A 48,634-nucleotide genomic window follows, 5' to 3' on the forward strand; every position below is an offset into this window, starting at 1 on the left:
GCGCCGGATAGGAACCCGCAATCAGGGATAAAGTCACCGTTGCCAGCGCAATTCCCGCCAAAACGGGCATCGTGAGCAAGGCCTCAAACGTAATGTTTTTATCGGCTAATGAATTAAAAATAGGCAGAAAGGCCAATAGTAGGAGAATACCAAGTCCGATAGCGGCCGTTACCATCAAAAAGGCTTCGACATAAAACCGACGGATCAGAAAAAACTGACTGGCTCCCAGCACTTTATTCATCCCGACTTCTTTGCGTCTTTTTTGTGACTGAGCCGTGGCCAAATTCATGTAGTTGATGCAGGCAATGAGCAAAATACCTAACGCCAGTGCACTCAGGATTTTTACCTGCTGAATATCTCCCACACGCGTTGTGCTGGAATTGGTGATGTGCGTGGAGTACAAATGCACCTGCGTGAGCGGTTGGAGCCAAAACCGAAACCATTGGATGTCTTTTTCTACATGCTTGTCCAGCACGGCATTAATCTTCTTTTCAATGATTCGTGGGGAAGCATTGGGCACCAGCAAAAAGTACGTTTCGTAGCTGGCATTGCTCCAATATAGATTTTTGGAAGCCCACCCAACCGTAGTAAAAGACCCGATCAGATCCGCATCAAGGGTGGAGTTTTGGGGGAAATCCTGGTATACGCCCGAAACTGTAACGTTCAGGTCATGATCTACGGAAAGTAGTTTACCCACGGGGTTTTCATCCCCAAAATACTTCCGGGCCGTACTTTGGCTCAGGATAATCTTGTTGGGAGCGTCAAGCGCTGTTTTCGGATTTCCCTGCACCAGTGGAATATCAAAAATAGTAAACAGGCCGGGATCAGACCAGTAGAGTTTTTTCTCGGCAAATTTTACTTCCTGACTATTGACAAATGCCGTTTTTCCAAATGAGTGATACAACAAACGGGTAAATGCTTTTATCTCCGGAATTTCCTGGCTCATCGTAGGGCCCACAATATTGGGAACGGAGGCCCATTCTGAACTTTCACCATCGAAAGTTGCCGTGAGACCAACCCGGTAAATTTCATCCCGGTTTTGATGATACGTATCAAAAGAGAGTTCTTCTTTGGTGTACAGAAATAAGTACAAAAAAATGGCAATGCCCAGCGCCAGACCTACCAGGTTGAGTGTCGAAAAGAGTCCATTATTGATCAGACTCCGCCAGGCAACTTTTAGTTGATTTTTGATCATGAGTTCTTATTGGCCAACAGCCCTTAATTTGTTAGTAATCAGAATATATACTTACTTGAATGGTAGATTTTTAAATAAATTTTCCCAAACAAAAAACCTTACTCAGCTTTCTGTCTTTTCATGAAATTACTCCGACCGCAAACTTTTTACAGGATTCATCAGAGCGGCCCGGATGGATTGGTAGCTAACGGTAAGCAGTGCAATACTGACTGAGAGCAGCCCGGCCACGGCAAATACGCCCCAATGCAAATCAACCCGGTACACAAAATCGCTCAGCCAGGTATGCATGAGGTACCAGGCCACCGGCGAAGCCAGCAGAATGGCCAGGCCGACCAGTTTCAGAAAGTCAAATGAAAGCAGCGCCACGATGCCTGCAACCGAAGCGCCCAGTACTTTGCGAACACCGATTTCTTTGGTCCGAAGCTCCGCCGTAAACGTAGCCAAACCGAATAGACCCAGGCAGGCCACAAGAATAGTCAGGCCTGAAAAAAAGCCTAAAATGCGGCCAGTTTGCTGTTCGGCCTGATACACGGCGTTGAAGTTTTCTTCCAGAAACGAATAGTCCAGAGGCGTATCCACGGCAAACGTCTTCCAGACCTGATCAATGGTAGCGATGAGCCCGGGTAAATCTTCGGTTTTTACCTTCAAAATCACCTGACCGGAATTTTGGCCCAAAGTCATTACGAGCGGAGAAATACGTTCGTGCAAAGATTTGAAATGAAAATCTTCGACGACCCCAATGACCTGATACGACTTTTTGCGACCCTGATTATCGGGCCAGGTGATGGTATGCCCCACCGCATCTGCGCCCCAGCCGAAAGCCGTTGCGGCTGTTTGATTTAGAATAATACCAGAAGAATCGGTGCCGTATTCGGGCGAGAAATTTCGTCCGGCAGCCATTTGCATTCCCAGCGTAGGAATGTACTGCTCGTCCACATCGTAGCGTAGCGTTTTGACGAACTGCGTGGAATTGTCGTCGCCATAGATCAAAAAATTATTGTTGGAAGAAGGCCCGGCAGGCAAAAACCCGGAGACACTCGCAGCCAAAACCCGGGCATCCTGCATCAGCTGACGGCGAAAAGCCTGCTCTTTCTGACCGAGCCGCCAGGTTTCCTGCACCACCATCACCTGCTCTTTTTCGTAACCCAGCTTCGTATTTTGAATAAATTCTAACTGCTGATAAACAACCGTCGTGCCCACAATCAGAACAAACGAAATACAGAACTGCACCACCACCAGGCCGCTCCTCAACCCCAAACCCCGCGCGCCACCGCCCGAACTACTTCCGCCTTTGAGTACGTGCATGGGCTGAAAGGACGACAAAAAAAAGGCTGGGTAACTGCCTGCCAGAATCCCGACGAGCAAGCCAAACAAAAGCAAACCCGGCAACAGCCAGGGCGACGATAATGAAGCCAACGTCAGGTTTTTGTGCGAAAAATCATTAAAAAACGGCAAAGCTGCCAGTACAAGCCCGGCCGCCACTGCCAACGCCAGGGTGGTAAGCAGAATGGATTCGAGTAAAAATTGCGTAACCAAAGCGCTTTTATCAGAACCCATAACTTTACGAACACCCACTTCCCGTGCGCGCTTGGATGCTCCGGCCGTGCTCAGGTTCATGAAATTAATGCAGGCAATGAGCAGCATAAAAACTGCAATGGCACCAAAGAGATAGACGTAGCGAATATCGCCGGAGGTCCCAACATCGTAGGCAAAATCGGAGTGCAGGTGTACGTCCGTAAGCGGTTGCAGGTACAGCGCCACGTCATTTCCACGTTGCCGAAACTGCGTCAGCGACATGCCAAAAGCCTGTTCAAGCTGCGGAGCCATGTATTTCTCGACGACCTGCGGCAGTTTGGCTTCCAGTTTTTGGTAGTCATAGTTTTCGGGCAGCACGAGGTAGGTAAAAAATTCGGACTCCATCCAGGAATTTTCACGCGCTTCGGCAAGGCCTGCCATGGACAGGTAAAAATCAAACCGAAACTGTGTCTGAGTCGGCAGCGGGGCGAGCACACCCGTAATTTCAAAAACTTCGGTATCGCCTTTCAGCCTGAACGTTTGCCCGATAGCATCTGTGTTGCCAAAATGCCTGCGAGCCATTTCTGCGCTGATAATGGCCGTGTAGGGCCGCACCAAAGCAGTAGTCAGGTTGCCTTTTTGGAGCGGGAAGCTGAATATTTGAAAGAAATTGGAGTCAACAAACGCTACGGCATTCGCCTTGAAGGAATCATTTCCCCGCTGCACAACCGGCGATCCGGCTTGCCGCAGGCGAGTACTTTGGAGCACTTCGGGATACTCGCGCTGAAGCGTATGGGCGGTGGGCGGCATCACGTGCGCGTCCAGGATATTCCCGCCATTCATGGTTCCTTTGAAATATACCCGGACAATCTGACCAGCTTTTTCATGGAAGCGATCGTAAGCCAGCTCGTCGGCGACGTACAGGCCAATCAGCAGGCAGGTTGCAAGCCCGATAGACAGACCGATGGTGTTGATGGCCGAAAAGATTTTATTCCGCAGCAGATTCCGCCAGGCAATTTTCAGATAATTTTTAATCATGGCCAGGGTTATTTGTATTGAAAAAAACTACTCACTCCGCAGGCTTTTCACCGGATTCATGAGAGCGGCTTTAATGGATTGGTAGCTCACCGTAAGTAATGATATGAGAATCGAGAGCATACCCGCCAGCAAAAACATCCACCACTGAATGGTGATTTTGTAAGCAAAATCCTGCAACCATTGATCCATGATATACCAGGAAATAGGAGTTGCAATGAGAATAGCTATTAGAATTAGTTTAAGAAAATCGCCGGAAAGCATCGCTACAATAGTTGCAACCGAAGCCCCCAATACTTTACGCACACCGATTTCTTTGGTGCGGTGCTCAGCCGTAAAGGCAGCAAGGCCAAACAAACCCAAACAGGCAATTAAAATAGATAGCAGGGCAAACGTAATGAAGATGCGACCGATGCGTTGCTCAGCCCGGTACGTTTTGTCAAAATCCTGATCCATGAAACGATATTCAAAGGGTTGTCCTGGCGCCATACGCTTCCATAAAGCCTCTGCTTTTTTGATCGTAGCGCCTGATTCACTGGCATTTAGTCGGAAGGCAAATTTACCGGGACTATTTCCGAGTATCATATTGAGCGGTCCAATGGGACTATGGAGCGATTCAAAGTGAAAATCTTTGACCACACCAATGACCGTATAGGCTGGCTGAGAGCTGTCCTGAGGCCCGGTATTAGTCACCAGCTTTTTCCCAATAGGGTCGTCAAAACCAAACATTCGAACTGCTTCTTCATTGAGAACAATAGCCGACGAATCGGAGGGAAATTCTTTACTAAAAAACCGTCCTTCTACGACCTGAATCCCAAGAGTTTTTGCGTAATCTTCGTCTACTCTCCAATTCTGCATACTCATGCCTTTGTCCTGTATTGGCTGGCCTTCGGGGAAAATCATGTTATCACTTCGGGAAGACGGGGTTGGCAAATAGTCCGACATCGTGGCACTTTCGGCATAGCCCTGCGAGAGAATCTCCTGCTTAAAGACCTCCGTTTGGGTACCGAGTGCGTAGGCATTTTCAATAAGCACCACCTGATCTTTGGAATATCCCAGCGACTTTGCCTGAATAAAGTTGAGTTGTCGGTAAATAATGAGAGTACCAACAATGAGCATTACCGAAATCACAAATTGAAATACCACGAGAGAATTACGAAGAAATCCTCCTTTACCTTCCAAAACCAACCGTCCTTTCAGAACCTTAATTGCCTGAAATCCCGATAAAAAAAAGGCCGGATAGCTACCCGCCAATATGCCTACAATACCTCCTGTAAGCAGCAGCAGCAACCAGAAGCCAGGATTTTGAACAGGTAGGGTTATGTCTTTGCCTGCTAACTGATTGAATAAAGGCATAAGGGCAAATGCCGCAAGCAACGCCAGCACCAGCGAAAGATAACTTAGCAGTAAAGACTCTGTCAGAAACTGCGCTACCAAAGCGGAACGCTTAGAACCCAGCACTTTTCGGACACCCACTTCGCGGGCACGGCTAGCCGAGCGGGCCGTAGCCAGGTTCATGAAGTTGATGCAGGCTATGAGCAATAGAAAAATGGCAACAATTGAAAAAATGTATACGTATTGAATATTTCCATTCACGGATAGCTCCGCAACGCGGTCTGAATGTAGGTGAATCTTCGTAAGTGGAATAAGATGGTATTTCAAAAAATTTCCCGCTTTTTCGAGATCTTCCAGCGTTGTTCCGCCCATAGCGCCTTTGACATAGGGCCCCACGTAGTTGTCTAGAATTGTATCAAAATTTTTATCAAATTGCTGAGCATCCGTTTCCGGACTCAGCCTGATATAGGTGTTAAAGTTGTGCCCTCCCCAGTTGTTGCTCCGGCTTTCCTCGCGGGAAGCCATGGAAAGCAGCATATTCAGGCTACTCAAATGTGAATTAGCCGGAATGTTTTGCATTACACCGGTTACACGATAGATTTTATCATTATCCAGCAGCAGCGTTTGACCAACCGGATTTTCTTTTCCAAAGTATTTTTCTGCGTTACGTTCAGACAACACGAGGGTGTTGGGTTCGGTCAGAGCCTTTGCGGGATTTCCGCTAACCATCGGAATAGAAAAAACATCGAAAAAGGTCGAATCTGCAAATACTACCAACGCCTCCGTCAGGTTTTCGGTTGCCTCACTTTTCCGAACCAGATAGGAGCCATTTTCCCTTATTCGGGTGGCGGCTTCTACCTGAGGATAATCTTTTTTCAGGGTAAAGGCCATCGGGTCTGACGAAACAGCCAGCTTCATTTCCGGACCACCAAACTTAATATCGGCGTCAACCCGGTAAATACGCTCAGAGTTTTCGAAGAAGTGGTCGTAACTGAGTTCTTCAACCAAATAGAGTGTAATCAATAGGCAACTCGCCAGTCCCAGCGAAAGTCCAAAAATATTCAGGGATGAATAAAACAATTGCTTACGAACATTCCGCCAGGCAATTTTCAGATAATTTTTAATCATGACCAGGGTTATTTGTAATGAAAAGAACTACTCACTCCGCAGGCTTTTCACCGGATTCATGAGGGCAGCTTTGATACTTTGGTAACTGACCGTAATCAGCGCTACTGCGAATGTGGCTGCAATAGCCCACACAAAAAAGGACGGGCCCAGAGGAATATGGTACTTAAAATCCTGTAACCACTCGGACATGAGCATCCAGGCAACAGGCGCCGCTATCGTAAAAGCAATCAGCATCAGCAGGGAAATTTCCTTTCCAAAAATCCATAGAATCTGCTCGATGCTGCTTCCCAGTACTTTACGAATGCCAATTTCCTTGGTTTTTTGAGTGGCCATGAAGCGCACCAACCCGTACAATCCCAGGCAGCCAATGAGGATGGCAATGAGCGAAAAAGCCTGAATTAATTTCAACATCAGCGCCTCGGTGTCGTAGAAAGAAGCGATTTGATCATCCAGAAATTCGTGCTCATATAGCTGATCGGGATGCAGTCTGCTCCATGTTTGCTCAATCGATTTCAACGTAGTGGCAACATCACTTTTATTGATTTTTACAGCATAGGCATTGTAGCCGGAGATATCCGAAAAAACCGCAGCGGGGCTAATATCTTCGTGAAACGAATTGTCATGAAAATCTTTGATTACCCCAACGATCGTTCCATTTTTATCGCCATTAATACTCAGCGATTTCCCCAAAAGCTCTTCCGGAGAACTCAGGTTTAGCTTGCGGGCGGTCATTTCGTTGACCAGAAATTCGTTGGTCGTATCGGACGGAAAGATATTTCGCCCTGCGACCAGTTCCAGCCCAAAGGTTGACAGGTAGGCATCGTCAGCGGCTTTCAACGTCATCCGAAAAACCTCTTCTTCCTGTCGGTTGTCGTAGTAAGGCGTGGTGTTCCAGGAGTAACCGGCGGCCGGAGCGGCAAAGCAAAGGGAGACGCTTTCAACCCCCGACAGTTTCAGAAGCTCCTGCCTGACGGTCTTGGTACGCTCAGGCGCAGAAGCAATCGGAAGCATCACCACGGCCTCTTTGTCAAACCCCAAATCGGCTTCTTTGGAAAAGCGCATCTGCTCGGCAATGACAAAGAGCGCCACCATCAGCGCCTGCGAAATAGCAAACTGTACCACAATCAGCGCCCGACGGGTATTGAAACCGCCTATCGTCTGCTGCGACAGCTTCCCTTTTAAGGCTACAATCGGCTGAAAACCAGCAAGAATCAATCCCGGATATGCCCCGGCCAAAAAAGTAACGAGTAGTAATAGAGCGGGTACAAAGAGCAGCAGGGTGGCGTCTGACAGGAAATCAAGACGAACCTCTGCGCCAAACCATTGGTTGACGTAAGGCAACGCAAGCCAGGCTAGCATCAGCGCGAGCAGGCCCGCCAACAGAGTGATCAGGGCGGTTTGGGCTATAAATTGCCAGAAAATCTGACGTCGTAAACTTCCCAGGGCTTTACGTATACCCACCTCACCTGCCCGATTGAGCGCCTGCGCGGTGGCAAGATTTATGAAATTGACACTTGCCGTCAGGATCAGGAAAAGGCCAATTAAAGAAAGCACCCATAAGTTGCTTTTCTTCATGCTTCCCTGATACCGTTCGTTAAAATGCACATCGGCCAAAGGTTGTAATTTGTAATGATGTACGTTCTTGCTTTTTGCCCGATACTTTTCGACGTACGCAGGCAGTACGGCTTCCACCTGAGCAGCAGAGACTTGCGGACGGAGCCGGATGTAGCATTTCATGGCGCTCATGATTCCTCCCCACGAATCTTCACTCGCGAGCCATTCGTTGTAGGATTTCAGGGTTGGATAAGAAATAAAAATCTCTGCTTTTTGATCCGTATTGGGTGGCAGATTTTGTAGCAGTCCGGTTACGCGAATCTCAATACTGTCGTTGATCTGAAACGTTTGATTGATGGGATCAACTTCTCCAAACAGTTTTTTGGCGACCCGTTCAGTAACAAGAGCCGTCCGGGGTTCGGTAAGAGCCGTGGAGGCATTTCCTTGTAAAAGCGGAAAATTAAAAATTTCGAAATAGCCCGGTTCGGTAAATGCTATTCCGTTTTCTTCATTAAATTTTTTGGTTTCACCGGTCGTTTTTACCTTAATTAACTGTTCGTCGAAAGTCGCAATCCGGGCTATCTTTTCGCCAAAATCATGATCCATGCGCAGGGCATTTCCCAATGGGGCGGGCACACTCGAAACGTAGGTAATGTTATCCCGATGCTGCTCCGTTACGATGCGGTATATACGTTCTGAATTGGCATGAAATGTATCAAAACTCAGATGGTATTTTACCAACGCAAACACCAGAATGGCGCAGCAAATTCCTAAGCCAAGCCCCAGAATATTAATGGTAGCGTAGGAACTATTTCGTTTTAAAGAACGAAAAGCAACAAGAAAATAATTTTTTATCATGGCTAATTTTTGTTAGGATAAATAAGGAAATATCTGATTTATTTTAGAGATAATTTTCCTCCAAACCTTTGATAAATTGACTTATCAAAAACTGTTTTTAATTCAAATATGAATTTTTTCAGTCACTACTTTTCCATCAAAAAGATTTACGGTACGGTGGGCAAAACCAGCGTCATAGGGCGAGTGCGTTACCATGATGATTGTGGTGCCGGCTTCGTTGAGTTGTTTCAGTAAATTCATCACTTCTTCGCCATTTTTGGAGTCAAGATTTCCCGTAGGCTCATCTGCCAGAATGATCTTTGGCGTCGCAACTACCGCCCGTGCAATTGCCGTCCGTTGCTGCTGTCCGCCCGAAAGTTGTTGCGGAAAATGATTGCGGCGGTGCATCATGCTCATGCGTTCGAGGGCCGCTTCGACACGCTGTTTACGCTCTTCGTTGGGCGTTTTGAGATAAAGCAGCGGGAGCTCAATGTTTTCATATACCGTCAATTCGTCAATCAAATTAAAGCTCTGAAACACGAATCCGATGTTTCCTTTTCTAATTTGAGCACGCTGTCTTTCGGACATATTGCCTACTTCGGTCCCATAAAATTGGTACGACCCTTCGCTCGGATTATCCAGTAAACCGAGGATATTCAGGAGCGTGGATTTCCCACAGCCCGAAGGCCCCATAATGGCTACAAATTCTCCGTCCAGGATTTCCAGATCAATCCCGTTCAGGGCGGTAGTTTCTACTTCTTCGGTAGAAAACATTTTTTGAAGATTTGAAATTTTAAGCATTCGTCAGGAATTAGGTAGTTTGGCTATAAGTTGTTTATTTACCAGTAAGAAATTAAGAGAATTGAGAAAAACCTACTTAACTTCTTAATGGTTTACTATATTTTACAAAATCAAAATTCAAGAACCTCATTCTCACCAAAATTTTCGTACGAACTTGTGATCACTTTTTCGCCGGTTTTGAGTCCTTCCAGCACTTCATAAAACTCCGGATTTTTACGTCCCAGCGAAATCGTCCGCTTCACGGCCCGCTTGCCCGACTGATCTACCACATACACCCAATTGCCGCCGGTATCGGAGAAAAAGCCACCAACGGGCAGGAGCGTAGCCTGCGACGGCTGCCCCAATTGCAGGCGAATGGGCGCCGACTGCCCGCGCTTGATGCGCTCGGGTGCGCCACTAACAAAGCGCATGTCTACCTCAAACCGCCCGCTGCGTACTTCGGGATAAATCTTGACGATTTCGAGTGCATAAGGCTTTCCGTCAAAATCCATAGCGCCGGCTAATCCTACAAAAATTCGGGAAATGTAGTGTTCATCGACGCCCACGCGCATTTTAAACCCGTCGAGGTCGTCAATCTGACCGATGTTTTGTCCCTGATTAATATTTGACCCCACCTCCACATTCATGGACGAAAGCAAACCCGACACCGGAGCTTTTACCACGAGGTTGTCCAGCGTTTGTCGCCACAGGCTCACGTTCTTTTGCGTATTGGCCAGGGTACCTTCCAGCTGCTGAATCTGCATTTTGGCGTTTTCTTCCTGGTATTTTTGCGATTCTATCTCAATCGTTCGTTGCTGCGCCAGCCGGTCGTAGTCACGCTTGGTTTTGAGATAGTCGGCCTCCGGAATTACCTTGTCCCGAAACAGCTGCACGTTACGGTCGTGGGCATCTTTGGCCTGTGCAATTTGAAAATCCAGTTCACTGAGCGTTTTTTGCAACGTAAATCGCTCAACCCGAAGGCGTTGACGCGTATTTTGCAGATCGTTTACCAGCCGGCTTGCTTCGGTTTCTGACTGCAAAAAGTTTAGTTTCAGACTCTGATTTTCGAGTTTGAGCAGCACTTCGCCTTCTTTCACCATGTTGCCGCCTTCTACCATTTTCTGCGTTACGTATCCGCCCACGATGGCATCCAACTGAATCGTTTTGAGCGGCTGCACAACACCTGTTACCACAATAAATTCGTCGAATTGCCCCTGCTTTACGGTCGAAATCGTTACCTTATCCTGCTCAACGTTTAACTTACTACGGGTATCGGTAAAGAAAAATTGATAGATAAGCAGGCTCGCCACCAGAACGCCTCCTGCCAGATAACTCAGGCGGCGAGAGTTCCAAAAACGTTTGGGCTTTGCACGATCCATCCCCGATTGGCCCAGTGAATTTTTGGCGAGCGGCGTTCCCAGAGGAGATGATTTTAGGTCAGTTGGCATACTATAAATGGGTATTGTCTATATTTAAATGGTCTGTGACTCTATCTATTCAATCCTTGTGCCAGCGCTGAAAATTTACATTAACCTATTGAAAATCAACTATTAATTATCAATTCAAGTCTTTCAGGTTGTTCATTTTCGGACGTTATTGTTCGGCACCGGACAGTTTGTTTTCCTCATGGTTTTTCTAACTGTTTCTTTGTTAATACCTTAGCAATTGATCCTTCCTAAGGTACATTTTTTGTTAGTTGATCTTTGCTGTTTTTCCTGATTTTTAAAAAAAACGGGTACTCACTTTTACCTTTAACACCGTCTGGAAAAATGTTTTTATACCCATACTCACCCGACCAACCCTATGAATCTTGACCAGGCCAAATTATTAATTGTAGATGATGACGTTGACGTGCTCAGCGCCGCAAAGTTGCTGCTCAAACGGCACCTTCGGCTGGTTGATATTGAGAAAAATCCTGAAAAAATCCCATTTTTGATTACGAATGGTGCCTATGATCTGGTCCTGCTCGACATGAATTTTACCCGCGACGTCAGCAGCGGGCGTGAGGGGTTTCAATGGCTGGATCGAATTCTGGATATTTCGCCGTCCATGATCGTGGTGTTGGTTACGGCCTATGGCGATGTCGAAATGGCCGTGCGCGCCATCAAATCCGGAGCGACAGATTTTGTGCTCAAACCCTGGGAAAACGACAAACTTCTGGACACGCTGCAAAAGGCACTTTCCACCAAAACCGACGGCAAAACGGCCAAAGAAACAAGCGCTGCCAAAGCGCCTGCATCGTCGCTGATTGCAGCCGGACCGGCTATGCAGCAGGTCCTGAACACGGCGGAGCGAGTGGCGCCAACGGATGCCAATATTTTGATTTTGGGAGAAAATGGAACCGGAAAAACCCAATTGGCCCGGCATATTCATCAACATTCGCTTCGTGCGCAGTTGCCGTTTGTGGTCGTAGATTTGGGCGCTTTGAGTGAAAATTTATTTGAAAGCGAGCTTTTTGGACACGTCAAAGGTGCTTTTACCGATGCACGCGAAGACCGAGCCGGGCGGTTTGAAGAAGCCAAAGGAGGTACTATTTTCCTGGACGAAATAGGAAATCTTCCTATTTCCTTGCAGGCAAAACTTTTGACCGTCATTCAGGAAAGGCGGGTTACACGGGTGGGTTCCAATAAATCCATTGCGATTGACGTACGTCTGATTTGCGCCACCAACCGCCATCTCGACGGCATGGTGGCCGAGCGCAGTTTTCGGCAGGATTTACTCTACCGCATCAACACCATCGAGCTCGATTTGCCACCGCTACGCGAACGTCCCGAGGACATTGCGCCTTTGGCAGAGTACTATTTGAAGCAATTCCGAAAAAAATACAACCGGCCCGTTGCCTCCGTCAGTACGGCCTTGATCAAAAAAATGCAGCAGTATAACTGGCCCGGAAATATCCGGGAATTGCAACATGCGATTGAGCGGGCGGTCATTCTGACGCAGGAAAAAGTACTGCAACCCGAAGATCTTTTTCTGAAAAATGTGGGCTCCGAACCCGTTTCAGCCACAGCTTTTGACCTGGAAGACATGGAAAAAAACATGATCGTAAAAGCCCTGAAACGGTACAATGGCAACATTACGGACGCAGCCCGCGAATTGGGCCTGAGCCGCGCAGCGCTGTATCGACGGCTTGAAAAATATGGACTTTAAGAGATACTCCTGAATCATTTTACCTCACGCTCAAATTCCGATTCTGATGCATCATTTTTCCATGGGTATACTTTGGCGGGTGCTCGGCCTGATTGCCGCCGGGGTTGGGATGGGGCTTGTCCTCACCAAACCCGATCCCAACGGAATGCTGGCGCTTATTCTGCTCATGGTCACCGCTATACTTGGGCGGGGGCTGTATGTATACGTCACGTCGTTTAACCGCAAATTTGTCCGTTTCCTGGAATCAGTTCGGTATTCTGACTTTACCATTAAGTTTCGGGCAGACAACCAAATGGGGCCGACTTTTCAGGAGCTCAATCAGCAGTTTAATGAAGTACTCATGGCATTTCGGCAGGCACGAGCCGAAAAAGAAGCCAACCTGCAATACCTCAACGCCATTGTACAGCATATCAGCACGGGGCTCATTACGTTCGATTCTGACGGCAAAGTTAATCTGATCAATAATTCGGCCCTGCGGCTGCTCGACATGTACCGCATTCGGCAACTTTCTGACTTACAGGACACTCATCCTCAGCTCTATAAATTACTTTCTGAACTCGAAACCGGCGTTCGGGAATTGTACCACAGCCCGCAGGAACAACCGTTGGCGATTCAGGCAACGACCATTCAAATGCGGGGCAAATGGGTACGGATTGTGGCGCTGCAAAACATAGGCACGGAGCTTCAGCAGAAAGAAGTAGAAGCCTGGCAAAATCTGACCCGGGTGCTGCGCCATGAAATCATGAACTCAATGACGCCAATTGTATCACTCGTAGGCACCATGCAACTCATTGTAAATGAAGATATTGAAAAAAGTTCAACGAATCAGGAAGCGGTAGATGATCTGAAAGAAGCACTCCAAACTCTCGGCAAACGGAGTCAGGGCATGATGAAGTTTGTCAATGCCTACCGCGATTTCACGACTTTACCCAAACCAAACGTACGTCAGGTTGCTGTTCGTGAACTAATTCAGGAAGTTTTGCAGCTCTTGCAAACCGACATCACGTTGGGCGGTGTGGTGTGTCAGGTAGAAATTACGCCCGAAACGCTGAGTATACGGGCAGATGCGGATCAGATTCAGCAGGTATTAATTAATCTTATAAAAAATGCGCTCGAAGCGTTGAAAGAGCAACCCGCTCCCCGGCTCACGATTTTTGCGCGCCTGCTCGACAGTCAGAAAGTTTCTATCGAGATTCGGGATAATGGATTTGGGATTGAGCCGGAAGCCCTCGAACGAATTTTTATTCCTTTTTATACTACCAAAAAAACCGGCTCCGGCATTGGTCTGAGCCTTTCCCGGCAAATCTTACAGCAACATAACGGGCAGCTCACGGTGCAGTCGGAAGTGGGCACCGGAACATCTTTTTTCTTGTTGGTATAATATTGATTTTATTAAACCAACCATTTCATCCAAATCAGAATCTTATCCCTACGATTTAAAAGAAAAATTCTTATGAAACATGCAGCTTTTTTAGTCGTGCTAGTTGTTAGTATAATGGCTTGCTCAGCCGATTCCATAAAAGAACTATCCGCCGAAAAAGTGATTCGCTACAAAGAAACTGTGGCGCTTCCCGGCTCGGCAACCGGCACGTTGACCTTTGCCGAGGTAACCGACAGCCGCTGTGCCGATGGAGCCACCTGTATTTGGGCAGGCAATGCTACCGTAGACCTCGAACTCAAAAGTACTGCCACGACCGAAGGACAAAGCATTCGTTTGTGCCTGGGCGATTGCAAATCGCTTTATCCCAATGCCGCCTTTCGCAGCACAGATACGGTTCAGGTTCAGCTCGACAACCAACGTTACTCACTCATTCTGACCGACGTATCACCTTATCCGCGTCTGTCAGAAGTGGCATTTAAAAAAGAAGCCTACACCATTAAGCTCATCCTGAAAAGCCTGTAACAGCCTGCTTTGGCCGGATTTTCTATGGTTGAAACCAGTGGATTTTATACCTTCTGTTCGCATTGTTGAGATTTTTGATTATACTTGAAAACCCGTGCAAAAATGGTGTACGGCTCACGGCAACTTTTTGCTTAACTCAACCTTTCCCGAACGCGCATTTTCATGAAGAGGACTCAAATCTCGCTCCTTGAAGCCTTAATTCCCATCGTATTTTTGATGGCCCTGCTGGCAATCAACGTCTTTACCTTTGAAGATTCTCTGGGCGGCCCCAATCAATTTGCGCTGCTGCTCGCTGCTGCCGTTGCTACACTTGTAGGCTACACCAAAGGTGTTTCGTACAAAGATGTGATCGGGCAAATTTCACGGAACATCGAAAGTACTTCTGAGGCTATCATCATCTTACTTTTAGTTGGCTCTCTGGCCGGTACATGGCTGGTGAGTGGTGTGGTGCCGGCTATGGTATACTATGGCATTCAGATCTTGCATCCATCCTTTTTTCTGCCTGCCTGCGTGGTCATTTGCGCCATCGTCTCGGTAGCCACGGGTAGCTCGTGGACCACAAGTGCTACCATCGGAATCGCGCTCATGGGGATTGGCAACGCCCTCGGAATCTCGGAAGGAATTGTGGCCGGAGCGGTTATTTCCGGTGCCTATTTTGGGGATAAAATGTCGCCGCTTTCGGACACCACCAACCTTGCTCCGGCAATGGCAGGAACGGATCTTTACACGCACATTCGGTATATGGCTTTCACCACGGTTCCATCTATTGTGCTGGCACTCGTAATTTTTGTCATCATTACCTTTAATCTCGACACGGCGAGTGTGCAGAGTACTACGCAGATTCTGTCGGTTATTGAATCAAAATTTGTCATAACGCCCTGGCTATTTCTGGTTCCGATTACGGTTATTGGCCTCATTCTGCGACGGACTCCTCCTATTACTGCACTGCTGGCAGGAGCGCTGCTTGGCGGCGTTTTTGCGCTGATTTTCCAACCACAAATCCTGACGTCGATGGCCGGTGTCAATGCGCTGAACGCTACGGTTGCTTTCAAGAGCATCATGACGGCACTCACATCCAGTGTTTCCATCGAAACCACCGATGCTTCTCTCAACGACCTGTTTTCGTCGGGCGGAATGGCCGGTATGCTCAATACCATTTGGCTGATTCTTTGTGCAATGACCTTTGGTGGCGCCATGGAAGCAAGCGGTGCGCTGGAAAAACTTACCAAAAGTATTTTGAAAGTAGCTACCTCTCCTACCGGCTTGTTTACGAGTACGGTTTCTACCTGTATTCTATTCAATCTTACGGCTTCTGATCAGTATTTGGCCATTGTTGTGCCAGGCAAAATGTTTGCCAAAGCCTATAAAGCCAAGGGCTTAGCTCCCGAAAACCTGAGCCGTTCGCTGGAAGATTCCGGCACGGTAACGTCCGTTTTGGTGCCCTGGAACACCTGTGGAGCCTACCAAAGTGGTGTCCTCGGCGTGGCTACGCTCGACTATCTGCCGTACGCTTTCTTCAATATCATCAGCCCGATTATGACGCTGACTTTTGCGTGGTTTGGAATAAAAATTCGCCGGATTTCGCAAGAAGACCTCGATGCCGCCTCAGAACCGGTGGTACAGGCAAGCTGAAAATTTTAACTCAATTTTACACCAAATAAATCTTTGGAGCGCACATAAATCCAGCTGACAACGGCGATAGTTACCACACCGCCAATCAGCACCGACGGAACCGTGCCCAAAAACCGTGCAGCCACCCCTGACTCAAAAGCCCCCAACTCGTTGGACGAGCTCACGAAGATGCCGTTGACGGCCGCTACTCGCCCGCGCATTTCGTCGGGTGGATAAATTTGCAGAATCGTTTGCCGGATAATCACGCTGACGCTATCGCAGGAACCCGTCATAAACAGCGCAAAACACGACAGCCAGAAAAAGGGCGAAAGTGCGAAAATGATAGTAAAAACGCCAAAACCGGCGACCGCTAACAGCATGTTGCGCCAGGCGGTATGCGTGGGTGGATAGTACGCCATGAAGAACATCGTGAGCAATGCACCCACCGACGGCGACGCCCGCAACATCCCGAGCCCTTCCGGGCCGACGTGCAGAATGTCTTCGGCAAAAACGGGTAAAATGGCAACAACACCGCCGAAAAGTACCGAGAAAAGATCCAGCGAAATGGCATAAAAAACGATGCGGGTTTTGGTCACAAACTGCAATCCTTCCCGCAGATTTTGCCAGATTGTTCCCGGATTGGTCGCCACCGGAATCGGCTTTTTAGTAATCATTGAGATGAGCACGAGGCATACCACAAAGCAGCCAATAACAACCAGCAAGGTGTTGGCAAGACCTATAAATACATACAAAAAACCCGCAATGCCCGGCCCCATCACCGAGCCCGCCTGCCAGAAAGAACTGCTCCACGTAGACGAATTGTGGTAAATAGCCCGGGGAACGAGGAAAGGTTTTAGAGAAGAGGACGAAGGTGAATAAAATCCTTTGGCAGCACCAATCAGAAAAAAGACTGAGTAAATGGCCACCAACCGTTCGTTGAGGGTATATTTTGTATAAAATTCCGGTTGAAAAATTAAATATAAAATTACCGAAGCTACTATAATGATTGTCAGGCTGATACGCAGTATCCACCGCTTGTCGTAGCGATCGGCTACGTAGCCGCCAAAAAGCGACACCAGCACAAACGGGACTACCTCGGCCAGGCCAATGAGGCCCAAAGAAAGCGGATCGTGGGTAATTTTGTATAACTCATAACCGACAATTACTTCCTGCATCAGAAAGCCGACGGTAAACAAAAAGCTGTTCGCAATGAAGTAGCGAAATTCAGGGTATTTGAGCGCCGCGTAGGGATCGTTCGGGGAAATGCTTTGCAAAGGATTTGACAGGAAAATGAATTAAAATCAGGCCGAAAGTAAATAGATTTGTAACGTGCAGTCTACCTCACAAAGATACGGGCAATGTGTAAGATACGCTCAAAAAATCTGTGGCGTTATTTAGATTAAAAATACCAGCAGGACAACGCCTTCATTGGCAAATCAGCCTGAATCCGTGTACCTTTACCTCCAAAAAAACACCATCTCTTGAAAGCAAAAAAGGAAAAATCAAGCGAGAAAAAAGTAAAGGCGGTGTACTCCATTCCTGACATCGCCGCCATTCTAACCCTGCCCGAAGGACAGGTAAAACGCTGGCTTCGGGAATTTACGGCTACGGCGCCATCGTCTTCCTCCGAACTATCGTCCCGGAAAAGCGATACCGTCGATTTTCTCACCCTGATCGAATTTTACACCTACTTTCAGCTGAGGCAGCTTGGGGTTGGGCCAGCCAAAATCAATAATGCCCGGAGTATTTTGTCGGGCATGATGCATACAATCCACCCTTTTGCAACCGCCAATATTCTGACCGACGGAAAAAATATTTTTTATAATGCGGAGGTAGGTCAGCTGATTAAAGCCGATCAAACGCTGCAACTTTCTATTCAACAGGTAGTGGAGCCATTCTGCAAACGTATTGAGTTTGGCGACGACGCACTCCCCGTAAAACTTTACCCGCTCGGACGTGAATCGGCCATTCAGATTGACCCTAACCGGCAGGCCGGACGACCCGTGGTAGGCGATACGGAAATTCTTTCCCAAACCGTTTTTGACTTATTTCTGCACGGTAGCAGCGTATCACAGTTGGCCGAACAGTTTAGTCTCACCGAACGGCAGGTGGAAGATGTTATTCTTTTTCACGAAAAATAAAAAATCAACGCATGTCTGGCACCGACCGCAAAAATATTCACGCAGGCCTTGAAGTATCCATCGTTCTCAAACAGGATCAGCGCTCAGGCACGCTCACGGAGGGCGTGGTCAAAGACATTCTGACCAAAGCGCCTTTTCATCCGCACGGCATCAAAGTTCGCCTCGAAACGGGCGAAGTTGGCCGCGTAAAGGTCATTCACGATTAATCAGCTTTGGATGCTTTCAGGATGAGCTCTGCCCGGAAAAGCCCATCGGCTGATTGCAGCAACTTCCCTTTGAGCCGGGGATTATAAGCAGACCGTTCCGCCAGAAATGTTCGCACAACCTGCACAGCCTCCGTCGTTTGGTACGAACCCAGGGTTGAATTAAGCCACGCCTGAGGAAAAAATATGTCGCCTGTTTTTTGAATTTCTTCCAGCAATTCCAGGCTTTTTGGCAAATATTTTACGGATCGCTCCGCCCGCAGCGGATGATGCAAATATCCCAAAGCGGCCGATACCCAGGCTTCGCGTTCGCGGTTTTTATCGTCAGCAAGCGAGGCAAAAAAGGCATCCCGAACTTCGCCGTCAGACGCAAGCGCCGGGATCATAAACCGCAGCCTTTTCTGACGATCAGGGTTTTTGATTCGCTCGACCTGCTGCTCCAACAATGCCTTTTCAGGATAATCCCGCACGGCTAATGCCAGCGCCAGCGCTGTGTAGTCGTCTTCGGTCAGGGTGATTCCGTTCGGTGCTTTTTGCGTTTTCCAAATCGTATACAACTCATCCTGAGTAACTTTTGAAAGTGTAACGGATTGGTAAAATTTAAACAAAAGCTTTTTGATATTCGGATTTTCCTGTACCTGCATAGCCTTTCGGGTTTCTACTTCCAGTTTTGTAGCCAAAGCAGGCCGTTGACCAGACGGTATAAATTGCCAGAAAATCGAGCTCAACTGCCCGGTAAGCAAGCGTATGTTCAGCTCTTCTTTTTCGGCAATCAACAAAGGGATGTAGTTCGTGAGAAGATCCTCCGGCTTTACCATTTTTTGACTCAGCATATTCTCATACAACGAAATATAGGCCGACGCCCGCATGAGCGCATTGGGCAAGGTTGCAAGGTTTGGCAGCATCGCTGGATCAACCGAAAAAAGTCCGTAGCCCTGTCCCGAAGAATTAACCAGGACGAAGGTTGGTGCAGGCTTGCCGGCAGCTTCCGGCACTGCCACAGAAACAGCATTCATGCCTACGGCGATTTCCTCTACACGGTCGGGATACACCAGCGCAACCTCAACCGATTGGGGCCACAGCCGTGTAGAGCCATCTTCGGCTTGTTGAGTCAGTTTCAGTTCGGCAATTTTCCCATTTTCTTTTTTTAGGGAAAAATCAATCATCGGTCGCCCGGTTTCATTGACCCATACGTGGTTCCAGGCGGCCAGATCCAGCGGTGTGCGGGCATCCAGAATTGCGATCAGATCCGGCCAGGTGGCGTTACCAAAAGCGTATTTTTTGAGATATTCTCTTAGTCCGTCGCGCAGATTATCCTTGCCAATGAGGCGTTCGAGCTGCCGCATCATGATGGGCGCTTTGTGATAAATAATGGGTCCGTACATGCTACCCGCCTGATTTAGGTTTTCCAGCGATTGCCTGATCGGGTTCGGACCTTCGGTGCGGTCGACTTCGTAGGCCGCAGGCACGTGTGACACCAGAAATTCGAGCTCGTAGTTGCTGTTTGCTTCGGTCGTTTCGGTGATTTTGTCGGCCATAAAATTGGCAAAAACCTCCTTCATCCACACATCATTAAACCACCGCATCGTGACCAAATCGCCAAACCACATGTGAGCCGTTTCGTGAGCGAGCAATTTAGCACGGCTCAGTTTTTGATCTTTGGTGGCGCCTTTATCCAAAAAAAGGCTCGCAGATTTGTACTGAATAGCTCCCACATGCTCCATGCCACCGTACTGAAAATCAGGAATTGCCGCAAAGTCGAACTTCTGAAATGGGTACTTGATTTGGGTATAATCTTCCAAAAAAGCCAGCGCTTCGGCATGCGTATTAAAAATCGGGTCCAGGCTCAGGCTAAGCTTTGTCGTGTCGGTTTCGCGGTGCAGGAGCGTCATTTCCCGTCCATTTATTTGACGCGTCCAAGAGAAAAATTCACCTGCTACAAATGAAAAAAGGTAGGTAGGAATAAGGTCCGATAGCCTAAAATTGTAGGTTTTCTGACCGTCTGAACGTGTACTGTCGCGGAGCGGTGCGTTTCCCATCGCATTCCAGTGGGCGGGCACAGTTAGTGACAATTCAAAGCGGGCTTTCAAATCCGGCTGATCAAAGCAGGGGAAAACCGTCCGGGCACGATCCGGCACCAATAGGGTATACAGAAAATCTTCGCTGCGGTTGAGCGAGCTATTGCCCGCCAGAAAATCAACTTCGATGGCATTGACGCCCGTTTTCAGGTCGTTGGCCGAGATAAGCAGATGCTCTTTCTCAAACCGGATCGGCACTTCTTTTTCATTGACTCGTAGTTTTTTCAAACGTTCAGCATTCTCCCGGAAATCCAGTTGAAGATCGGCTTTGGACGCTACCCGGCTAAACCGAACGACGGCCTGCGCCGCAATATTGCTGTCTTTCTGTGCTGGAATTTCAAAATGAAGTTTGTAAGAAATATCGCTCAACTGCGCTGCACGCTGCTGAGCCAACGCCTCAGAAACACCATCTTCAACCAGCACCGAACCAACGGGCGACTGACGGCAGGCCGCAAGGACCCATCCAAAAAAGAGCAAAAGCAGAGAATATTTCAAAGTCGTGAACAGAAAAGGGTGAATAAAAAAAATTGGATCAGCCGGGAAACGAATGTACAAGCGCAAGTTGTTTTTTACAAAAAAGCTTTTTACCTGCTAAACGAAGCCCGATACGCAGAAGGTTTCTGGTTTTTGAGCATTCGAAACGAGCGGTTAAAATTGGAAAGGTTGTGAAAGCCGCAATCCATCGCAATCTGTTGAATGCTCTTTTTATCCTCCATCAACATCCGGCAGGCGTACCCGATCCGTACCTCGGTCAGAAACTGAATGTAGGTTTTTTGGGTGCGATTCTTGAAATATCGACAAAAATTAGCCACCGACATATTGGCAAGTGACGCCGCCTCTTCAATCAAAATACGGCGATGAAACTGTGAAAGTGTAAATTCATAGATCCGGTTGATAGTATCGGTGTCGAAGCGGTGGTACGAATCCAGAAAACCTTCGCTGCTCAAATAGACCAGTTCGTCAGACTCGGCAATGGTTTCCAGAATTTGCAGGAAAAGCGCAATTCGCTGAATCCCGCTCGGAATTATAATTAATTGAGACAGAGAATCAAGCACTTTTGTGCGGGTAGTTCCCGTGATACGCAGCCCGCGTTTGGCTTTTTCAAACAACCGCCGCACGGGTTCCATTTCTTTCAGATTAAGAAACTCTGTTCCAAAACAGTCCGGTAAAAATTGCAACACCCGGGACTCAGCCATGAGCTCCGAATCGGCAGAATAATAGCCCGAATCGTTTTTCCAGACGTGCGGCAAACTGCTCCCCAGCAGCACGAGGTCGTCTTCCTTAAATTCTTCAATGCTATCGCCCACAAAGCGCGTACCCCGGCTTTGTACAATATGCGTGAGTTCCAGTTCGGGATGAAAATGCCATTTATCGTACAGAACCGGCAGGTAGTCAACCCTCGAAACAAAGGAGTAATTAGCCGACGGATGTATCTTTCGGAGAATAGCTTGCATGATATAGTGCTATATTTTAGAGACCACAGAATCAAAATTGATAATATTTCACTGGAAATAGATAATATTTCACAAAAAATGTATGAATCTAATGTGCAATTTTGTGTACTGATTATTCCTAAAAAGATTTTTTAAACTTTTCTCAAAGTCGGGAATTAATAAAAAAATTTAATTTTCATCATAGGTTAATTGTTATAGTAAAGGTCTCTTACTTTGTGGGAGACCTTCTTTTTTCTACTGAATTTTTTATTTGAAACATGCAACATAAAGTACTGAAAATCAACGCCTCAGACAATGTAATTGTGGCCCTTCGCTCACTGGAAGCTGGCGAAAAAATTACGTTTGAAGGTGAGACTTACACCCTTCCACGAGCCATTGCAGCCAAGCATAAGTTTGTTACTGAAGACCTCAACCCCGGCGATTCTGTCACAATGTACGGGGTGCTTGTGGGCAAAGCCACGCAGCCCATTGCGCGCGGGGAGCAAATCACCACTTTTAATCTCAAACACGAGTCTGACGAATATTCGGTGAGCAAGCGGCAGGATCGCACGCATTGGCAGGCGCCCGATGTTTCGGCCTGGAAAGACCGGACTTTTATGGGTTTTCCACGCTCGGACGGGCAAGCCGGAACGGCCAATTACTGGCTCGTAATTCCGTTGGTTTTTTGTGAAAATCGCAATATTCTGAAATTAAAGGATGCTTTTGACAAAGCGTTGGGCTATGCTTTCCCGGACGTGTACCTGCGGCAGGTCGGCGATTTGGTGCAGCTGTATAGTAGCGGCCAAACCGAAGCGCTGAAAAGCTATAAAGGCGTTACGGAAGCAGCAGCCGTAGCCAATCATCAGCCACTTTTCAAAAATCTGGACGGCATCAAATTTCTTACGCACGAATCAGGCTGCGGCGAAAGCAATCAGGAGTCGGCATTGTTGGCCGCACTTTTTGGGGCTTACGCCAACAATGCCAACGTAGCTGGCGTGACGGTGCTGAGCCTGGGCTGCCAGAAAACGCAGTTTAGCGACCTTACCGCCGAAATCAAAAAGCGGAATCCGGCTTTTGACAAACCTGTGCTGTTTTTTGAGCAGCAGTCCTACGGCACCGAAATGGACATGATGTCTGCCGCCATTCGCGAGACGTTCCTGGGATTAATAGAAGCAGATACCCTCGTGCGGCAGCCTCAGCCCCTGTCAAAACTTAACATTGGTTTGAAATGCGGCGGTTCGGATGGTTTCTCGGGGCTGTCGGCCAATCCTGTGCTTGGTCATTTATCTGATCTTGTGGTGGCCCTTGGCGGCACTACCTACCTGGCTGAATTCCCGGAGCTTTGTGGTGTAGAACAGGAGCTTATTGACCGCTGCATGAGCGTAGAAAAAGCGCAGAAATTTGAAATGCTCATGCGCGACTATTCCTCAAAAGCAGAAGCCGTTGGTGCAGGATTTGACATGAATCCATCGGCAGGAAATATCAAAGACGGCCTCATTACGGACGCCATCAAGTCGGCAGGTGCGGCCAAAAAAGGCGGCCTTGCGCCCATTGTCGACGTGCTCAACTATACAGAAGTAGCCCGCGAACCGGGCCTGCAACTCGTATGCACGCCCGGTAACGACGTATTGGCCACCACTGGACAAGCCGCCGCCGGTGCTACCATTATCCTTTTTACGACTGGCTTGGGTACGCCCACTGGCAATCCAATTTGTCCGGTAGTGAAAGTTTCTACCAACACAAGTCTTGCCAATCGTATGCCGGACATCATTGATTTTGATTGCGGGGCAATTATTGAAGGTGAAAAAACGATCGAGGAAACCGCCGAAGAATTATTGGACTATTGTATAAAACTGGCAGGCGGCGAACTGAAAACAAAGGCTCAACTGCTTGGTCAGGATGATTTTATGCCCTGGCGTCGGGGTGTAAGTTTATAGGGCACGTTAGCCGTCGGGCGCATCGTCAGGAGCTTCTCTCGAAAAACGTTTTTCAATATGGTCCATACTGTGCGTAGCGGTAGAGCCATGAATCAGGAGGGAAATCAGCACGGTAAGCGCCACGAGCGACCACACTTCTTTGCTTTGGGAAAAATCTGTTTTTCCCAAAGCAAAGGATAAATAAAAGAAAGACCCGATGCCTTTGATCCCAAAAAAGGAAATGGTCCAGCGCTGAAAAGAATGAAAGCCCGCTCCGGCCAAAGCCACATAGCCCGCCAAAGGCCGCACCACAAAAACAAAGGCGACCGCCAGGAGAATCATCGGCAGCGAAAGCTCTTCCAGAATTCCGCTCACGAGGCTTCCCCCAAATAAAATCAGGACAATAGCTACCAAAATACGCTCGATCTGATCCGTAAAGGAATGTAGTTGGGTGTGAAATTCGTGCTTGATTTCGTAGTTACGAATCGTGACAGCTCCCACAAAAACGGCAATGAAGCCGTAGGCATGAATCAGCTCCGTGAAACCATAGATGAATAGCGTAGCGGCCAAAGCCACGAAGCCATTGTGCATGACCAACACCTTGAAATCCTTCGATTTTTTGAATAAAATAAACGCCAGTAGTCTTCCCAACAAAAACCCGGCGATGGTCCCGACAATCATTTTGTAGAGTACATCTACCAGAAACCATTCTGTAAAACTCCCTTCACCCGTTGTAGAAATTTGTGCCCACGTAATGGCTAACCACGTAAACGGAAATGCCATTCCGTCGTTGAGTCCGGCTTCGCCTGTGAGCCCAAACCGTACATCGTCGCGCTTTTTTTCGTGCGGTGGGCCCACCTGCACATCCGACGCCAACACCGGGTCGGTTGGCGCCAAAACTGCACCCAACAACACCGCCGACGGAAGGTCGAAGCCAAGGAAATACCAGCACAAAAAAGCCATGCTGCTAATACTCAGCAGCATCGTTATGCTGACAAGCCGAAAAGGAACCGACCAGTTTTTGAGGGTAAACGGGCGATCAATCTTTAATCCTGAACCCATTAAAGAGATAATTACCACAAGTTCGGTCAGGTGTACAGTGTATTCTTGTTTTCGGATCGGGTCCGGCAAAGGCATGTTGTCTCCAAAAATATAGAGCACCGCTCCGAAAGCTACGTACAAGATAGAGTACGATACTTTTATCTTTTTGGAAATCTGAGGCATCCATGCCATGCCGAGCGACGCCAACCCAATCATCATCATTACTAGCAGGTATGTATCCATAGGGAGAATATGAAAGAGAAGCATGTTTTCCCAACCGATGAAAAAATCGTACCTGACTCAGTACGTTAAATTTCAGGTAAAAAAAGAATGGAAATCAATGAGGGTAAAGCGGTAGTTGATTGTCTCAGTATGAGGGGAAAATTGCCTGGCAATTCATATATTTATAATTAAAATTTTTCATAAAAAAATACCACAGCCGACTTGTATACTTTTCAGGCCATCTTCTCGTTAAAAAAATAATTTACATATGGATTTTTTTAATTCCCGATTAAACCTCCCCGACTGGCAATTGTCTAAAAATCAGAGTTCAAAACCCCCAATACAACCTATAATCTATACAGCCATGAAAACCATAAAATCCGTATATTTTCTGCTTGCGCTTTTGACCGCAGGTTTTTTTAGTTCCTCCGGCGTTCAGGCACAGCCGCAGGTGGGCGTTTCTTTTCAAGTGTTCTACAATGAGCTCGCTCCTTATGGCCGGTGGATGTCGCATCCGCAGTACGGCTCGGTGTGGTCGCCCAATGTTGGCAATGACTTTCAGCCCTATGGCACCAATGGCCAATGGGTCGTAACCGAGTATGGAAACACGTGGGTGTCAGACTATGACTGGGGTTGGGCGCCTTTCCACTACGGACGCTGGTTTTTTGACGACATGTACGGCTGGGCATGGGTACCCGACTACGAGTGGGGCCCCGCGTGGGTAGACTGGCGGAGCGGTGGTGGCTACTATGGATGGGCGCCTTTGTGGCCGGGCATTCGGGTGGGCGTTTCGTTCAACATTCCGTTCCGGCACTGGATTTTTGTCCCACAGCGCTACATTGCCCGTCGGGGAATTTTCCGCTACTGCGTGCCCCGCACCCGCATCGTGAATGTGTACAATCAGACGACGATTATCAATAACTATTACCGCAACGACAACCGCATGTATGCCTACGGCCCCCGCCACAGCGAAATCGAGCGTGTTACCCGAGGCAGCGTACCGGTGTACCGGGCCGAAGAAGTTCGCAGCAGTCGCTATACGGCGTCACGTCAGAATGCTGATGGAACTTACCGCGCCAATGGAAACAGCCCGAGTGGACTATACCGCGAAGATCGCAATACAAATACGAACCGGGGAGCCGCATCCAACCGTACTTACGACGCCAACACGTCTTCGGGCGGACGCAGTAGCTACGAGGCCGATGACTCAGGACGCAGCAGCAACCGGGTAGAATCCGGACGTACTTACGAAGCACCGCAACCCGCGGCCCGGTCGCGCAGTAACTCATCGGGGACGTACACACCCAACGGAAGCCGGGAAGAATACAACGCTCCGCAGCCACGCACCTATGAAGCCCCGCAGCCTTCGTCGCGGTCGCGCAGCAGTTCGTCAAACAGCAGCAGTCGGGAAGGCTACAACGCCCCGCAGTCGCGGAGCAGTAGCCCGTCTGTTGAGCGGCCATCGAGCCGAAGCAGGGAGTCAAGCCCTCGGGTTCAGCAGGCACCGAGCCGGTCGCAATCGTCGGAAAGAGCACGCACGTCTGCACCTCAGACACGCAGCAGTAGCCGTAGTTCAGAACGCCCGGCCGCTGCACCCTCTCGTTCGTCGGGTTCAACCGAGCGCTCTTCGTCTAGCCGCGAACGCTCTCCACGCTAACGGTCATTTGCCAGAAAGTGAACAGGGCGTTTGTTCCTGATCTATTGATAAATACCTAGCCAAATCGAATATTGCATCAAGTACATGAGTCATCCCCGCCTAATGGGGATGACTCATTTTTTTATACGGAAAAATTAAATAAAATTTCCAGAGATTAGTTTAGATGAAATGGCTGGGAATCTTTCTTACCAATCAGTTGCGCTCCTTTAATAAGGGCCAATACCATCACCCCGATAATCAAAACGGTCAGTAGCTGTAAGCGGGAAAAAAATTCGGATTGCAGCACACTGCTGTGCGAGTTACGAAAAAGCTCTTCCCCAACCGTTGACTGAATCTGAGTGAGCTCGTTTAGTCGGATAATGGTCTGTTGAAATAATGTGCTCCCCTGTCTTTCAAACAATTGAATTGCTTCCTGTCGCCGACCCGCTTCGTGTAGCGTAAGGATGGTTTTTTCTAACCCGGCGTATTCATTGATCCGGTGTTGAAATTGGTTCAGACTTTTGAGCTCAGCTTGTACCAGATAGGTTTTACCAAAAGCATCAATCAACGAATCGATTTTTTGATTGTGCCCGGCAAGTTCTGCCGCAACTGCCCCAAAGGAAGCTTGCCTGTCACGCAGCAGGTACCCTTCCACAAGCAGACGCTTGCGGTAAAGGTTTTCGGTCAGGTAAATCATGTCGATAGCCGGAATCAATCGGTCTGCATACATAGAAGAAAACGACTGATCGACGCGTCCCATCGTGTAGCTCGAAAGCAGTGAACTGGCCAGAATAAATACCATCAGGCCGCTCAAAAGCAGCGCTGCTTTCATTTTTTGCTGAATTATAAAGGACCATTTCATGACAGAATAGGAGCGTTAAATTGACACTTTGAAATACGAGCGGACAGGTCAAAACATTTTGAAAAAAAATCGTGGGCCGCACGGGCATACAAAGTATCTTAGTGAAACTTTCTGTTACTAAAACCCTGTCACTTACTAATTTTACTATGAAAACAACTTTTCTTTGGATGGGCCTGTGCCTGTTGGCTGGTATGTCGGTTCAGGCACAAACGTTTCGTGGCATTGACAAAAGTCCGATGGACATGGCCTACTATCCTGACGACTTTGCGCATGACCGGAAATTTGCCCCGCAAAAAATCGACAATCTTCCCGCTATGGTGCGGGTTACGTACAGCAGACCGGCAAAAAATGGACGGGAGATATTTGGCACAAAAATCGCCCCTTACGGAAAAGTATGGCGCGTAGGTGCCAACGAAGCACCGGAGATTAAGTTTTATAAAGACGCCAGCATTCAGGGCAAACAGATAAAAGCAGGAACGTACGCCCTGTTGGCGATTCCGAATGAAAAAGAATGGACGTTGATTTTGAGCAGCGATGTAGATCAGTGGGGTGCGTATAGCTACGACGAGAAGAAGGATGTCTTACGGATAAACGTGCCAACTGCAAAAGCCACCGAACCCATCGAAAACTTCTCTATCCAATTTGCCAAAGGAACCGGAAACCAGGTTTTGATGCGCATGGGCTGGGATACTACCCTGGTAGAGGTACCGATGGTTTTTTAAGAAGTTTTCAGCAATTAGTTTATCTAACTATTTGATTATAAGCCAGTTGATTACAATTACCTGATCTATAAATACACGAATAGCTTCCGGTTTGGAAGCTATTCGTGTTTAAAGAGCATGTATATTCTCTCTGATTTCTATAAAAGGCAATCCGAAAGAAACAGCAGATTATTTTTCTACCACAGCTTGATTCGTTTTTCGGGAGCTACGTACAGCTTATCACCGGGCTGCACGTTAAAAGCCTCGTACCAGGCATCCATATTGACCAATGGCCCAATCGTACGCCACTCTCCGGGCGAGTGCGGATCTACCAGAATTTGCTGAGCGGCGGCTTCGGGCAAAATATTCGTGCGCCATACCTGTGCCCAGGCCAGAAAAAACCGTTGGTCAGGTGTGAAGCCATCTATTTTTTCACTGGATTTCCCCTGTGGGGTCATTTTAAAAGCCGTGTAGGCCGCATTTAGTCCACCCAAATCACCGATATTTTCGCCCAGCGTCAGCTTGCCATTGACGTGAATGCTATCCAAAACGGTGTAGCCGTTGTACTGTTCCACAATTTGATTGGCACGAGCCATAAACCTCGTGCGGTCCTCTTCGGTCCACCAGTTTCGGAGGTAGCCATCTTTGTCGTACTGACTGCCGCTATCGTCAAATCCGTGTGAGATTTCGTGTCCGATTACCGCACCAATTCCACCATAATTTACCGCATCGTCAGCGTTTGGATCAAAGAACGGAAACTGCAAAATACCGGCAGGAAACACGATTTCGTTCTGCACCGGGCTGTAATACGCATTTACCGTGGGCGGCGTCATGCCCCAGCGGGTTTTGTCCACAGGCTTTCCTAGGCGATCTACCATGTCGCGGTAGCTCCACGCAGCGCCATTTTTTATATTATCAAAAAAAGCTGCCGAGGTAATGTCGTATCCATTGTAGTTTTTCCAAACATCCGGATAACCGATTTTGGGCGTAAAGGCATGAAGTTTTTCGAGCGCTTTGGTTTTGGTCACATCGGTCATCCATTCCAGATTCTGAATACGGATTTCGTAGGCTTTCACCAGATTTTTAATCAGCTCGTCCATCCGCTGCTTGGCGGCAGGCGTAAAATATTTTTTTACATAAAGTTGTCCCAAAAGCTCACCGATCGTCCGGTCGGTCAATTGCGACATGCGTTCCCAGCGAGGTGTTTGTACTTTTTGCCCGGTAAGCGCCTGTGAAAATGCAAAATTGGCTGCGACAAAATCGGAACTCAGATAAGGCGCCGCAGATTTGAGCAGGTTCCAGCTGAGGTACGCTTTTAGTTCAGGCAGCGGTGTTTTGGTCAGCAGCGAATCCACGGTCACAAAAAATGCCGGATTGCTGACCAACACCGTATCCTGCCCCGTCACGAGCATGAGCGCCATGGCTTTTTGCCAATCGATGGAAGGAGTGGTTTTAGAAAAATCACTTACCGCAAACTTGTTATACGTTTTGTACGGATCGCGCATTTCGACACGGCTCATTTGGGCTTGTGCCAAAGCAGTTTCGAGCGCAATAATTGCGTCAGCATGAGCTGTGGCGGCAGCCTCGGGCGTACCAGTCAATGAAAAAAGCCGGGTGATGTACGTTTTATAACTCTCTCTGATTTTCTTGCTGCGCGCATCGTCTTTAAGGTAATAGTCACGGTCGGGCAAGGTGGTGCCCCCCTGCGAAAGCTGTGGGATCATAACCTCTACATTTTTACGATCCTGTCCCACCGAAAATCCGAAAAACGAACTTCCGTCGCCCTGCGTACGGGCACGGGCCACTTCGGCAAGCACTGCCTGTCGGTCTTTGAGCGCCGAAATTCTTTTCAGGTCTTTTTCGATGGGCGTGTAGCCAAGTTTCTCAATGCGAGCACTATCCATAGCGGCCCGGTAAAAATTTCCCACGCGCTTCTCGACCGAACCGGCAGGTGCAGCGGTGTTGGCCTGCGCCTCTTCCAGCAATCCTTTAACGGCATTGATGTTGAAATCGCGCAAGACATTAAAACTCCCCCAACGCGTCTGCTTGGCGGGCACAGGGTTATTTTTGATCCAGGCGCCATTTGCATAGGTATTAAAATCATCGCCCGGCCTGACGGTCAAATCCATGTTGACCGGATCAATAAACTTATCCGGAGTTAATCCTTGTTGGGCTTGTGCTCCCGATGCCAGGCAACTCACGCCCGCAATCAGCAACCCTGCCGCTTGTTTTTTCAAAGTCATAGTCACTTTTAGTTGGTTGATTAATTCGTACAATACTACGGCTTTCCTGCCTAAACCAGAAAAACACCTGTCAGCTTTCAGGCAGTTCATTCGGCTACTTTACTTCCCTGTTTTCCAGATCAGGCCCATATTTTTAAACATAAAGGCGTAGATATCGGCGGTTGTTTCCAGCGCTTTTTTGGTATTGCTTGCTCCGTGGCCCGAGTTGGTATCAATCCGAATCAGCAACGGATTGGTAGACGAAGCTCCGGCTTTTGCCTGCAACTCTGCGGCATACTTGAACGAATGCGCCGGTACCACGCGGTCGTCATGATCGGCCGTGGTGATGAGCGTAGCGGGGTATTGACCTCCCTGCCGGATGTTGTGCAGGGGCGAGTATTTGATTTGGGCCGCAAATTCTTCGGCATTGTCGCTGCTGCCGTAATCGGCAATCCAGTTCCAGCCGATGGTAAATTTGTGAAAACGCAGCATGTCCATGACACCTACCGCCGGAAAGGCAACTTTGAACAACTCGGGCCGCTGATTCATCACCGCTCCCACCAATAGACCGCCGTTGGAGCCACCTTGTAGCGCAAGCCGACCGGGCGACGTATATTTTTCCTGAATCAGATACTCAGCCGCAGCAATAAAATCGTCGAATACATTTTGCTTTTTGAGCTTCATGCCCTGCTCATGCCAGGTTTCGCCGTACTCGCTGCCGCCGCGCAGATTGGCCTGCACAAACACCCCTCCCTGATCCAGAAACGGAATGCGGGTAGGACTAAATGCGGGCGTCAGGCTGATGTTGAAACCGCCGTATCCGTACAAAATCGTCGGGTTGCTGCCGTCCAGTTTCAGGCCTTTTTTGTACACAATAAAAGCCGGGATTTTTGTGCCGTCCTTGCTGGGATAAAATACCTGTTTGGTTTCGTAATCTGTGGGTGTAAAGTTGACCTCGGGCTCCCGGAACACACTGCTTTGGCGGGTAGACAAATCATACCGGAATATGGTAGGTGGGTAGTTAAATGAAGTATACGTATAAAAAACGAACGTGTCGTCCTTTTCGCCACCAAATCCACCTGCCGAACCAAGTCCGGGCAATTCTACCTCGTTTTCAAATACGCCTTCGTGTGAATACACCTGCACGCGGGTCGTAACATCTTTGGAGTAGTTCGCAAAGATTTTTCCACCCGCCGTGCCTATGCCTACAAGTGGTTCAGGTTTTTCGGGTAAGAAGGGTTTCCAGCTTTTGGAGACAATTTCGTAGCGCATAACTTTGCTGTTCGGTGCATCGGCGTTGGTTTCGATCAAAAAACCACCCGCTACATTTTCTACGAGTCCGTAGCTAAAATTGGTAATTTCCTCGACTACGGGTGTAAATTTTGTCTCACCTTTTTTCATGACCCACAGGCCGTTCCCGTCTTTTCCCTTGCCCCGGTCGCTAACATACAGGGCGGCATACAGCTCATCTTCGGTGGTACTCACCGTATGAAAGCGCTGCGGATTGCCCGCATCTTCAAAAATCAGTTGATCGGCTGATTGAGCAGTTCCCACTTTATGGTAAAAAACCTGATGATTTTCATTTTTTGCCGCCAACGCACTTCCATCGGGCTTCGGGTAGCGGCTGTAATAGAAACCGTCGCCCTGCCAGGCGGCACCCGACACCTTCACCCACTCTACTTTGTCCGGCAGCATTTTAAGCGTTTTTGTGTCCATTACCTGAAATTCCTGCCAATCGGAACCTCCCTTTGAAAACCCACAGACAGCGTAGTCGCCATTTTTGGACAGCGTGAACACGGTCAGACGCGTAGTGCCATCAGCAGAAAGTTTGTTCGGATCGAGCACGACTTCGGGCGTTGCATCGGGCCGGTCCTGTGGCACTCGATACAATACCGACTGATTTTGCAGTCCGTCATTTTTGTAAAAATAAAAGTAACCGCCCTTTTGGCGAGGCGCCGAATACTTGGGGTAATTATAGGCTTTTTCCAGGTCATCCAGGATGTTTTCCCGAAACGGAATCTGAGACAAATAGCCAAACGTAACTTCATTTTGGGCTTTTACCCAGGCAGCCGTTTCGTCGGAGCGGTCATCTTCGAGCCACCGATACGGATCGGCCACTTGGGTGCCGTGGTAGTTTTCCACGAGATCCACCTGACGAGTGGTGGGATACGTCAATTTTTGCGCCCTGCCATCGGGGGCAAGTAAGGTCGCGGTGAGCACAATCATGCCGGAAAGTTTAGAGTTCATTGAAAAAGGATCGTAGAGGTATGAAAAAAAGTATAATTTATTTTAAAAAAATATCTAAACGCATTCTGCCCGTCTAAAACTTCAAATAATACAAATTTATCGCTATTGATCAAACCGCCAATTTACCAGTAAAGTTCTTACCGACTACCTTCGGCCCGGGCATGAAGAATGTTCCCTTTTTATGGGTAGAGCACAGAATAAGTATCTATTTTTTACATTTCCAAATACTAATTTTTGTTTAGTATTTAAATCGATTGATTAAACAATAGCCGAATACGTATACAGATTTATACTAATATATAAAAAGTTAAAAATATAATTTTGCATAGTTTAATATTAATTTATTTAATTTTTATTTCACAGATGCACCCTTAAACTTCAATAAATCCAACCAACACGTATAGTACATTCTCACATATTCGTATAGCCATCAACTCAGATTTTGTTTAATTTTCATCACAATAATTTAAACAAAAATCTATCACGATTGATTAAGGTGATCAATTAACATCTTGTAAATCAATCTATAATTTTTAACTCTCAACCCTCAAAAAAGTATGGGAAATCTAGTAAGTTCCTTCGCCAATGTACTTGCGGCCGATCTTCAACCCGGTGACGCCATCGGTTTTACCTTCTTTACGGGCTATATGGCTATGGCCGCCGCCTCTATTTTCTTTCTCGTAGAGCGAGGACAGGTAGACGGCAAGTGGAAAACCTCTCTGCTAATTTCTGCCCTCATTACGTTCATTGCGGCAGTGCACTACTATTACATGCGGGATCTTTACCTGGAAACAGGTCAATCGCCCACCGAATTCCGGTACATCGATTGGACACTCACCGTGCCCCTGATGTGCGTTGAATTCTATTTGTTAATCAAGCCCTACGGCGGCAAGGTCAGTACGATGTGGAAACTGATCGGCTACTCGGTGCTGATGCTCGTAACGGGTTACATTGGTGAAAGCCTTGACAAGGAAAATACCATTTTGTGGGGGGTAATCTCCACGCTTGGGTATTTGGGCATTGTGTACGAAGCAACGATTGGAGATGTAAAGAAAGTAGCACTTTCGTCCAACAACCCAGAAGTTGCAAACGCTGTACGGTTGCTGCGCAATTTTGTGATTGTAGGCTGGGCAATTTATCCGATTGGATACATGTGTATGGAAGGCAACTTGCTGGCTTCCACTGGATGGAATCTTGACCTGCTGTACAACATCGCCGATGCTGTAAACAAAATCGGATTTGGTTTAGTGGTCTATTCCTCAGCAATGAGCTCCACAAAAGCCGCTGCCGCTGCTGCAATAAAAGCATAAAGTTGGCGTAAAAGCTGATCCAAAAGCCGACGGACTGAGCGACTTCGTCCGTCGGCTATTCTTTCAAAATACGGTTACTTATATCTTCCGCAAACCACCTCCTTAGGTTAGTCCGTATGCCCGCCACCTATGACTTTATTTTTGCAGGCGGAGGAATGTCCGCCCTACTGCTCGCTACCCTGATTCGGCGTGAACCGACGTTAGATTCCTGTTCGATCCTCATCGTCGAACCTCGGACAGACGTTCCCGAATCAAAAAATATCTGCTTTTGGGATTCTCAACTTCCGGATCTGTCGCTGAACCTGAAAGGCGCCTGGAACAAACTCTCCTTTGGTGGAACCGGCGGATTAATTACCCGTCCGATTGCACCCTACACGTACTACTGTTTCGACGCCGCAAACCTGCAACGTACGCTTACGGCAATGTTAAAAAAATCCAATCGGGTCGACTTCATTCAGGATCGGGTGGAAGCGGTAAATAATGGTGCGGTTTTTCTGCAAAAAACGGGCTTGACTTTTCAGGCCACTCAAACCGTTTTTGACAGCATCCCGGACCGAAGTATGCCTGTACTCCTGTGGCAGCATTTTGTAGGGTGGGAAATTCGGGTACTCAACGAGGTTACGTTTGATCCTGCATCTGCCATGCTTATGGATTTTCGGGTGAGTCAGTCAGAAGGCCCGGCTTTCATGTACATACTTCCCTTTTCACAAAAAACCGCCTTGCTCGAAATCACCTTCATGTCGCCAAAAACCCACTCAGCGACGGTGTATGAGCACTATTTGCACGAATACCTGCACAAAAATTTTCCGGACATTCGCTATGAAATCGCCCAAACCGAAGGTGGCAAAATTCCGATGCATCAGGCACAGCAATCGCCCTCACTACCCAATCATGTGTTTTTGGGCACCAAAGGTGGCCTGAGCAAACCTACTACCGGCTACACGTTTTTGAATAGCTATGAACATGCCCAACGAATTGTAAGACAACTTACAGGAAATCAGGAAAGTAGAGTTATTGCCAAAAGTCGATTTGCTTTTTATGACAAGTTGTTGCTCCGTATCATGCGTACACAGGCCACTTCGGTAAAACCCATCATGGAAGCTTTGTTTTACCGCAATTCGTTTCCGCTTTTGCTGACATTTTTAGCCGAAAAAACTACCCTGATTCAGGAAGCAAAGCTCTTTTGTACGCTTCCGTGGAAACCCTTTTTAACCGCATTAGCTCATGAATACCTCCGCCGCTCCCCACGAAATGAAGCACAATCAGGTATTGATTCTGCTATCCTGCCTGCTCCTCGGCTTAAAGTGGACCGGAATTTGGGCTGATGAACGGCTCGACTACGCCTTTTTTGCTGGAATCATGCTTGTTGTAGGCCTTCCCCACGGGGCCGTGGATCACCTGATTCACATTCAGTTGAAACGACAGAATGAACTGACGCTCCAAAGCTTGCTCCGGTTCGTCAGCTTTTATGTGGCGTTACTCTTGTTGTACGGAACTGTTTGGTTCTTTTTCCCGACCATGAGCCTGATTTTTTTTATTTTACTTTCGTGCTACCATTTCGGGCAGTCTCAGTGGTACTATTTTTTCAGTTCTTCACCTGTACTTTCGGGCATTGTCTACATTCTTTGGGGGTTGGCTGTGCTGAGTTACATTGTACTTTGGAACAGTTCAGAAGCACTTTTGATCCTAAACTCCCTGATCCCAACGCTCACGCGCGATAACTTATCGGAGATCATAGGCAACAAATGGTCACAAATTCCGACTTTACTTTCAATTATTCCAGCCATTTTTTTGAGTTCAAAGTTTCGAACATTTCCAAAATCAGTCATTTTCTGGGAAGTAGTTTCCCTGCTTGCAATTGGTTTGGTCAGTTACTTTTGTGGCTTGCTCGTTGGTTTTGCGGCATATTTCGGCTTTTGGCACAGCACAAAATCCCTGGCGGCAATCGTCAGAAACCTCCGGAGCGTTCATCCCGGATACAGCCTTTCACAGTTTTATAAAGACGCCTTTGTATTTAGTTTTATAAGTATTGCAGGCATCGTCCTTTTACTTCTCAGCCTGCCACATTTGGACCTCGGAATTCATCCGGTCATGCTCTTTTTTGTGCTCATCTCCCTGCTTACTTTCCCGCACATGGTCATTTTAGAACAGCTGTACTCGCGCCCTAAGTAGCCCGAAATGGCACTTTTAAGGTATTTCTCGCAGAAATATCAAGTTCATTTTTACTTAAAAATAAAACTTACGGTTACTTTTTGCGAGAAAATTTATTTATTCTTTTTCTCCACTCTTTTATATAGTTTTGAGAATAAATGCTACAAAACCGGGAGCGGATGCTGACCGATAAATATACTGACTGTTCTGACGATGCCCTGATGCTGCTTCTCTGCCAACACGACGACGAACTCGCGTTTCGGGAAGTATATCACCGCTATGGCCGTACGCTTGTGTACACGGCAATTCGCAAAACCGGGCAGGCAGAAGTGGCCGAAGACCTTGTGCAGGAGCTCTTTGTTAAACTGTGGCTTAGTCGTAAAAAACTGGTTATACAAAAGACACTGATTGGCTATTTGCAGGGCATGCTCCGCAACGGAATTATCACCCACTACCACAAAGAAAAATCGAAAAATCCGGTATCGCTCGACGAAGCCTACGCACTTGGCGACTACCAAACAACGGAACAAATTCAGTACGATCAGCTACATGATTTGTATCAGGAATCGCTGCAAAAAATTCCTGAAAAATGCCGGGCGGTATTTGTTTTAAGCCGTAAAGGATACAGTATCAAGGAAATAGCGCAGATCCAGCAGATTTCCGAAAAAACGGTGGAAGCGCATATCAGCAAAGCTCTCCGAATTTTGCGCGTCGAAATGAAAGACTACATGGCCGTTGCGCTCCTTTTTCTTCTTTCCTGAATTTTTACCTAAAAATTTAAAAAAAATCATCCAACTACTAAGGGAAATCTATCCCAGGTACAGACTGTATACTAGGAGTTGTACTTATCTGGGTATTTTTTAAATAATAGGATGAAAAACGCACCATTTCCGCCTGAGCTTTTGCAGCGCTACCTGAATCAGCAATGCACTGATACTGAGCGCCAAATGATTGACGATTGGTATCGGTCGGTAGATTTTGAGTCGTCGTTGGTTGGGTATGAGTTTCAGGAAGAAAGGCTTTTTGAACAGATCCGGGCACAAATCGCGGTTGAGGAACAAGCCGATATTTTGCCTTTAAAAACTACCCGACGGTGGCGTTTCTGGGTGCCTGCCGCCGCTGCAGTGGCAATTTTGGCGCTGGGGTTTGCATACCTGATGCTTCGTTTGCCTGCTCCTGCCCTGCTTACCTCCGTCCTGAATGACTCTCCCGCACTGGTAGAATTTGTAAATACCCAAAAGAAAGTGGTCCGCTACACCCTCCCCGACAGTAGTACGCTTTGGCTCTATCCGGGCGCGAAGCTGAGCTACGAACCCGCACTCGCAGAGGCTGCAAGTCGCAAAGTCTGGTTTGAGGGAGAAGGTTTTTTTGATGTAGCACGTGACGAAACCCGACCATTTATTGTGTACAGTGACGACCTGAAAACGGAGGTTTTGGGGACGAGTTTTCACGTAAAAGCCTACAAAAACGACCCAACCTACGAGGTGTCGGTGCTGAGTGGAAGTGTGGCCGTCAGCAACTCAGACGAAGCACAAAAAACCGAAAAAGTGGTGCTTAAACCTTCTCAGCAGGCTATTTTTGAAAAAACTACCCAACGGATTTCAACCAATACTTTGCCGGAATATACGCCCACGCGTGAAAGATGGCAGCCCGCCACGCTCGCTTTTGAAGATGCGCCCCTTGCGGAGGTCATCGCCCAGCTTGATACGGTATTTAAGGTGCAGCTGGTAGTCGCAAATCCGGCATTGAAAAACTGTCGGTTGACGGTAGATTTTACGCAGCAGCGCCTACCGGAAATGCTGGAAATGATCAATACCCTGCTCAATACTACCTACGAAATGGATGGAACCACTATTCGGCTTTCGGGCGAAGGCTGCGCCATGTAGTGATTTATATATAAAAAATTGACTTTGTGATCCTGTATAAACTAAACCCTTTTGATGATTCTATGCGCTAAAAACAACCAGAAGATGTAGTACTTTTTTCCGGTCACAAAAAAACTCAGGAGTGGTACCAGCACCCCCGAGTTCTACACTGACTGATGAACCATGGATCTGCGTTTCGGAATCCGGTCGTTGCTGACGGGAAACGCAAAGATCCGTTTGATGTCGTTTGTTCAACCAATCAAAAGTAAAACTATGAAGAAACATTTGCATTCCAAACCAGGAATCCTTTACATGATTATGAGAGTAACCGTCTATCAATTTACGCTCATTTGCTTTTTCTCCGCTCTATCTTTTGCGCATTCTGTGCCGGCGCAGGACATTCTAAAAAAGGGTGTAAATATTCAGGTAAACAAGGTTACACTTAAAGAAGCGCTCTCGCAGATTGAGAAAAATCTTTCGGTCCGGTTTGCTTACAGCAGCGACCTGATCCGGCTCTCTCAGCCCGTGAGCCTATCGGCCCGAAACGAATCGCTCGCGTCCGTTCTGGACCGACTTCTGACACCTCATAATATTGGTTATAAGGTAATTAACAATCAAATTCTTTTATCCAAAACTCAAAAACCGGACGTAGTTTCACCAAAAATAGAAGAAGACGAAGCGTCTTTACGGCTGAATCAGGACGTCGATCAATCCATTCGGGGTCGGGTAATCGGTGCCGAAAATCAGGACCCGTTGCCCGGCGTAAGTGTGGTGATCAAAGGCACAAATCGAGGTACCGTCACCTCAGCCGATGGCACCTTTCAACTGACCGTTCCTGATGCACAGGCGGTTTTGGTATTCAGTTTTGTGGGTTACCTGTCTCAGGAAATTGAAGCAGGAAACCGCAGCGAACTAACAGTAACTATGGTAGCCGACATCAAAGCGCTCAACGAAGTGGTGGTAGTCGGCTACGGCACACAGCGCCGGGCCGATGTGACGGGGGCGCTGTCGTCGGTAAGCGCCAAAGACATCAAGGACATTCCCTCGCCTAGCCTGGACGCCTCCATGACCGGACGCATGCCGGGGGTGTATGTAGCCCAAACCACCGGAACGCCCGGCGGCGGCCTGAACGTGCGGGTACGGGGAACGGGATCCATTGGTGCCGGAAACGAACCGCTGTACGTAATCGACGGGTTTCCGGTGACGGCCAATTATAATCAGGTAAGTAATCCGCTCAACTCGATTAATCCGAATGATATTGAGTCCATAGAGGTATTAAAAGACGCCTCCGCGACGGCAATTTATGGATCAAGAGGCTCTAACGGTGTGGTGATTGTGACGACCAAATCGGGCAAATCCGGAAAAATGAGCGTTGAAATTGACAGCTACGCCGGGATTCAGAACGTGACCAAAACCCTGGACATGATGAATGCGCAGGAGTTTGCGCAGTACATCAAAGACTCCCGCAACAACGCATGGGTCGATACCGGCGGAAATATTGACGCTCCCAACGCACAGCGCGGGGCGATTTATCGGATTTTACCCGAACTCCAAAATCCCGAAACGCTGGGCGAAGGAACCAACTGGCAGGACGAAATTTACCGTACAGCCGGCATGCGCAATCTGCAATTGCGCGTTTCGGGTGGCAACGACCGCATTCGGTTCATGACTTCGGCGGGCTATTTCAGGCAGGAAGGCGTGGTTATAAACTCCGATTTTGAGCGGTATTCTTTTCGGGTAAATCTGGATGCGCAAGCCACAAAAAAACTCAAAGTCGGTGTTAATCTTACTCCCGCCTACACGGTAAGCAATCCGACGGATGCCGAAGGGCACTGGTCGTCGGGCGGAATTATCCTGAGTGCGCTAACTTTGGCACCGCACCTGCCCGTGTACGATGCCGACGGAAACTACACCACGGGCCTGAGCCTCGGCAACGGATTCAGCAGCATTGAAAACCCTGTAAAACTGGCCAAAGAACGCACCAATCGTACGGATGAAATCAGACTTCTGGCCACTGCTTTTGCCGAGTACGAACTACTCCCGGCCTTAAAATATAAACTGTTGCTGGGTACAGACGTGCAGTCGTCCAATCAGCGGACCTTTCGCCCATCGATTGTGGGCATCGACGGCGTGCCGCCCCCGGTTGTGCCCATCGGCACCAACGCCACGCAGCAGTCGTACAATTGGCTCGTAGAGCATACGCTTACTTATACCAAAAGTTTTGGAAAGCATTCTGTGAATGCGCTGGCAGGCTTTACGAGTCAAAAAGTACGCTCAGACAACTCCAACATCACCTCATCCAATTTTCCAAACGACCTGGTTGAAACCCTCAATGCAGGCATCGTGACGTCAGCTTCTACGACGGCCAATGAGTGGTCGATTTTGTCGTATTTATCACGTATTAACTACAACTACGACAGCCGCTACCTGCTCACAGCCACGCTGCGTCGTGATGGGTCGTCACGGTTTGGGACAAATAATAAATGGGGAATTTTTCCGTCGGTTTCAGTGGGTTGGAGACTTTCGGAGGAAAATTTCATGAAAGATGTAAAAGCCATCAGCGATTTAAAACTGCGGGCGAGCTACGGATTTACCGGAAATAATTTTATCGGAAATTATGATCACGTTGGGCTACTTACCAAGCAAAACTATGTGTTTGGCGCTGGTAGCGGCACGGTTGTGAACGGCCTTGGGCCGAGTCGAATCAGCAATCCGGATTTGAGCTGGGAGAAAAATGAGCAGGTAGATATCGGTCTGGAACTGGGCATTTTCCAAAACAGAATCATGGTTATTGCCGACTACTACCGCAAAATTACGTCAGACCTGCTGCTTAACGTACCGACGCCTTCGCTGACGGGCTATACCTCTGCCCGGCAGAACATTGGCAAAGTCCAGAACAACGGCGTTGAGTTAGCCATTTCGACCCGAAATCTGGTATCCGAATTTAAGTGGAATACCGATTTTAATATTTCCTTTAACCGCAACAAGGTGGTGGCGCTTGGTCCAAGCGGCGAACCCATTTTTGCCAGTTACCAACTTTCCAACAGCCATATTACTCAATTGGGAAAACCCATGGGTAGCTTTTACGGCTATCAGGTAGAAGGCATATTCCAAACGCAGGATGAAGTCAACAGCAACCCAAGCTTTACCGACTCCAAGCCCGGCCACTACCGCTTTGCGGACATCAATGGCGATGGAAAACTCAGCGTGGACGACCGGACAATTCTGGGCAACTCACAGCCTGACTTCATTTTTGGTTTGACCAATACGGTATCTTACAAAGGGTTTGACCTGAGTATACTGGTACAGGGGGTGCAGGGCCACGAGATCATGAACCTGGGCCGGAGATTTTATGCCAACTACGCCGGAACTGCCAATTCTCTCCGAGAAGTGGTCAACAGCTGGAAATCGCCGCAAGACCCCGGCGACGGAAAAACGCCCCGCGTCAACCGGGATTTGTCGCGGTATAGCAGCAGCAACGCCAGCGCCAACATTTCGTCGGGTCAGGTAGAAGATGGTTCGTTTGTGAGGATTCGGAACGTGTCTCTGGGATACAGCGTGCCTTCGGCCTGGGCTTCTCAGCTGAGGCTTAGCAACATACGGCTGTATGTAAATTTACAAAACCCCATTACCTGGACTCGCTACTCGGGCTATAATCCAGAGGTGAGCGTGGTGGGCGGCAGTGCCCTCGCCCCTGGCGTTGACTACGGCGGCTATCCTATCGCACGGGTGGTTACGGCCGGACTAAACCTCAATTTTTAACCTTAAACCTACAACAGACATGAGAAAATATAGCTTTTTCTTCCTCGCAGGCCTGCTGGGTTTGGGCTCCTGCCAAAAAGGTTTTCTGGACCTTGCACCTATTTCCGAAACCAACAGCATCAACTTTTACCGCAATGCCGACGACATGCTCAATGCCGTCAATGCGGCCTACGCAGCGCTGCAATTTAACGGGCAGTACAATCAGGCGATGTACGCTTTTGGCGAAGTTCGATCTGACAATACCGAAATTCTGGATGCACAAAGCGGGATTGACATCACGCAGGTTGACGCCTTCACGACCATCAGCAACAATGGCCTCGTGAACTCCGCCTGGAACGATCACTACCGGGGAATTCTGGCGTGCAATACGGTAATTGACCGGATTGAGGGCGTAGAAATGAATGCTGATTTGAAAAGAAGAATTGCCGGTGAAGCGCAGTTTCTGCGGGCTCTGATGTACTTCAACCTCGTCCGGATTTTTGGCGATGTGCCGCTGGTAATCAAAGAAACCACCAACGTGGAAGATGGCTACGCTTACACCCGCGACCCGGCCGAAGCTGTTTATACCCAAATTATCAAAGATTTGTCGGAAGCCGAAGCCAAACTACCTGTTTCTTATACCGGAAATAACATCGGTCGGGCTACGTCAGGAGCAGCCAAAGGGCTGTTGGCCAAAGTGTTTTTGACGCAGCGCAAATGGGCCGAAGCCGCCGCCAAAGCCAAAGAAGTGATGGATTTGAATCAGTATCAACTCCTGCCAAACTATGCCAGTTTGTTTAATCTTACGAATGAAAATTCCAAAGAATCGCTCTTTGAGGTGCAGTATAAAAAAGGAGGACTCGGGCTGGGAAGTCCGTTCAACAACCGCTTTGCACCCCGGCTTTCGGGAGTGATCGTGACCACGATTGGCGCCGGAACGGGCCATAATCATCCAACAGCCGACATCGCTACTGCTTACGAAGACGGCGACAACCGTAAGGCGGCCTCGTTTGCGCCGGGTTTTCGGGCTGCCAACAATCAGTTTGTGGATGTTCGCTACGTAACAAAATACATTGACCCGGCACCTTTTGCGGCGAGCGATGCCGACAACAACTGGCCCGTGCTGCGCTATGCCGATGTGCTGCTCATGCGTGCCGAAGCGCTGAATGAAGTGGGCTACGTGGCCGATGGCGAAGCATTTACTTTACTAAATCAAATCCGAACGCGAGCAGGACTTGCCCCCAAAACAAGCGCCGAACTCTCTACCCAAGGGGCGTTCAGGCGGGCCGTGGAGGAAGAAAGACGCATCGAACTGGCCTTCGAAAATCACCGTTGGTTTGATTTGGTACGCACCGGACGAGCCCTCGAAGTGATGAACAGCAAAGGTTTTTCGATCGACGCCACACAACTTCTGCTACCGATTCCTCAAAATCAGATTGACATAAACCCGGATAAAATCAAGCAGAATCCGGGCTATTAGTTCACCAAACAGGGTTCGTATAGAACCTTGTTTTTTATCCATATATTAATGAAAAAAATAACCACGTATACATTCTATTTCTGGTTGCTGTTTGGGGCAATTTCAGTGCTTCATGCGCAGGAAAAGAAACCCGTGCATCCGGATGCGCGTTACGCCGAAGCAGAACTGATTCAGACCAAAGCCAACGGTTTTAAAGGAATTTGGTACATGAATCAGCCATCCAACGATGAGTACGTCTATAAGTACAGCGGCGGCCTTGCTACCTACCCGGCCAACCACCGCCCTTTTGCAATTTATGCCCCGGCCGTCAACAAAACGTTTTTCTGTTTTGGCGGCACCGACGATGCAAATTCTACGCTGCTGCACAACGTATCGTATTTTGATCATGCCACCAAAAAGGCAGCGAATCCGGTGATTTTATTGGATAAAAAAACAACCGATGCGCACGACAACCCGGTTATTTCGCTGGATGAGCAGGGGAAAATCTGGATTTTTTCGACTTCGCACGGCACGAGTCGCCCTTCCTACATTCACCGCAGCAAGCGGCCCTACGATATCTCCGAATTTGAGACAATAAAGGCCACAGAGCGGGTCAATGGCGAAGAAAAAGCGTTTGACAACTTTTCGTATTTTCAGATTTATCCCATCAAGGGCAAAGGGTTTATCGCTCTTTTTACGCGCTACAATCCCAAAGGTCAGCGGGTTATTGGTTTCAACACGAGCCGCGACGGCGAGCATTGGAACGAATGGAAAGTGCTGGCGCATATTGAAGAAGGACACTATCAGATCAGTGCCGAAATGAACGGAAAAGTGGGTGTTGCTTTTGACTTTCACCCCAAAGGGAAAGGGCTCAACTACCGCACCAATCTACACTACCTCGAAACGTCGGATTTTGGTGAAACCTGGCAAACAGCCGCCGGACAAGCCGTGCAGCTTCCCCTTACGACGGTGGATAATCCGGCGCGTGTGAAGGATTTTGTCAGTGAAAAACTCAACTGTTATCTGCTGGATATTACGTTTGATTCGGCCCAAAAACCTGCCATTCTGGTTATTTCGAGCAAGGGTTTTGAAGCCGGACCGGGCAATAATCCACGCGAATGGCGGCTGTTTCGCTTTGCCGGAAAAGAGTGGGCCAATCAGGTAGTCACAACCTCTGACAGCAACTACGACATGGGCTCGATCTATGCCGAGGCCAATAATACGTTCCGCATCATTGGCCCGACAGCCGACGGCCCGCAGGCCTACAACCCCGGTGGCGAAGTGGCGATGTGGGTAAGCAAAGACGGCGGTGTGCGCTGGAAAAAGCAAAAACAAATGACCAAAGGCAGCCCCATGAATCACTCGTACGTGCGACAGCCCCGGCAGGCTCACCCCGATTTTTACGGGATTTGGGCCGACGGCCACGGGCGCAAACCGTCGGAGTCGTTTCTGTATTTTACGACCAAAAACGGCACGGTATATCAGCTTCCCCGCCAAAGTACCGACGCGATGATTACGCCGGTGAAGCATAAGTAGCTGTTGGCATTTAGGTTAATAGCGGAACTCCGCCCGCCCCCTAGCTTTTTTATCTAATTGATTATCAAATGTTTACACATTTAAAAATCCTCCGTAGGAGCTGACTGTTTGTAGCTAATATATTGATGTGTTCATGCTAGCTCCGTTAAGAGCGGCCCATTTTTTACTCTTAGCGACGGACCGCCGTTGCGACGGACCGCACCTAACGGAGCTCAAATACCTGTCAATTAGAACAATATCTACAAACGGTGTGCCTCTACGAGGCTTTGATTATTAAATTAAAAACAGTTCTGCTTGATTACTTAGGCAGAGTTGGCTGGTTGATTTTTACAAACTCCCGTTTCGTTGCGCTACCCGCCGAAACGGGAGTTTTGTTTTTTATTCAAATTAAAATACTCATTAATAAATACTTACAAATACTTTTTAAAAATACATTATTTATAAAAATCCGAGATTACAAACAGGGCGTAGGTTGTAGCAAGTTCATCTTAACTAAAAACCAAAACTTACATTCAATCAAATTTCACTATGAAAAAGCTAGTATTTGTATTCGCCGCTGCCCTGTTTGCTCAGGTATCTTTTGCTCAGGGAAACATGAAAACCGTTGAAGTGGGTGGTGCCGCTATGTATCCCAACAAAAATATTGTTGAAAATGCCGTTAACTCCAAAGATCACACCACGCTCGTGGCCGCTGTAAAAGCCGCCGGACTGGTCGAAACTTTGCAGGGAAAAGGACCCTTTACAGTGTTTGCTCCCACCAATAAAGCTTTTGAAAAACTACCTGCCGGAACGGTGGAATCGCTGGTAAAGCCTGAAAACAAAGCCACACTCACAACGGTGCTGACCTATCACGTGGTGGCCGGCTCAATGGATTCGCAGGCAATTGCCGAAGCAATCAAGAAAGGGAACGGAACCGCTACTTTCACAACCGTGCAAGGCGGTACGCTAACGGCCATGATGAAGGGTAAAAAACTGATGCTGAAAGACGAAAAAGGCGGCACTTCCACCGTGACGATCAAGGATGTATCCCAAAGCAATGGAGTGATTCACGTGATTGATACGGTTGTGATGCCGTAATAATTCTTCCCTCCTCTTTCTTTTTTAGGTATTTTTTTTCGCACCTACACACACGAATTGATTTTCCCTGGAAGGCTTCAAACCCTTTCAGGGATATTTTTTGAGCTTTATTTAAAGAATATTTTTTCTAAAAACATTAATAAACCTGCTCAAACTCCTTTGTCAGAAGAAAATCTCACCTGCGTCTGAGCGGCAACTCGTTTTGGTGCACAAAACCCTACCTTATGACCCTTGGTTTACAAACCCTAGATTACGGCATTTTTCTGGTATACTTCCTCATTGTTTCTGGTTACGGCTATTGGGTCTATACGCATAAAGGCAAGCAGGGCGGCGATAGCGCCAAAGATTTTTTTCTGGCCGAAGGGTCACTGACATGGTGGGCGATCGGGGCTTCCATCATTGCTTCCAACATTTCGGCAGAGCAGTTTATTGGCATGAGCGGACAGGCATTTCAGCTGGGCATTGCGATTTCCGTGTATGAACTTCTCGGGGCGATTGCGCTGCTGATTGTGGCCGTTTACTTTCTGCCCATGTACCTCAAAAACGATATTTATACCATGCCGCAGTTTCTGGCGCGGCGCTACGATACGCGGTTGGCTACCATCATGGCGGTTTTCTGGCTGTTTCTGTACATCTTCGTCAACCTCACTTCCATTATTTATCTAGGCGCACTGAGTCTCGAAAAAATGACTGGTTTTGGCTTCATGCCCTGCGCCGTTTTTTTGACGTCCTTCGCCATCGTCATCACGCTGGGTGGGATGAAAGTCATTGGCTACACAGATGTAATTCAGGTTGTATGCCTCATTTTTGGCGGATTAGCCACTACTTACCTCGCTCTCGACTTACTCTCGGAGCGCGTCGGCACCGGGCAGGGCATCATGGAAGGCCTTGGGCTCATCAAACAGAAAGCCGATAGCCACCTGCACATGATATTTGAACCCGGAGAATATAGCGTACACGACGGAAGGGGCGGATTTATTGATGCGTACAATCAGCTGCCGGGCGTGATGATGTTTATTATTGGCGGGCAATTTGTGAACAACCTCAACTACTTTGGCTGCAATCAGTACATTACCCAACGGGCGCTCGGCGCCGACCTCAATACTGCCCGCAACGGGTTGTTGTTTGCGTCGCTTCTCAAAATGTTCATGCCGCTCATTGTGGTTTTACCGGGTTTGGCGGCTTACGTTTTATTTCAGGAAAATGCCGATCCGGCCATCAGTGGTGGTATCACTGACAGCGGCATTGTGAAGCCCGACAATGCGTATCCGGTTTTGCTCAACCTGTTGCCTACGGGTCTGAAAGGTCTTGCTTTTGCGGCCCTCACGGCTGCCATTGTGGCGAGTCTTGCCGGAAAAGCGAACAGCATTTCGACGATTTATATGCTGGATATTCACCAGAAATTTTTCAATAAAAATTTAACCGAAAATCAAACCGTCCGTACGGGCCGCATCGCCATCATCGTCGCTTTCCTGATTGCGCTGATGGTGAGCCCGCTGCTGCGTAATTTCGGACAGGCCTTCGAATATATTCAGGTGTATACGGGCTACATTTCGCCGGGCATTTTGAGCATTTTCCTTTTGGGTTTTTTCTGGAAAAAAGCTACCGCCAACGGTGCTTTGGCCGCTGCGGTTTTGAGCGTAGCGCTGTCTGCATTCATCGAATTCCAGTTTCCGGCTTTCCCTTTCCTCAACCGCATGGGCGTGGTGTTCTGGATTTGCTCCGCTGTGCACGCGGGCATTAGCCTCGCACAGGGCAGCGGACAAAATAGCCCCAATGCTTTTGCGCTGGACCGCCGGTGGTTTGCCGTAACGCCTACGTTCAGGTTTGGTGCATTGGGCGTAGTGGCGTTGTTTGTGCTTATTTATTGGCTTTTGTGGTAGCTTTGGGCTTCGAGCTTCGAGCTTCGACTCCGCTCAGCTTGACAAACCATTGTCAGTCTGAGCGGACAGGGCTGCCTGTCGGTCGAAGACAGTCCATACAAACCACCATTGTCAGTCTGAGCGAAGTCGAAGACAATCCATACAAAGCACCACTGTCAGTCTGAGCGAAGTCGAAGACAGTCTGAGCGGAGCGGCCGGCGGACCTATCGAAGACAGTCCATACAAACAATGATTGTACTTAGTTACCAAACAAACAAAAACAATTCCCTTCTGACCAATGTACCAGTACTTTGTATATATTCTTAAATGCTCCGACGATAGTTACTATACGGGCATCACAAATGATCTGGAAAGGAGATTTTTTGAACATCAGACGGGGTTAAATCCGAACTCTTATACACATAGTCGAAGACCTTTAGAACTTGTATTTCATCTGGAATTTCAAGATGTAAATCAGGCTATTGCTTTTGAAAAACAAGTAAAAGGATGGAATAGAAAAAAGAAGGAGGCAATTATTAATAACCACTGGGATCAACTTAAACCTTTGGCAGAATGTAAGAATAAAACAAGTCATAAATACTTTGGTACTGACAAGGGCATCGACCGGTAGACGGACCTCGCTCAGCCTAACAAAGGTCTGGACTCTCCCTGAGGAAAAAGGGCTTTGAGCATTGACCGCCAGGCGGCCCTTCTGCTCAGCTTGACAAACCATTGTCAGTCTGAGCGAAGTCGAAGACAATCCATACAAACCACCACTGTCAGTCTGAGCGAAGTCGAAGACAGTCCATACAAACCACCACTGTCAGTCTGAGCGAAGTCGAAGACAGTCCATACAAACCACCACTGTCAGTCTGAGCGAAGTCGAAT

At 48.0% G+C, this 48,634-nt stretch carries 33 protein-coding genes (1 of these 33 cut by a window edge); 20 read left to right on the forward strand and 13 right to left on the reverse strand.

Annotation, left to right across the window (positions count from 1 at the left end; translation table 11 throughout):
* From EZE20_RS09105 to EZE20_RS09130, 6 genes are all read right to left on the reverse strand, one after another.
* Positions 1–1,195 carry the 5' end (the start) of an ABC transporter permease gene (locus tag EZE20_RS09105; protein ID WP_132116765.1) on the reverse strand. 1,202 nt of this gene lie to the left of the window's left edge, so the window shows 1,195 of its 2,397 coding nt (coding positions 1–1,195); its start codon is at positions 1,193–1,195; its stop codon lies beyond the left edge, outside the window.
* Between the two features lie 126 nt (positions 1,196–1,321).
* A complete protein-coding gene (locus tag EZE20_RS09110; protein ID WP_132116767.1) occupies positions 1,322–3,748 on the reverse strand; it encodes an ABC transporter permease in 2,427 nt (808 codons plus the stop codon).
* A gap of 27 nt (positions 3,749–3,775) precedes the next feature.
* Positions 3,776–6,208, reverse strand: a complete 2,433-nt coding sequence (locus EZE20_RS09115) for an ABC transporter permease (RefSeq protein WP_132116769.1) — start codon at positions 6,206–6,208, stop codon at positions 3,776–3,778.
* A gap of 27 nt (positions 6,209–6,235) precedes the next feature.
* Positions 6,236–8,620, reverse strand: coding sequence for an ABC transporter permease (locus EZE20_RS09120; RefSeq protein WP_132116771.1), 2,385 nt, complete (start codon positions 8,618–8,620; stop codon positions 6,236–6,238).
* A gap of 102 nt (positions 8,621–8,722) precedes the next feature.
* Positions 8,723–9,400: an ABC transporter ATP-binding protein gene (locus tag EZE20_RS09125; RefSeq protein ID WP_132116773.1), complete on the reverse strand. Its 678-nt coding sequence runs from the start codon at positions 9,398–9,400 to the stop codon at positions 8,723–8,725.
* 110 nt (positions 9,401–9,510) lie between these two features.
* Positions 9,511–10,758, reverse strand: a complete 1,248-nt coding sequence (locus tag EZE20_RS09130) for an efflux RND transporter periplasmic adaptor subunit (RefSeq protein ID WP_132117109.1) — start codon at positions 10,756–10,758, stop codon at positions 9,511–9,513.
* 424 nt (positions 10,759–11,182) lie between these two features.
* Here EZE20_RS09130 and EZE20_RS09135 point away from each other — a divergent pair, with 424 nt between their 5' ends.
* The 4 genes from EZE20_RS09135 to nhaC all read left to right on the forward strand — a co-directional run bounded on the left by EZE20_RS09135 (position 11,183) and on the right by nhaC (position 16,064).
* Positions 11,183–12,529 carry a sigma-54-dependent transcriptional regulator gene (locus tag EZE20_RS09135; protein ID WP_132116775.1) on the forward strand — a complete coding sequence of 449 codons (1,347 nt, stop codon included), beginning with the start codon at positions 11,183–11,185 and terminating at the stop codon, positions 12,527–12,529.
* A gap of 46 nt (positions 12,530–12,575) precedes the next feature.
* Complete coding sequence (locus EZE20_RS09140; RefSeq protein ID WP_132116777.1) at positions 12,576–13,910, forward strand: sensor histidine kinase; 1,335 nt, start codon at positions 12,576–12,578, stop codon at positions 13,908–13,910.
* Positions 13,911–13,982: 72 nt separating this feature from the next.
* Complete coding sequence (locus tag EZE20_RS09145; RefSeq protein ID WP_132116779.1) at positions 13,983–14,432, forward strand: hypothetical protein; 450 nt, start codon at positions 13,983–13,985, stop codon at positions 14,430–14,432.
* Between the two features lie 162 nt (positions 14,433–14,594).
* Positions 14,595–16,064, forward strand: a complete 1,470-nt coding sequence (nhaC, locus tag EZE20_RS09150) for a Na+/H+ antiporter NhaC (RefSeq protein WP_132116781.1) — start codon at positions 14,595–14,597, stop codon at positions 16,062–16,064.
* A gap of 5 nt (positions 16,065–16,069) precedes the next feature.
* Here the strand turns inward: nhaC and EZE20_RS09155 are convergent, their stop codons facing one another.
* A complete protein-coding gene (locus tag EZE20_RS09155) occupies positions 16,070–17,317 on the reverse strand; it encodes an MFS transporter (RefSeq protein ID WP_132116783.1) in 1,248 nt (415 codons plus the stop codon).
* A gap of 207 nt (positions 17,318–17,524) precedes the next feature.
* Between EZE20_RS09155 and EZE20_RS09160 the strand changes: the two genes are divergently transcribed.
* Together EZE20_RS09160 and EZE20_RS09165 are read left to right on the forward strand one after the other, a co-directional pair.
* Positions 17,525–18,184: a DUF433 domain-containing protein gene (locus EZE20_RS09160; protein WP_132116785.1), complete on the forward strand. Its 660-nt coding sequence runs from the start codon at positions 17,525–17,527 to the stop codon at positions 18,182–18,184.
* An 11-nt stretch (positions 18,185–18,195) separates the two neighbouring features.
* Positions 18,196–18,390 (forward strand): YwbE family protein, encoded by a 195-nt coding sequence (locus EZE20_RS09165; protein ID WP_132116787.1) that lies wholly within the window; start codon positions 18,196–18,198, stop codon positions 18,388–18,390.
* On the opposite strand, the gene EZE20_RS09170 is transcribed toward EZE20_RS09165, so the two are convergent.
* Together EZE20_RS09170 and EZE20_RS09175 are read right to left on the reverse strand one after the other, a co-directional pair.
* The gene (locus EZE20_RS09170) at positions 18,387–20,960 is read right to left on the reverse strand and encodes a M1 family metallopeptidase (RefSeq protein WP_228713656.1); all 2,574 of its coding nucleotides are present in this window, start codon (positions 20,958–20,960) and stop codon (positions 18,387–18,389) included. The genes EZE20_RS09165 and EZE20_RS09170 overlap by 4 nt on opposite strands.
* A gap of 89 nt (positions 20,961–21,049) precedes the next feature.
* Positions 21,050–21,919: an AraC family transcriptional regulator gene (locus tag EZE20_RS09175; protein ID WP_132116789.1), complete on the reverse strand. Its 870-nt coding sequence runs from the start codon at positions 21,917–21,919 to the stop codon at positions 21,050–21,052.
* Positions 21,920–22,176: 257 nt separating this feature from the next.
* On the opposite strand from EZE20_RS09175, the gene EZE20_RS09180 reads away from it, so the two are divergent.
* Positions 22,177–23,835, forward strand: a complete 1,659-nt coding sequence (locus EZE20_RS09180) for a UxaA family hydrolase (protein ID WP_132116791.1) — start codon at positions 22,177–22,179, stop codon at positions 23,833–23,835.
* A gap of 6 nt (positions 23,836–23,841) precedes the next feature.
* On the opposite strand, the gene EZE20_RS09185 is transcribed toward EZE20_RS09180, so the two are convergent.
* Positions 23,842–25,098 carry a cation:proton antiporter gene (locus EZE20_RS09185; RefSeq protein ID WP_165933446.1) on the reverse strand — a complete coding sequence of 419 codons (1,257 nt, stop codon included), beginning with the start codon at positions 25,096–25,098 and terminating at the stop codon, positions 23,842–23,844.
* Between the two features lie 343 nt (positions 25,099–25,441).
* Here EZE20_RS09185 and EZE20_RS09190 point away from each other — a divergent pair, with 343 nt between their 5' ends.
* Entirely contained in the window at positions 25,442–26,734 is a 1,293-nt protein-coding gene (locus tag EZE20_RS09190) for a DUF6600 domain-containing protein (protein WP_132116795.1), read from the forward strand.
* Positions 26,735–26,888: 154 nt separating this feature from the next.
* On the opposite strand, the gene EZE20_RS09195 is transcribed toward EZE20_RS09190, so the two are convergent.
* Positions 26,889–27,575 carry an MCP four helix bundle domain-containing protein gene (locus tag EZE20_RS09195; protein WP_132116797.1) on the reverse strand — a complete coding sequence of 229 codons (687 nt, stop codon included), beginning with the start codon at positions 27,573–27,575 and terminating at the stop codon, positions 26,889–26,891.
* Between the two features lie 146 nt (positions 27,576–27,721).
* On the opposite strand from EZE20_RS09195, the gene EZE20_RS09200 reads away from it, so the two are divergent.
* A complete protein-coding gene (locus tag EZE20_RS09200; RefSeq protein WP_132116799.1) occupies positions 27,722–28,297 on the forward strand; it encodes a DUF2911 domain-containing protein in 576 nt (191 codons plus the stop codon).
* A 176-nt stretch (positions 28,298–28,473) separates the two neighbouring features.
* Here EZE20_RS09200 and EZE20_RS09205 read toward each other — a convergent pair whose 3' ends face one another.
* Positions 28,474–30,519, reverse strand: a complete 2,046-nt coding sequence (locus EZE20_RS09205) for a M13 family metallopeptidase (protein WP_394345645.1) — start codon at positions 30,517–30,519, stop codon at positions 28,474–28,476.
* Positions 30,520–30,618: 99 nt separating this feature from the next.
* Entirely contained in the window at positions 30,619–32,745 is a 2,127-nt protein-coding gene (locus EZE20_RS09210; protein WP_165933447.1) for a prolyl oligopeptidase family serine peptidase, read from the reverse strand.
* A 557-nt stretch (positions 32,746–33,302) separates the two neighbouring features.
* Between EZE20_RS09210 and EZE20_RS09215 the strand changes: the two genes are divergently transcribed.
* The 11 genes from EZE20_RS09215 (at position 33,303) to EZE20_RS09265 (ending at position 48,377) form a co-directional block, all read left to right on the forward strand.
* A complete protein-coding gene (locus tag EZE20_RS09215) occupies positions 33,303–34,055 on the forward strand; it encodes a bacteriorhodopsin-like (RefSeq protein WP_132116801.1) in 753 nt (250 codons plus the stop codon).
* A gap of 116 nt (positions 34,056–34,171) precedes the next feature.
* Complete coding sequence (locus EZE20_RS09220; RefSeq protein ID WP_132116803.1) at positions 34,172–35,380, forward strand: lycopene cyclase family protein; 1,209 nt, start codon at positions 34,172–34,174, stop codon at positions 35,378–35,380.
* Positions 35,280–36,227 carry a Brp/Blh family beta-carotene 15,15'-dioxygenase gene (locus EZE20_RS09225; protein ID WP_132116805.1) on the forward strand — a complete coding sequence of 316 codons (948 nt, stop codon included), beginning with the start codon at positions 35,280–35,282 and terminating at the stop codon, positions 36,225–36,227. Before EZE20_RS09220 ends, EZE20_RS09225 begins: the two co-directional genes overlap by 101 nt.
* 137 nt (positions 36,228–36,364) lie before the next feature.
* Positions 36,365–36,967, forward strand: coding sequence for an RNA polymerase sigma factor (locus EZE20_RS09230; RefSeq protein WP_132116807.1), 603 nt, complete (start codon positions 36,365–36,367; stop codon positions 36,965–36,967).
* A 111-nt stretch (positions 36,968–37,078) separates the two neighbouring features.
* The gene (locus tag EZE20_RS09235; protein WP_132116809.1) at positions 37,079–38,092 is read left to right on the forward strand and encodes a FecR family protein; all 1,014 of its coding nucleotides are present in this window, start codon (positions 37,079–37,081) and stop codon (positions 38,090–38,092) included.
* 252 nt (positions 38,093–38,344) lie between these two features.
* Entirely contained in the window at positions 38,345–41,833 is a 3,489-nt protein-coding gene (locus EZE20_RS09240) for a TonB-dependent receptor (RefSeq protein WP_165933448.1), read from the forward strand.
* Positions 41,834–41,852: 19 nt separating this feature from the next.
* Positions 41,853–43,292 (forward strand): RagB/SusD family nutrient uptake outer membrane protein, encoded by a 1,440-nt coding sequence (locus EZE20_RS09245; protein ID WP_132116813.1) that lies wholly within the window; start codon positions 41,853–41,855, stop codon positions 43,290–43,292.
* Between the two features lie 48 nt (positions 43,293–43,340).
* The gene (locus EZE20_RS09250; RefSeq protein WP_132116815.1) at positions 43,341–44,807 is read left to right on the forward strand and encodes a BNR-4 repeat-containing protein; all 1,467 of its coding nucleotides are present in this window, start codon (positions 43,341–43,343) and stop codon (positions 44,805–44,807) included.
* A gap of 528 nt (positions 44,808–45,335) precedes the next feature.
* Positions 45,336–45,884, forward strand: coding sequence for a fasciclin domain-containing protein (locus EZE20_RS09255; RefSeq protein WP_132116817.1), 549 nt, complete (start codon positions 45,336–45,338; stop codon positions 45,882–45,884).
* 224 nt (positions 45,885–46,108) lie between these two features.
* Positions 46,109–47,767, forward strand: coding sequence for a sodium:solute symporter family transporter (locus EZE20_RS09260; RefSeq protein WP_132116819.1), 1,659 nt, complete (start codon positions 46,109–46,111; stop codon positions 47,765–47,767).
* Positions 47,768–48,044: 277 nt separating this feature from the next.
* The gene (locus EZE20_RS09265; protein ID WP_132116821.1) at positions 48,045–48,377 is read left to right on the forward strand and encodes a GIY-YIG nuclease family protein; all 333 of its coding nucleotides are present in this window, start codon (positions 48,045–48,047) and stop codon (positions 48,375–48,377) included.
* Positions 48,378–48,634 lie beyond the last annotated feature (257 nt).

The organism is Arundinibacter roseus (assembly GCF_004348825.1).
Lineage (GTDB): Bacteria > Bacteroidota > Bacteroidia > Cytophagales > Spirosomataceae > Arundinibacter > Arundinibacter roseus.

Coding starts and splice junctions, on each gene's coding strand:
- EZE20_RS09110 (WP_132116767.1), bottom strand. CDS start 3,748: ATGATTAAAAATTATCTGAAAATTGCCTGGCGGAATCTGCTGCGGAAT.
- EZE20_RS09115 (WP_132116769.1), bottom strand. CDS start 6,208: ATGATTAAAAATTATCTGAAAATTGCCTGGCGGAATGTTCGTAAGCAA.
- EZE20_RS09120 (WP_132116771.1), bottom strand. CDS start 8,620: ATGATAAAAAATTATTTTCTTGTTGCTTTTCGTTCTTTAAAACGAAAT.
- EZE20_RS09125 (WP_132116773.1), bottom strand. CDS start 9,400: ATGCTTAAAATTTCAAATCTTCAAAAAATGTTTTCTACCGAAGAAGTA.
- EZE20_RS09130 (WP_132117109.1), bottom strand. CDS start 10,758: ATGGATCGTGCAAAGCCCAAACGTTTTTGGAACTCTCGCCGCCTGAGT.
- EZE20_RS09135 (WP_132116775.1), top strand. CDS start 11,183: ATGAATCTTGACCAGGCCAAATTATTAATTGTAGATGATGACGTTGAC.
- EZE20_RS09140 (WP_132116777.1), top strand. CDS start 12,576: ATGCATCATTTTTCCATGGGTATACTTTGGCGGGTGCTCGGCCTGATT.
- EZE20_RS09145 (WP_132116779.1), top strand. CDS start 13,983: ATGAAACATGCAGCTTTTTTAGTCGTGCTAGTTGTTAGTATAATGGCT.
- nhaC (WP_132116781.1), top strand. CDS start 14,595: ATGAAGAGGACTCAAATCTCGCTCCTTGAAGCCTTAATTCCCATCGTA.
- EZE20_RS09165 (WP_132116787.1), top strand. CDS start 18,196: ATGTCTGGCACCGACCGCAAAAATATTCACGCAGGCCTTGAAGTATCC.
- EZE20_RS09175 (WP_132116789.1), bottom strand. CDS start 21,919: ATGCAAGCTATTCTCCGAAAGATACATCCGTCGGCTAATTACTCCTTT.
- EZE20_RS09180 (WP_132116791.1), top strand. CDS start 22,177: ATGCAACATAAAGTACTGAAAATCAACGCCTCAGACAATGTAATTGTG.
- EZE20_RS09185 (WP_165933446.1), bottom strand. CDS start 25,098: ATGGATACATACCTGCTAGTAATGATGATGATTGGGTTGGCGTCGCTC.
- EZE20_RS09190 (WP_132116795.1), top strand. CDS start 25,442: ATGAAAACCATAAAATCCGTATATTTTCTGCTTGCGCTTTTGACCGCA.
- EZE20_RS09195 (WP_132116797.1), bottom strand. CDS start 27,575: ATGAAATGGTCCTTTATAATTCAGCAAAAAATGAAAGCAGCGCTGCTT.
- EZE20_RS09200 (WP_132116799.1), top strand. CDS start 27,722: ATGAAAACAACTTTTCTTTGGATGGGCCTGTGCCTGTTGGCTGGTATG.
- EZE20_RS09205 (WP_394345645.1), bottom strand. CDS start 30,519: ATGACTTTGAAAAAACAAGCGGCAGGGTTGCTGATTGCGGGCGTGAGT.
- EZE20_RS09210 (WP_165933447.1), bottom strand. CDS start 32,745: ATGAACTCTAAACTTTCCGGCATGATTGTGCTCACCGCGACCTTACTT.
- EZE20_RS09215 (WP_132116801.1), top strand. CDS start 33,303: ATGGGAAATCTAGTAAGTTCCTTCGCCAATGTACTTGCGGCCGATCTT.
- EZE20_RS09220 (WP_132116803.1), top strand. CDS start 34,172: ATGCCCGCCACCTATGACTTTATTTTTGCAGGCGGAGGAATGTCCGCC.
- EZE20_RS09225 (WP_132116805.1), top strand. CDS start 35,280: ATGAATACCTCCGCCGCTCCCCACGAAATGAAGCACAATCAGGTATTG.
- EZE20_RS09230 (WP_132116807.1), top strand. CDS start 36,365: ATGCTACAAAACCGGGAGCGGATGCTGACCGATAAATATACTGACTGT.
- EZE20_RS09235 (WP_132116809.1), top strand. CDS start 37,079: ATGAAAAACGCACCATTTCCGCCTGAGCTTTTGCAGCGCTACCTGAAT.
- EZE20_RS09240 (WP_165933448.1), top strand. CDS start 38,345: ATGAAGAAACATTTGCATTCCAAACCAGGAATCCTTTACATGATTATG.
- EZE20_RS09245 (WP_132116813.1), top strand. CDS start 41,853: ATGAGAAAATATAGCTTTTTCTTCCTCGCAGGCCTGCTGGGTTTGGGC.
- EZE20_RS09250 (WP_132116815.1), top strand. CDS start 43,341: ATGAAAAAAATAACCACGTATACATTCTATTTCTGGTTGCTGTTTGGG.
- EZE20_RS09255 (WP_132116817.1), top strand. CDS start 45,336: ATGAAAAAGCTAGTATTTGTATTCGCCGCTGCCCTGTTTGCTCAGGTA.
- EZE20_RS09260 (WP_132116819.1), top strand. CDS start 46,109: ATGACCCTTGGTTTACAAACCCTAGATTACGGCATTTTTCTGGTATAC.
- EZE20_RS09265 (WP_132116821.1), top strand. CDS start 48,045: ATGTACCAGTACTTTGTATATATTCTTAAATGCTCCGACGATAGTTAC.